Raw genomic sequence first — 57,671 nt, forward strand, 5'->3', positions numbered from 1 at the left:
AACAGCGCTTCATCGAAATAAGTGGAAACTGGTAGTTGGCTTGCGGCCTGCTGCAGTTGAAGACTTAAATCAGACATGGGTGACCTGACCTAGAGACTCCCCCTATGAAGGGGCAGGAACAAAGCGCTGAATTCAAGGAAAACGGCGCAAAAAAATGACAGGAATTTCCTGCCGATGAAACGTGATTCTACCCCGGGGGGGTACCGAATGGGCGCCAGTCATGCCGTGGCGGCTGAGAGGGCCGTCTTGAAGGCGGCTGATGTGATCGATTTAACCCGCCGCGTCTTGTTGGCTTGACATACCCAACTGTCAGCCAAGTTGAGGCTTAAAGCCTAAAATCGGGTTTTTTGCTGGAAGACCCCATGCCCAAGGCTGCCAAACCTGACCTCGCCGATGCCGCTGCGGCCGAAATGCCTGCCACTTACGAGGCGGCCTTGTCGGAGCTAGAAACATTGGTCGGGCAATTGGAGTCCGGGCAAATGCCTTTGGACCAACTGTTGACGGGTTACCAGCGGGGCGCTGTGTTGCTGGCCTTTTGCCGAGACAAGCTCAAAGCCGTGGAAGACCAGATTCAGGTGCTGGACGGCGGGCAACTCAAACCCTGGAGCGGTGCATGAGTGTGGATTTGAAAACCTGGATGCAGCCACATCTGGATCGGGTGGAGCAGGCTTTGTCGGCCGGCATCGCCGCCGAATCACCAGCCGCCTTGGGCCAGGCCATGCGCTACGCCGTGCTGGACGGCGGCAAGCGTCTGCGCCCCCTTCTGGTGCTGGCCACAGCCGAAGCCGTGGGCACCGAGGCCAGCAGCGCGGCAGCCCTTAACGCCGCATGTGCCATCGAGCTGATCCATGCTTACTCCTTGGTGCACGACGACATGCCTTGCATGGACAACGACGTGCTGCGGCGCGGCAAACCCACGGTGCATGTGCAGTTTGGCGAGGCGCAGGCGCTGCTTGCCGGAGACGCTTTGCAGACCTTGGCTTTTGAGTTTTTGACGCCACCGGATGGCAGTGTGCCCGCGGCGGTGCAAGCGGCTTGTGTGGGCTTGCTGGCCCGGGCTTCGGGTTACCACGGCATGGCTGGAGGCCAGGCGATCGACTTGGCCAGCGTGGGCCAACGCCTGAGCGAAGACCAATTGCGCCAAATGCACCGCCTCAAAACCGGCGCACTGCTGCTGTGCAGCGTGCAGATGGGCGCGGCCTGTGTGCCTGGCGTGTCTGCCCCTGTTCAAGCGGCGCTTCAGCGCTTTGGCGAGGCCTTGGGCCTGGCCTTCCAAGTGGTGGACGATGTGCTGGATGTGACGGCCGATTCGGCCACACTGGGCAAAACTGCGGGCAAGGACGAAGCCGCCGACAAACCCACTTATGTCGCCCTGATGGGCTTGGACGCGGCCAAGGCTTATGCCGACAGCTTGGCGGCTCAGGCCATGCAGGCGCTGGCCGATACCGGTTTGCCTGAGGTCCGTTTGGCTGCGCTGCGTGCTCTGACCGCCATGGTGGTAGAAAGAAACAACTGACATGACCAACTTGCTCAAGAACATCGACTCTCCGGCCGATCTGCGCCGCCTGCAGCGCACCGATTTGCCCCAGTTGGCCGATGAGCTGCGCCACTGCGTGCTCGACAACGTGTCCAAGACCGGCGGGCATCTCAGCTCCAACCTCGGCACTGTCGAGTTGACGGTGGCTTTGCACTACGTCTTCAATACACCCGAAGACCGCATCGTCTGGGACGTGGGCCACCAGACCTACCCGCACAAAATACTCACGGGCCGTCGTGAACGCATGCCGACGTTGCGCCAGTTGGGCGGTCTGTCGGGCTTTCCGCGCCGCGATGAGAGCGAATACGACACCTTTGGTACAGCCCACTCGTCCACCAGCATCTCGGCTGCTTTGGGCATGGCCGTGGCGGCCCGCCAAAAAGGCGAGTCACGCCATTCGATTGCCGTGATCGGCGACGGGGCCATGACCGCCGGCATGGCTTTTGAAGCCCTGAACAACGCGGGCGTGGAAGAGTGCAAGCTGCTGGTGATCCTGAACGACAACGACATGTCGATCAGCCCTCCGGTGGGTGCGCTCAACCGCTATTTGGCCCAACTCATGAGCGGGCGTTTTTATTCGGCAGCCAAGGCCGGGGCCAAGAACGTGCTCAAAAACGCACCGCCCCTGTTTGAATTGGCCAAGCGCCTGGAAGAACACGCCAAGGGCATGGTGGTGCCCGCCACGCTGTTTGAGAAATTCGGTTTCAACTACATCGGCCCGATCGATGGACACGACTTGGAGTCGCTGATCCCAACGCTGGAGAACATCAAGCACTTAGACGGCCCACAGTTTTTGCATGTGGTCACCAAAAAAGGCCAGGGTTACGAGAAGGCCGAGGCCGATCCAGTGGCTTACCACGGCCCCGGCAAGTTCGACCCGAGCGTGGGCCTGGTGCCTGCGGCTACGCCCGCCAAAACCACCTTCACCCAGGTGTTTGGCCAGTGGCTGTGCGACATGGCCGAAAAAGACATGCGCCTGGTGGGCATCACGCCCGCCATGCGCGAGGGCTCGGGCATGGTGTCCTTCCATCAGCGTTTCCCAAAGCGTTACTACGACGTGGGCATTGCCGAGCAGCACGCCGTGACCTTTGCCGCTGGCATGGCCTGCGAAGGGCTCAAGCCTGTGGTGGCGATTTATTCCACTTTCTTGCAGCGCGGCTATGACCAGTTGATCCACGATGTGGCGCTGCAAAACCTGCCTGTTGTGTTCGCCTTGGATCGCGCAGGTTTGGTGGGGGCCGACGGTGCCACCCATGCAGGCGTGTACGACATCGCTTACGTGCGCTGCATCCCCAACATGAGCCTGGCTTGCCCGGCCGATGAGCGTGAGTGCCGTCAGCTGCTCAGCACCGCCTACGCGCAAAACCACCCTGTGGTGGTGCGTTACCCGCGTGGCTCGGGCGTGGGCACCGATCCCGGACGCGATCTGGACACATTGCCTTTTGGCAAAGGCGAAGTGCGCCGCCAGGGCGAAAAACTCGCTATTCTGGCCTTTGGCACCTTGCTTACCCCTGCGCTTGAAGCGGCCGAAAAGCTCAATGCCACGGTGGTCAATATGCGGTGGGTCAAGCCGCTGGATGTGGAGCTGCTGGCTCAAATCGCCCAAAGCCATGAACGCATCGTCACGGTGGAAGAGGGCTGCATCATGGGCGGCGCAGGCAGCGCGGTGGCCGAGGCCTTGCAGACTTTGCAGATCGCCCGCCCCGTCTTGCACCTGGGCCTGCCCGATGCGTTCATCGAGCACGGTGACCCAGCCAAGCTGTTGGCCTTGCAGGGCCTAGATGCCGCGGGCATGGAGAAGTCCATAAGGCAGCGTTGGCCGGACTGATGGCTTGGTCACTGCCGATTTAATTTGGTTTTGTTGCTTTACCCAAAAGCCTTTAATTTTGGCGGTTTTAAAAAGGGTAAACCCCCAGCTTTGGGTGATCAAACGCTTCTTACAATATGCTCTCTTACCCGTTTGAGGGCCCGCTGTTGGGGCTCAATTTCAAATTTTCACAAGGAGTCCTTTATGGATCGTCGTTCCGTCATTAAAAACGCTGGCATTGCCGGTATTTTGGCTGCGGGTGCTGCACCTGCCGTTCACGCTCAGGCCGCATTGCGCTGGCGTCTGACATCCAGCTTCCCCAAGGCGCTGGACACTTTGTTTGGTGTGAACGATGTGTTCGCAGCCAAAGTCAAAGAAATGACGGGCGGTAAGTTTGAGATCACCACCCATGCGGCCGGTGAACTGGTGCCTGCTTTCGGCACCATCGACGCCACCAAAGACGGCACCGTTGAAATGTCCAACACCGCGCCTTACTACTACTTCGGTAAGGACGAGACCTTTGCTTTGGGTTGCGCCATTCCCTTCGGCTTGAACAGCCGCCAAATGTCTGCCTGGATGTTCCACGGCAATGGTTTGAAGCTGTTCCGTGAGTTCTATAGCAACTACGGCATCGTGAACTTCCCTATGGGCAACACAGGCGCTCAAATGGGTGGCTGGTTCCGCAAGCCCATCAAGTCCTTGGCCGACTTCAAAGGCACCAAGTTCCGCGTCGGCGGCTTTGCCGGTAAAGTGGTCGAGCGCATCGGCGGCGTTCCGCAAAACATTCCTGGCGGCGAAATTTACCAAGCTCTGGAAAAAGGCACGATCGATGCGGCTGAGTGGGTGGGTCCTTATGACGACCTGAAGCTCGGCTTCTACAAAGTGGCCAAAAACTACGCTTACCCAGGCTGGTGGGAAGGCGGTCCCCAGTTGGACCTGCACATCAACAAGAAGGCTTGGGACAGCTTGTCTGCCGAGTACAAAGCCATTGTGGAAGCCGCTTCTGTGTATGCCCACAACGACATGCAAACCCGTTACGACGCCCGCAACGCGGCTGCGCTCAAGACCTTGGTCGCAGGTGGTGCCAAGTTGTTCGCTTTCCCCAAGGATTTGATGGACGCCGCGTTCAAAGAGTCCATGGGTCTGTACGAAGAAATCGGCAACAAGAACCCCAACTGGAAAAAAATCTACGGCGATTACTCATCGTTCCGCAAAGAAGCCAACCAGTGGTTCCGTTTCACTGAAGCACGTTTCGACAACTACATGCAATCTGCCAAGCTGTAATTCAGTCTGGTTTGAACGCCATCTAAAAGGCCCTTCGGGGCCTTTTTTCATGTCAAGCCTATATGAGTGGTTTCGGATGCGACTAGCAATCTGTCAAACTCAAAACTATGCAGCACATTGATCTGTCTTACCAATGGGCCCCCCTGGGTCGTGAAACGGCAAGAAACCGTTTGAGTCCTTTGCGCAATCCCCTCATGGATTTGCTGCAAGCCGTTCGCGATGCGGGCTCCATTGGCGGTGCCGCCAAACTTTTGGGACTGTCTTACCGCCATGTCTGGGGTGAGCTCAAACGCTGGGAGCAATCACTCGGCCAGTCTCTCATCCTTTGGGAAAAAGGGCAGGCTGCACGCTTGACTGGTTTTGCCGACAAGCTGCTCTGGGCGGAGCGCCAAGCGCAAGCCCGATTGGCGCCTCAAATCAGCGCATTGCATGCGGAGCTTGAAAAGACATTTGCTGTCGCCTTTGATCCCGAGCATTTGGCCTTGCCCATTTATGCCAGCCATGACGATGCTCTGGTCAGTCTGCGTGAAACTGCAGCCAAGGACTCACTGCATTTGGACCTGCGTTTTTGCGGTAGCGTGGATGCGATCCGTGCACTGAACGAAGGACGTTGTCATGTGGCGGGTTTTCATGCGCCTTGGCAACCCGATGCCAAGTCTTTGGTGGCCCGCACCTACAAACCCTTGCTCAAAACGGGTCAGCACAAGCTCATTGGTTTTGCCACCCGTGAACAAGGTCTGTTGGTGGCACCAGGCAACCCGCTTGGACTGCAGCGGCTGCAAGACCTTTTCCAACCTGGTGTGCGCTTTGTCAATCGCAGTTCTGGCACAGGGACCCGTTTGTTGCTGGACCAAGCCTTGCAAGAGGCGGGTTGGTCCGCTTCGGCATTGCACGGCTACGCGCACGAAGAAAACTCTCATGCAGCCGTGGCCGCGAACGTGGCAGCCGGTCATGCGGATGCGGGTTTGGGCATCGCCAATGCAGCGCGTGTGCACGGGCTCGATTTTGTGCCACTTTTTCAAGAGCACTATTGGTTGGTGTGTTTGGCCTCTGCACTGGAGTCTCCGCCCGTGCGGCAGTTGCGAAACTTGCTCAGTGGTCCGATTTGGAAAGAGCAACTGCAGGGCATGGTCGGTTACAAGCCTTCGCCTGAAGCTGGGCTGGTCCAGTCTTTGCGCGGTGTCTTGCCTTGGTGGCACTTCAAGTCAGACCGTTCAGATGACAAGGGTTAACCCTTTGACGGTTTGTTTTTGAAAACTGCTCAGGCATTTTGCTAAAAATATCAATGTCCCTTTGGCACGGTGAGCTCGATAAAGGGCCAACAGAGACTTACAATCGCGCCAGATTTTTGGAGAACGCCATGACGTTTTTGTTGGGTATTTCGCGCGGCATTGACCGCGTCAACCAATCGGTTGGCCTGGTCACCACTTGGTTGATTTTGGCCACGACCTTGATCAGTGCAGGCAATGCCATTGTGCGAAAACTTTTTGATTCAAGTTCTAACGCCTTGCTGGAGATCCAGTGGTACTTGTTTGCTGCGGTGTTCTTGTTGGGCGCCGGTTACGGTTTGCTCAAGAACTCCCATGTGCGCATCGACTTCATCTCGGGCATGTTGACCCCGCGCACCCGCAACTGGATTGACGTGGGTGGTATTTTGCTGGCCTTGTTCCCTTTTTGTGCCATTTGTATTTACCTGTCATGGCCGCTGTTCATGCAGGCCTTCACCACCGGTGAAATGTCATCCAACGCGGGTGGCCTGATCCGCTGGCCTGTGTACGCATTGGTACCCGCTGGTTTTGCCCTGCTCATGCTGCAAGGTGTGTCGGAGTTGATCAAGCGCTTGGCTTTTTTGTATGGGCATAGCGAAGACGTCCTATCTTCTGATGAAACCATGTCGGACGAGCAAAAAGAATTGCTCGAACTCGAAAAAATCGCGCAACAACAAGCGCTGGGAGCACGTTGATGGAAGCGACTTTTCTGGCACAAAACTTTGTGCCCATCATGTTTGGTGGTCTGCTGGTTTTACTTCTGACAGGCTTTCCCGTGGCATTTGCCTTGGCGGCTTGCGGACTGGGTTTTGGTTTCATCGGCATGGAAGCCGGTTTGTTTCCGCCATCCCTGTTCCAAGCATTGCCCTTGCGGATCTTCGGCATCATGCAAAACGACACTTTGCTGGCCATCCCGTTCTTCACTTTCATGGGCATCATCTTGCAGAAATCCGGCATGGCCGAAGACCTGCTGGAAACCGTGGGTCAGGTCTTTGGACCGGTTCGCGGCGGCGTGGCCATCGCGGTGATTTTGGTGGGGGCCTTGCTGGCCGCGACCACGGGTGTGGTGGCGGCAGCCGTCATCTCCATGGGTCTGATCTCTCTGCCCATCATGCTGCGCTACGGTTACAGCCGAGTGATCGCCACCGGGGCCATCACCGCATCGGGCACATTGGCTCAGGCCATTCCGCCGTCTTTGGTGTTGATTGTGCTGGCCGACCAGTTGGGTCGTTCGGTGGGTGACATGTACGCCGGTGCACTTTTGCCGGGTTTGTTGCTGGTGGGTTTGTATGTGCTGTTCATCGTCGTGGTGGCGATTTTCAAGCCTGCCATGGTGCCAGCCTTGCCCCCAGAAGCCCGTATTTACCGCGAAGCCAATGGCAAGTCGGGCCATGTGTCCTTGATGTTTTTGCTGATCTTGTGCACCGTGGTGGGTTATGCCTGGGCCTCGGCACACGACAGCATCATGATGGCTTGGCTCGAGCGCACCCAAGAAGCGCCTGGTGATGAAGTGGTCATCATGTCGATGACCGTGGCATCTTTGTCGGCTTTGGCTTTGGCCATCGTGAACCGACTGACCGGCATGGGCTTGTTGTCCAAATTGGCCGAGCAGGTGACCTTTGTTCTGATGCCGCCACTGATTTTGATCTTCTTGGTTTTGGGCACCATCTTTTTGGGTGTGGCCACGCCGACTGAGGGCGGCGCCATGGGTGCCTTAGGTGCCTTGATTTTGGCGTACGGTAAGAGCCGGATGACCAAGTCTTTGATGAACCAAGCCCTGGAAAGTACCGCCAAACTGGCCTCTTTCGTACTGTTCATCTTGATTGGTTCGACCGTGTTCAGCTTCACCTTCAATGCGGCCGATGGTCACATTTGGGTGGAACACCTGTTTGTCGACATGCCCGGTGGCGCTATCGGCTTCTTGATCGTGGTGAACCTCTTGATCTTCATCTTGGGTTGTTTCATCGACTTCTTCGAGATTGCGTTCATCGTGATCCCGATCTTGGCGCCAGTGGCTGAAAAGATCCTGCCTGGTCTGGTGCCTGGCATGACACCTGATCAAGCCATGATCTGGTTTGGTGTGATCGTGGCCATGAACTTGCAAACCTCGTTCTTGACGCCACCCTTCGGTTTTGCTTTGTTCTATTTGCGCAGCGTTGCTCCCAAGAACGACTACAAAGACCGTGTCACAGGGGAAAACATCAAGGCGGTGACCACCACCGAGATCTACAAGGGTTCGATCGCCTTCATCATCCTTCAGTTGATCATGGTGGCAGCCATCATCATGGTGCCGTCCTTGGTTACAGGTGGCCTACAAGAAGGCGTGAAGGTTGACGCTGAGGCGGCCATGGAGCAAATGCTGGAGAGTGAAAGCCAGTCGCAAGATCCGGCTGCCGATGACTTGAAGCCAGAAGGTGAAGATGCGGCTGAAGACGATCCGGCGAAAGCATTGGAAGCCGACATGAAGGCCAACAAAAAATAAGCAGGAACCTCCTGCAGATCTCTAAAGCCCGGTTCGCCGGGCTTTTTTTTTGACTTACCAAACCAAGTGCTGAGTGCTTGGAGCAAGAGACTTGAGCTTATGCAAGCCATTTCATAGTGGACACCCCTCATCCTTTGTTCTTGGCCTGTCCCTTAGTATCCAAAGCGCTGTATGAACACCTTCTCCGACAGCGTCCTGACGGCGCTGCATCTCATCACTTCCTTCGATAACGCGCTTTGGGTGGTCGTCATCCGATCCTTGGCCGTGAGTGCCACCGCCTGCCTGCTGGCCTATGGCGTGGGTGTGGCCTTGGGGGCCTGGCTGGCGGTGTCGCGTTTTCGCGGTCGGGGGGCCGTATTGGTGGGTTTGAACACTTTGCTGGCGCTGCCTTCGGTGGTGGTGGGCCTGGTGGTGTATTTGCTGCTGTCGCGCACCGGGCCTTTGGGCTTTTTGGGCTGGATGTTCAGCTTCAAGGCCATGGTGTTGGCCCAGTTCATTTTGGTGGTGCCCGTGGTGGCCGCGCTCACGCGCCAGGTGGTCGAAGACGTGGAGCGCCAGCATGGCGAGCAGTGGGCTTCATTGGGTGCTGGGCCTTGGGTGCGCAGCTTGTTGCTGGCTTGGGACGAACGGCTGGCCTTGCTCACCATTGGCGTGACCGCCTTTGGCCGAGCCATCTCGGAGGTGGGCGCGGTGATGATCGTGGGCGGCAACATCGACGGCTTCACGCGGGTCATGACGACCGCCATTGCACTGGAGACCAGCAAGGGCGATTTGCCGCTGGCGCTGGGGCTGGGCATGGTCTTGCTGGCGGTGGTGTTGCTGCTCAATGCGCTGGTGGCAGGGCTGCGCCTGTGGGGTGAGCGGCGAAACGCCCGACCTGCGCCTGTGGACCGCGTGCCAGGGGCGCTGGCATGAGCACTGTGCAAATCAGCTTGAACGCCGTGAGCGTGCACTTGGGGGCGCAAGCAGCCTTGACGGACGTGAGCTTGCGAATCAAGGCGGGCGAGCGCGTGGCGCTGGTGGGCGCCAATGGCTCGGGCAAAAGCACTTTGCTGCGCACCTTGCATGGACTGGTGTCTCCTACGCAAGGCCAGGTGCAACAAGCGCCGGGAGTGCGCCAGGCCATGCTCTTCCAAAGGCCGCATTTGTTGCGACTGTCTGCTTTGAACAATGTCGCACTGGGCTTGTGGCTGGACCGCGCACGCGGCCTGCGTTGGTCGGCCGCCAAAGCGCTGGCGCTCCAGGCCATGGAGCGCGTGGGTTTGCAGTCTGTGGCGCAGCAAAACGGCCGCCAGTTGTCGGGCGGGCAACAACAGCGCTTGGCCTTGGCCCGTGCCTGGGCACGGCAGCCCGATGTGCTTTTGCTGGATGAACCCACGGCCAGCCTGGACCCGCACGCCAAGCGCGAAGTCGAAGCCCTGATGGCCGAATTTGCCTGTGCCCCAGAACGCCCGCTGACCTTGGTCTGGGCCAGTCACAACCTGGGCCAAGTCAAGCGCTTGGCCACCCGCGTCATTTATCTGGAGTTCGGTCAAGTCATGGCCGACTTGCCTGTGGCTGATTTTTTCAACCCCGAACTGCTGGCTGAACACAGCCCGGCAGCCCATGCTTTTGTTCAAGGAGAACTTTCATGACCTTTCCATCATCTATGACCCGTCGCGCCTTGGTGTGTGCGGTTTTGGCCACCACCTCGGTGTGGGCACAAGCCCAGTCCATCGTGATGTCGTCCACCACCTCCACCGAGCAGTCGGGCTTGTTTGCCCACCTCTTGCCCGCCTTCAAGAAAGCCACCGGGCTGGATGTGAAAGTGGTGGCCTTGGGCACGGGCCAGGCGCTGGACATGGCGCGGCGCGGTGACGCCGATGTGGTGTTTGTGCACGACCAAGTGGCCGAAGAAAAATTTGTGGCCGATGGCTTTGGCATCAAGCGCTTGCCTGTGATGTACAACGACTTTGTGCTGATCGGCCCCAAGGCCGACCCGGCCGCCACCAAAGGCAAAGACATTGTGGCGGCCTTGGCCAAGTTGTCGGCCGGCAATGCTGCCTTTGTTTCGCGCGGTGACAAGAGCGGCACGCACGCGGCCGAATTGCGTTTTTGGAAGATGGCCAATTTGACCGAGAAAAAAGGCAGTGGCTACAAAGAGTGCGGCTGCGGCATGGGCCCGGCTTTGAACATCGCTGCATCTTCGGGTGCCTATGTTTTGGCCGACCGCGCCACTTGGCTCAACTTCAAAAACCGCGCCGATCTGACTATTTTGGTGGAGGGTGACCAACGTCTCTTCAACCAATACGGCGTGATGGTCGTCAACCCCGCCAAACATGCCCACGTCAAACAGGCCGATGCACAGAAGTTCGTGGACTGGATCACCTCGGCCGCAGGTCAAGGTGTGGTGGCCGACTACAAAATCGGCGGGGAGCAGCTGTTTTTCCCGAACGCGGGGAAGTGATCTGACACTGGGTCAGCTTTTGGGTAAGCCGAGTTTGCGGTAAACCGTGGCGCGGCTGATGCCCAGGCTGCGTGCGGCTTCGGCCACGTTGCCACGCGCTTGCTGGACGGCTTCGCGGATCATCTCGGTCTGCACGTCCTTGAGTGGCTTGGAGGCCACAGGCACACGTTCTGCGGTCATCGCGCTGTGTGCTGCCGTTGGGCGGGTGCCCGGGCGCAAAGCTTGGGTTTGCAAACGCAGGCCAGACCACAGCGGCAACTCTTGCGCACTGGCTTGCCGGCTGGCTGCGTCGAACAGGTTTTCCCAGGGCGAGGCGAACACTTCGCTGGCGTGCTGCGTTTGGCCGTTGGTGTCCGGCGACAAGGACAACATTTGCCGCGCCGTGGGGTTAGCCCCCACGATTTGACCGTTGTGGTCGAGTGTGATCAGGCCATCGCTGTCGTCGCCGGGCTGGTTGCCGGGCCAGTTCAGGCGCAGCACCAGCGCATGATCGGTGGACAGCAGCCAACTGTTTTCGATGCTGCGGGCGGAGCGGCGTACCAGGTGCTTGAGGGCAGGGCGCTCGGTGGTCTCGATGCCCGTCAGGTCCAGCATGCCCGCGCACAGGCCATCCGGGCCAAAAACCGGTGCCCCAGCGCAGCTGTAGACCCCCGTGTCCTGAAAGAAATGCTCACCCCGGTGCAACCACACAGGCTGCAACTCTGTCAGGGCGGCGCTGATCGCCGTGGTGCCCACCGCCTTTTCGGACAAGTCCACGCCCACACGGGCGATCACCTCAGCGCGGCGGTCTTGCCGGTCCACCGGGCCGTGCACATCGACCACGATGCCTTGGGCATTGGTCAAGATGGCGAAATAACGGATGTCAGCAATAGCACGCGCCAACTCGGCCAGCACCGGCTGCGCCGCCTTCACCAAGGGTCGGCTGGCTTCTTGCACGCGGCGCATGTGTTGGGCGGAGATGGCGTCAAACCCCACCGCTTGGCCAGGTTGCAGGCCCATGGACAGGCAGCGCTGCCAGGACTGGGCAATCCAGGGGGGTATGCCGCTGCTCTGTGCCTCGGATCGGCCCTGAAACACCAGCTCACGGGCGTGTTCAATTCGCTGCTGTCGGTCGCTGGTTTGGGCTGTCAGGGGCATGTCAGATGTGTATCAAGCTGAGAATTTTTGAGGACAACCCTGACAAACCTAGGGTTAATCCGCATCGGTTTACAGGGGTAATCACCAACAATGGCTATGCATTCTGATTCATAAGCGCGGGCTTGAACAGCCCGTCACCCCACAGGAGACACACATGCAGAAAGTCCTGCACATCAACCCGGACAAATGTACCGGCTGCTTGCAGTGCGAAATGGCCTGTTCTTTCGAGAACTACGGCACATACGCCACCTCCAAATCGCGCATCAAGGTGTTCGACTTCCACCACACTGGCAAAAAAGTGCCCTACACCTGCACCCAGTGTGACGAAGCCTGGTGTCTGCATGCCTGCCCTGTGGAAGCCATCACCGTGGACAAAGCCACGGGCGCCAAAGTGGTCAACGAGTCCACCTGCGTGGGCTGCAAGGTCTGCACCATCGCCTGCCCATTCGGCACGATCAACTATGTGCAAGAGACCGGCAAGGTCCAAAAGTGCGACCTGTGCGGTGGCGATCCGGCTTGTGCCGACGCCTGCCCAACCGGCGCCATCACCTTCGTGGATGCCAACTGGACTGGCATCGACAAAATGAAACAATGGGCCGACAAGTTGGGCAATCAGCCCACTGCCGGTTAATTCACCCACCCATAAGGAGCATCAACATGTCTTGGGCTGGAAAAATTCTCCGCGTCAACCTCACGGCTGGCACCGTCAAATCCGAACCGCTGAACATGGAGTGGGCCAAAGCCTACCTTGGCTCACGCGGTCTGGGCAGCAAATACCTGATCAGCGAGATCGACCCCAAAGTCGACCCCCTGTCAGCTGACAATAAACTCATCTGGGCCACGGGCCCATTGACTGGCACCATGGCCTCCACCGGTGGCCGTTACACCGTCATCACCAAGAGCCCGCTCACCGGCGCAATCGCTTGCTCCAACTCGGGTGGCTATTGGGGCGCTGAGCTCAAAATGGCCGGTTGGGACATGGTCATTTTTGAAGGCGCATCGGCCAAGCCGGTGTACCTGCACATCAACGACGACGAAGCCGAGTTGCGCGATGCAAGCCACCTCTGGGGCCAAAGCGTCTGGAAGACCGAGGAAATCCTCAAGTCCAGCTTGCAAGATCCATTGCTGCGTGTCTGCAGCATCGGCAAGGCCGGTGAAAACGGCGTGCTGTATGCCGCTGTGGTGAACGACCTGCACCGTGCGGCTGGCCGCTCGGGCGTGGGCACCGTCATGGGCAGCAAAAACCTCAAAGCCATCGCAGTGCGTGGCACCAAAGGCGTGGGCAATCTGAAAAACCCCAAGGCTTTCATGGCTGCAGCCAAGGCTGCCAAAAAGGTGCTGGCCGACAACGCGGTCACTGGCCAGGGTCTGCCTGCTTATGGCACGCAGGTGCTGATGAACGTGATCAACGAAGTGGGCGGCTTGCCCACTCGCAACCACCGCGACGTGCAGTTTGAAAGCGCCAAAGACATCTCGGCCGAAGCCATGGTCACGCCCCGCGAGACCGATGGCAAAAAGCACCTGGTGACCAACCAAGCCTGTTTTGGTTGCACCATTGCTTGCGGCCGCATCAGCAAGATGGACGAGGGCCACTTCTCGGTCAAGAACAAGCCTGAGTACTGGGGCGCCAACGGCGGCCTGGAGTACGAAGCAGCTTGGGCGCTGGGCGCAGCCAACGGCGTGAAAGATCTGGAAGCCCTGCAGTACGCCAACATGATCTGCAACGAAGAAGGTTTTGACCCGATCAGCTTCGGTGCCACCATCGGTGCCGTCATGGAGCTGTACGAAATGGGTGTGCTGACCAAAGAGCAAATCGGTGTGGAAGCCCCGTTTGGCTCGGCCGAAGCGCTCTGCGAGTTTGTCGACATGACGGCCAAGGGCGTCGGTTTTGGCAAGGAAATTGGCATGGGCTCCAAGCGCCTGACCGCCAAATACGGCCACCCCGATTTGTCCATGAGCGTCAAGGGCCAAGAGTTCCCAGCCTATGACGGCCGTGTGATCCAAGGCATTGGGTTGGCTTACGCCACATCCAACCGCGGTGCTTGCCACCTGCGCGGCTACACCATCGCCTCTGAAGTGCTGGGCATCCCGGTCAAGACCGAGCCCACCGAGCACGAAGGCAAGCCCGAGTTGGTCAAAGCCTTCCAGGACGCCACTGCTGCGTTCGACTCGGCCGGTATTTGCGTGTTCACCAGCTTTGCCTGGACCCTGGCCGACGTGGCCCCTCAGGTGCAAGCCGCTTGCGGCGAAGAGTTCACCATGGAGCACTTGAACCACATCGGCGAGCGCATCTGGAACATGGAGCGTGACTTCAACAACGCCGCCGGCTTCACCAAGGCCGACGACAACCTGCCCAAGCGCCTGATGACCGAAGCCGCCAAAACCGGCCCCGGCAAAGGCATGGTCAGCAAGTTGGATGAAATGCTGCCCAAGTACTACGACGCCCGCGGCTGGGATGGCGAAGGCCGTCCGACATCGGCCACCCGGGAACGTCTGGGTTTGTGACCTTGCCCCTGTAGGAGCGAGCGCCTGCTCGTGAAGCCTTCACCGTAGGGGTGCGCTTCTACAGGAAATCAAGCGGCCTGCGGGCCGCTACCTGTTTCTGGAGTCCGATTCATGACCCACCACGTCATCTTGGGCGCAGGCCCTGCCGGTGTCATCGCCGCCGAGACCCTGCGCAAGCACGCCCCCGCCGACACCATCACCCTGGTGGGTGACGAGCCCGATGCGCCGTATTCGCGCATGGCCATCCCTTATCTGTTGATTGGCAACATCGAAGAGCAGGGCACCTACTTGCGCAAAAGCGCCACCCACTTTGACGATTTGCGCATCAAGCAGGTCAAGGCCAAGGTGACGCGCGTGGACGCAGCAGGCAAAACGGTGCATCTCGACAATGGCCAGTCGATGGCTTTTGACAAGTTGTTGATTGCGACCGGCTCGCACCCGGTGCGCCCCCCGATTACGGGCATGGACTTGCCCGGCGTGCACCCCTGCTGGACGCTGGAAGACGCCCGCGCCATACAGGCGTTGGCCAAGCCCGGCGCTCGGGTGTTGCAAATGGGCGCAGGCTTCATTGGCTGCATCATCATGGAAGCGCTGGCCGCGCGTGGTGTCAAGCTGAGTGTGGTGGAGATGGGCGACCGCATGGTGCCCCGCATGATGGGCCCGGTGGCCGGCGGCATGATCCGCGACTGGTGCGAGGCCAAAGGCGTGCAGGTGTTCACCGGCACCAAGGTCGAGGCCATCAGCCAAGGCGCAGAAAAAGGCTTGCTCGGCAAGTTGGCTTCTGCGGTGGGCTTGGCTTCTGACGAAGCGGGTGGCCCGCTGCAGGTCCGCTTGTCCAACGGCCAAACCGTCGAGGCCGATCTCGTCATCAGCGCCACGGGCGTGCGCCCAGCGATTGGCTTTTTGAAGGACAGCGGCATCACCTGCCTGCAAGGCGTGTTGACCGACCAGCACCTGCAAACCAATGTGCCCGGCATTTACGCCGCAGGCGACTGCGCCGAAGCGTTTGACATGGTCAGCGGCAAAACGATTGTGAGCGCCATCCAGCCCAACGCGGCCGAGCAGGCCCGTGTGGCCGCACTCAACATGCTGGGCCAAAAGACCGAGCTCAAAGGCGTCACGCAAATCAACGTGCTCGACACCCTGGGATTGATCTCCACCAGTTTTGGCAACTGGGAAGGCGTGGCCGATGGCCAGTCTGCCGTGTTGACCGACAAGGCCGCAGGGCGTCACCTGAGCCTGCAGTTCAAGGACGATGTGATGATCGGCTGCAACAGCGTGGGCTGGACCGAGCATGTGGGCGTGATGCGTGGCCTGGTCGAAGGCCAGGTGCATCTGGGCGACTGGAAAGACCGCCTGATGCACGACCCAACCAAGCTGATGGACGCCTATCTGGATTGCGCACAGGGTCAAGGGCGATGGAGCGGTGCGCAAGACGCGCGTCGTCGATGAAGTGACAATCTGCGCATGAACATCACTTTCAAACTGTTTGCCACGCTGACCGATTACTTGCCCCCCGAAGCCCGGCGCAGCAACCAGGTCACGCTGGATGTGGCGCAGGACGCCAGCATCAGCCAGATCATCGAGCCCTATGGCATGCCGCCTAAGCTGGTGCATTTGGTCTTGGTCAATGGCAAATACATCAAACCTGAAGATCGGGGCACCACCACCTTGGTCGACGGTGATGTCCTCGCCATCTGGCCCCCCGTGGCCGGTGGTTGAGCACAGCACACGCGGCGACCTAACCCATGCAGTCTTACTACCCCGAGCGCTTCGAGCGCGATATGGGCACCAGCGAAACCGAATGGTTGACGGCCTTGCCCCGCGCCTTGGGCGAGCACGCCTTTGAACTGGGAACCGGCCAAGCACGCGTACAAATCGATGACGGCCATCTGCAACTGCAATGGCGCATCCTGCCCCCACGCGTGATCGCGCTGCTGCGCCTGCAGCGGCTGGCCGTGTCTTTTGTCTTTGAGGGCGTGGAAGAAGATGCGCGTCAAAGCTTCATGAAGCGTTTTGATTTGACGATGCAGAGGGGTGGGGGTTGATGGTGGGCGAGTGGCTGCTTCAGGCTGATAGCCGACTTTCGCTTCGCTCCGAAGCTGTCAACTCGAAATGCAGGTTTAACGTTCGAGCTGAGCCTGCCGTAGCGGGTCGGCTCGAGCGAGCGGCTAGGCCTTCTTCGCGATGCTCTCCACCAGCTCTTCAAGAGTATCTCCCGCGATTGTGTTGTCGTTTCTCCAGTCAGTTCCAGCGCGCTTCTGAACCGAGTGTCCATCTTCGCCGCAAACGATCCGGTAGCTTGTCTTGGCGATAAGTGTTGGACAGCCTTCGATGACTTGCCAGTCTGGGACGGACGGACGAGTTTCATGGATCTTGGCCATAAACGCTGAGGCGGATTGAAAGCGTTGAGCTGCGTCGACGTGACAGGCCTTGTTGATGATCCGACGAATCGGCTTGGGAACCCACGGCGGCAAGGAAGCAATGTCTGTCGCTTTACCCGCTGCAATCTTGGCCTTTATGCAGCGGTCGATGAAGTCTTCTTTGTCTAGGGGTGTTGCCAATGTCTCTAGCTGGACAAGTTCCCGCTTGCCGAGCCACGCAAGGCCGTCGTACGAGAGTGTTCCGCCAAGCAGCTGGTAGAGGACCAAACCGCATTGGTATACATCTCCAGCAATGCCGTACGAGTTGGTGAGGATCGTTTCTGGCGGGCGATAAATCAGTGAATGGCTGGATGCAGGAATTGTTGAGACTGCCTCTGGCAGACGCTTGACGGAGCCGAAATCGCCAATGACAACCGATCCAGCTTCGGTCAAGTACAAGTTCGCGAGCTTAATGTCGCGGTGGAGAAACCGTCTGCCATGAAGATGGCTCAGACCTGAAAGAGCTTGGTACGTGTATTCAAGAGCCGATTTAACTCCAAGGGGACTTGACTCAAGTACAAGATCTAGATCGCCACCGGTGCATGTGGGCGTCATGAAGTATGCCCACTTTGCGTCTATCAAACCGGCATCGAGAATCTTTAGAACATTCTGTGCATCTATCTGTGCAAGCTGCCTAGGCTCTGCATGGTATTCGGTCTTTCCACCCCAGTAATAATACTTGAGAGTGACCTGCGTGCCTGTGACGCGGTTTGTGCCAAAGAAGACGTAGCCGTTTGCAGCCTTTGAGTCTTCGCGGTGAAACTCAATGTTCTTGGAGAATCCCAGCAATGAATTCTTGATCTCAAGCGGCGCGCTGGAGCCTTCGATGTAGAGCTTGGTCATGCTTTCGGAAGTCGTTGGGCAAGCGCAGCACAAGCGGTTCGAAAAGCCTCGACTTGGTATTTGTTCAATGTCGCCGGGATGGCGAAGCCGTGCTTTTTGTCTTGCGCGGCGATGGTTGGGGCCGAGACCAGTTGAACTGCGCAGTCCCGGTTGAGCTGGAAGAGACCCTCAATCTTGAAGGTTGTTGGCCCCCCGGCGAATTCTCCCTTCTTTCCGCGCTTCTTGAGTGCAACTTCAGTCAGCTTGTTGTCACGCAGAAACCCGGCGATAAGGTCCGCAAAGGAGCGGACGTTTTGTGCATCGTCGTCGTCGTCGAGCGCGATACGCTTTGTCTCTGTAGGAATGTGCTTCCATTGACCGTCAAGAACTTCGACTATGGCGAAGATGGCTTCGCTACCTTTGATTTCAACGCCGCAGAGGGGCATGCTGTCTCCTAGAAGGCCTAACGTAATGTAGACCGCAAAAGTTGCGGGATATTCTGGGCGCTGCGGGATAAGCTGGAGAAGAAAACCTCCTGAGAGCGGCTTGCAGCCTAGGTTTTGTGGAGTTCATTACCTATTTATACAGGTAAAAAATTCCGTCAAATCTGTATCCCTTTTCATTATATTTTAGATGCCAAAACAATCCAAATTGGTAATTGGCGAAACCAAGTGAACGACCGGTATCGCTGCAAACCCGCCACTCGCTCAATTACCGCGCCCAGAGAAGACCTACGGTTTTAAGTCCCAGTACCGTGAGGGCCAATGAACCGAACAAGTGCATGCTGGCCGTACCTGCTGCCAGCGCAAAGCGGCCTTGTTGCAGCATGGCGACCACTTCGGCCGAGAAGCTGGAAAAGGTGGTCAGGGCGCCTAAGAAGCCTGTGACCAGTGCCAGTCGCCAAACCGGGTCCAACTCAGGCAGTTGCTGAAACACCCCCACGCAAACACCCACCAAGTAGCCGCCGATCAGGTTGGCCGCCAGCGTGCCCAAGGGCAGCAGGCCCGCACTGACACTGGCAGGGTTGAGCCACAAACCCAACTGCCAACGCGAGAGCGCCCCCACACAAGCACCGAGGCAGATCGCGATCACCGTGAGCATGGGGCGGCTCCTTTATGCGGGTGTTGGGAGTGTCTTAAAACGGGGGGTCTTCGTCGTCGCCTGTCGACGCACCGGTGGCGACCGTTGAATTGATCACGGTGCGCGTGGGGTTGGGAATGGCTTGGTCGGCCGCAGAGGCACCCAGTTCCATCTCGCCACCCAGGGCTTCGATCAGGCTGTCGATCAGTGGCCCCAACAAGCCAGTGGACAAGGCCACATCTGCGTCGAAGCGGTCTTCGTTTTTGTCGGTGCCTGATTCGTCCATCACGCCGTCGAGGTACTGCACTTTTTTCAGTTGCAGGGTCTCGGTCAGCACAAAGGCCACTCGGCCATCCCAGCTCAGCGCCAGTTGCGTGGGCAGTTTGCCTTCCAGCACATGCTTGCGCACGTCGTCGTTGGCCAGGTGGTGGCGGGTGAAGCGCACGCTGGCCGCGTCTTCGCCGGTGGACTTGAGCACGGTTTCGCGCTCCACGGTCAAATCTGACGGCCACTCGTCGGGCGTTGGGGCCAGCAGCCACTGCGTCATGGCGGCCTGCGGCGAAGTCACGGTTTGGATCAGTGAGACCGACAGGCCGCCCATCACGTTCATCAAGGCAGACATCACTTCGTCGGCCTTGCCTTGGCTGCCTGCGTTCAGAACCAAGCGGCGGTTTTCCAGGTCCATCCACACCAGTACGGTGGACTGGCGGGCAAACGCCTGCGGCAGCAGCGACAGCAGCACGTCGTCCATCAGGTCGCGCTTTTCTTTTTTGCCAGGTTTGCGGCCGGTGGCCGCTTCGATTTCGGCGATGCGTTCGTCGACTTTGCGGCGCACCACGTTGCCGGGAACGGCCTTGGACTCGATCATGAGTTTCAAGATCCACTGCCCGCCGACCGATTCGACCAGTGGGCCATGCGCTTCGCCCCGTGGAGGTACCCATCCGATCGACTTTTCTTGGCTGGCGCCACACTCCACAAACTGCACCGGCTCCAGCGCCGCCTGCACATCGGCCAATGAAGGGGCAAAGCCCTCGCCGATGCGGTAAACCATCACATTTTTAAACACAAACAATCCTTACTGCCCAAATGAACAACCCGTCCTTTGGGGACGGGTTGAATCATAGAGGATGAAAGGGCAGCGAGATCAGAGTTTCATCTGCGTTGGCAGCCAAGTCACGATGCCGGGCACAAAGTAAATCAGCATCACCGCACCCACCATCAAGAAGAACATGGGCATGGACACGCGGGCGATGTAGGGCAGTTGCTTGCCCGTCATGCCTTGCAGCACAAACAGGTTGAAGCCCACGGGCGGCGTGATCTGCGCCATCTCGACCACAAATACGATGAAGATGCCAAACCAGATCGGGTCGATGCCCGCTTTTTGCACCGTGGGCATGAGCACGCCCATGGTCAGCACCACCATGGAGATGCCGTCCAAAAAGCAGCCCAAGATGATGAAGAACACCATCAAGGCCATGATGAGTGCAAAGGGGCTGAGGCCTAGGCCACCGATCCATTCGGCCAGGTGGCGCGGCAGGCCGATGTAGCCCATGGACAAGGTCAAAAACGCAGCCCCCGCCAAGATCAGGGCGATCATGCAGTACAGGCGTGTGGCCCCCATCAAGGCGTCTTTGAACACCGTCCAACTCATGGAGCCCTGCAGTGTGGAAAGCACCAACGCGCCCACCACGCCCACAGCCGCCGCTTCGGTGGCGGTGGCAAAGCCGGTGTAAATGGAGCCCAACACCGCTGCAATCAGCAAGACCACTGGGATCAGGCTGCTGGAAGCTTCGAGCTTTTGCATGAAGCTCATGGGCGCGTCACGCGGTGGGATCTGGTCTGGGTGGCGCAGTGACCAATAAATGATGTAGCCCGAAAACAGCCCCGCCAGCAGCATGCCGGGCAAGACCCCGGCAATGAAGAGCTGGGCAATCGACACATCGGCCGCCACGCCGTACACGATCATGATGATGGACGGTGGAATCAAAAGGCCCAGCGTGCCAGAGCCAGACAGGGTGCCAATGACCATGTCTTCGGGGTAGCCACGTTTTTGCAGCTCGGGCAGGGTCATCTTGCCGATCGTGGCGCAGGTGGCCGCGCTCGAGCCCGACACGGCCGCAAAGATGGCGCAGCCCACCACATTGGTGTGCAGCAAGCGCCCGGGCAGGGCTTGCATCCAAGGGGCCAAGCCCTTGAACATGTCTTGGCTCAGGCGCGTGCGAAACAAAATCTCGCCCATCCAAATGAACAGAGGCAGGGCGGTGAGGGTCCAGCTCGAGGCCGAGCCCCAGATGGTCACCGCCATGGCGTCACCAGCGGGTCTGGCGGAAAACATTTGCATGCCGATCCAGGCCACACCCGAGAGCGTGAGGCCAATCCACACGCCACTGCCCAAAATCAGAAACAAGGTCAGGACCAGTAGCCCCGTGATCATCAAGTCATTCATGGGCCATCACTCGTTGCGCAGCATTTCGCCGCTTTCAGGGGCGGCACGTTGGCCCCGGATTTCCAGCACCAGTTCATCCACAAAAGCCAGTGCAAAAATCACCGTGCCCAGGGCCATGGCCAGTTGCGGAATCCACAAAGGCGTGGCGTCGTTGCCGGTCGAGATGTCATGGAACTCGATGGATTGCCACACCAGGCGGCAGCTGTAGAAGGCGAACAAACAAGCCAGCAGGCTGGCCAGCGAGAGGCTGAACACTTCCAACCCACGCCGGGCTGTACCCTTGAAAAAGTTCAGCACCAAAGTGACGCGGATGTGTTCTCCCTGCTTCAGGGTGTGGGCCAGCGCCAAAAAGCCCGCCCCGGCCATGAGGTAACCTGCATACGCATCGGTGCCGGGCACGTGGAAGTGGAACTGTCGGCTCAGCACCGACAGCAGCACCATAAAGAGCAGGCCACACATGCACAGCGCCGCCAAGGCGGCGGTGCTGGCATAAATGGCATTCAGCAATCGGCGCATCGGCTCAACGCTTGAAGGCGTCGACAATGGCTTTGCCTTCAGCCCCGGACTTTTCCAACCATTCCTTCATGATGGTGTCACCCACTTTTTTCATGTCGGCTTTGAGCTGGGCAGAAGGCGCGGCAATGGTCATGCCATTGGCCTTGAGCGTTTCCATGGTGGTGGTGTTGACTTTGCGCGACTCGGTCCAGCCGCGGGTTTCGGCTTCGGCAGCGGCTTTGAGCAAAGCGTCCTGTGTCGGCTTGTCCAGCGCGTCAAATGCTTTCTTGTTGGCAATGACCGCGTTTTTGGGCAACCAAGCTTGCACGTCGTAGTAGTACTTGAGGTGCTCATACAGCTTGCTGTCCACGCCTGTGGCGCCCGAGGTCATGGTGGATTCGACCACGCCCGTGGCCAAGGCCTGCGAGAACTCGGCCGCTTGCACGGTCACGGGTTGGGCACCGACCAGTTCAGCGATCTTGGCGGTGGTGGGGCTGTAAGCACGCCACTTGATGCCTTTGAGGTCGGCGGCGCTGTTGATCGGCTTCTTGCTGTAAATGCCCTGTGGAGGCCAAGCCACCGAGTACAAGAGCATCATGCCTTGTTCGGCCAGCTTCTTTTCCAGCAGCGGCTTTTGCGCTTTGTAGAGCTTCATGGACTCGTCGTAGCTGTCGGCCAGGAAAGGCAGACCATCGGCACCAAAGGGCTGCCATTCATTCTGGAAGTTCACCAGCAAGATCTCGCCTAGCTGGGCTTGGCCGCCTTGAACTGCGCGCTTGATTTCAGGTGCTTTGAAGAGGGACGCGTTAGCGTGCACCGTGATCTTCAGCTTGCCCGCCGTGGCTTTGTCCACGTCAGCCGCAAACTGGGTCATGTTGACCGAGTGGAAGTTGGTGGCTGGGTAAGCAGCGGGCAGGTCCCACTTGGTTTGGGCCGAGACAAAGCCGGAAACAGCGAGCAGGCCAGCCAGCAGGCTGAGGTGTAAGGCACGACGTTGCATGAAAACTCCTGTGAAAGATGGAAGTGAACGGTTCACTGAGCAGTGCAAGAAAGGTGCCCGCTTCACGCGTGCATCGGGTGCATCTGTCTGGTGCCCACTGTAGGCAAGGCGGAGCCAATCTGTGCTCGGTGTTTTCCCTTAACGTCAACAAATTGTTGGCAAATTGTCGGCATCGGGCATAGACTTTCTCATCTCTCCAGCCTTGACGGAACCCATGCCGCGCAAAAATTCTCTGAGCACCTCAGCCGCCAGCCCCATTGTGTCTTCGGCCCATCTGGTCTCGCCCGACAGCGCGGAGATGAGCGAGTTCGAGTTCGGCTTGATCGTGGCGGGTAATGCCTTTCACCGCTGGATCATCCATTGCATGGCGGCCGCAGGCCTGAAGGATTTGACGCCCTTGGATGTGCTGGTGCTGCACCACGTCACGCACCGCGCCCGTGACAAACGCCTGGCCGACATCTGTTTCATCATGAACATCGAGGACACCCATTTGGTGAATTACGCCCTGAAAAAGCTGCAAGGCTTGGGCGTGGTGGTGTCGCAAAAGAATGGCAAGGACGTGACCTATGCCGCCACCGACGAGGGCCGTGCTTATGTGCAGCGCTACCGCGAAATCCGTGAGAGTTGCCTGATCGACGCTTTGAAAGCCGACGACGGCTTGAACCGTGACATTGGCGAACTGGCTCGATTGCTGCGTGTGCTCTCGGGCATGTATGACCAAGCGGCGCGTGCGGCGGCTTCTTTGTGAAGCTGGTTTTTGAATTTGAATTTTGAGCAACATATGACCGAATCCCACATCTCACCCGCTGGCAAAAACCGTTGGCAATTTTGGATTGACCGGGGCGGCACCTTCACCGACGTGGTGGGCAAGCGGCCCGACGGCACTTTGGTCACGCACAAGCTGCTTTCTGAAAACCCCGAGCAATACCGCGATGCGGCGGTGGCGGGCATCCGCCATTTGCTGGGCCTCAAAGCTGGCGAGCCGGTCACACCTGAGCTGGTCGAGTGCGTGAAGATGGGCACCACAGTGGCCACCAATGCGCTGCTGGAGCGCAAGGGCGAAGCTACGCTGCTCGTGACCACGCAAGGCTTTGGGGACGCGCTGCGCATTGCGTACCAAAACCGTCCGCGTTTGTTTGACCGCCAGATCGTGCTGCCCGAGTTGCTCTACAGCGCGGTGGTGGAGGCGCAAGAGCGGGTGGCGGTGGATGGCGAGGTTTTGTTGCCGCTCGACGAGGTGCATTTGCGCACCCAATTGATGCATTGGCATGCGCAAGGTGTGCGCTCGGTGGCGGTGGTGTTCATGCACGGCTGGCGACACACGGCGCACGAGCGGGCCGCAGCGCGGCTGGCGCGTGAGGTGGGTTTCACCCAGGTCAGCACCTCGCACCAAACCAGCCCGATGATGAAGCTGGTCAGCCGGGGCGACACCACGGTGGTAGACGCGTATTTGTCACCGATTTTGGGGCGCTATGTGGACCAGGTGGCCAGCGAAATGCCGGGTGTGAAGCTGATGTTCATGCAGTCTTCGGGCGGCCTCACAGACGCGCAGGTGTTTGCGGGCAAAGACGCCATTTTGAGTGGACCAGCGGGCGGCATTGTGGGCATGGCCCGTACGGCGCAGTTGGCGGGTCACGACAAGGTGATTGGCTTTGACATGGGCGGCACCTCCACCGACGTGTCGCACTTTGCGGGGCAATTCGAGCGCGAGTTTGAAACCCAGGTGGCCGGGGTGCGCATGCGTGCGCCGATGATGAGCATCCACACGGTGGCTGCGGGCGGCGGTTCGCTGTTGGCCTATGACGGTGCGCGTTTCCGCGTCGGCCCGCAAAGCGCGGGGGCCAACCCCGGCCCAGCCAGTTACCGCCGGGGCGGGCCTTTGGCCGTGACCGATGCCAACGTGATGGTGGGCAAGGTGCAGCCGAAGTTTTTCCCCTCGGTGTTCGGGCCTGAAGCCAATCAACCGCTTGACGCCGAGGTGGTGCGCGGGCATTTTGAGCAATTGGCCAAGCAAACCGGCCGCGCTGCCGAAGACGTGGCGCATGGCTTCATCCAGATCGCGGTGCAGCAGATGGCAAATGCCATCAAGAAAATTTCGGTGGCGCGGGGCTACGACGTGACGCGTTACACCTTGCAATGCTTTGGTGGCGCGGGCGGGCAGCATGCGTGTTTGGTGGCCGATGCTCTGGGCATGTCGCAGGTGCTGGTGCACCCGCTGGCGGGTGTGCTGTCGGCTTATGGTATGGGCTTGGCCGATCAGAACGTGATGCGCGAGGAATCCGTTGAGCGACGACTGGAAGCTGCCGCCATGCCCTTGATGGCCGAGCGCTTGCAGGCATTGGGCGAATCCACCCGCTTAGCCTTGCTGGCGCAAATGGGCGGGGACGCAACGCATGTCGACCGCATCGAGCTGCGCCAACGCGTGCATTTGCGCTACGAAGGCACCGACTCGGCGCTGGTGGTGCCCTGGGGCGATCAAGCCCAGTTGGTGGCCGGGTTTGAGGCGGCTTACCGCCAGCGCTTTGCCTTCTTGATGCAGGGCAAGGCCTTGGTGGTCGAAGCGGTGTCGGTGGAGGCGGTGCTGCCAGGCGATGCGCCCGAAGAGGCTGTTCATGCGCTGAATGCTGAGCGCGAGGTGCCACGTCGCGACACGGTGCGGGTGTTCGCCGCCAACGCACAAGGCGTGGCCGAGTGGCAGGAAGCCGCGCTGGTGGTGCGCGAAGACATGCGCCCGGGTGATGTGATCGACGGCCCGGCCATCATTGCCGAGAAAAATGCCACCACGGTGGTAGAGCCAGGCTGGCAGGCACGGTTAACGGCTTTGGACCATTTGCTGCTGGTGCGTGTGCAAGCGCGGGCGGTGCAGCACGCCGCAGGCACGCAGGCCGACCCGGTGCTGCTGGAGGTGTTCAACAACTTGTTCATGAACATCGCAGAGCAGATGGGGCTGCAACTGCAAAACACGGCCTACTCGGTCAACATCAAAGAGCGGCTGGACTTTTCGTGTGCGCTGTTCAGTGCCGAGGGCCATTTGATTGCCAACGCGCCGCACATGCCGGTGCACTTGGGCTCGATGGGCGAGAGCATCCAGACCGTGATCCACGAAAACAAGGGGCGCATGCAGCCAGGTGATGTGTTTGTGCTGAACGATCCGTACCATGGCGGCACGCATTTGCCCGACATCACAGTGATCACCCCTGTCTATTTAGACGGTCACAAAGATCCCGTGTTTTATGTGGGCTCACGAGGGCACCATGCCGATGTGGGCGGTTTGACACCTGGCTCCATGCCGCCGTTTTCCACCCGCATCGAAGAAGAGGGCGTGCAGATCAACAACGTCAAGTTGGTCGAAGCGGGCCATTTGCGCGAGGCCGAGATGGCGGCGCTGCTGCAAAGCGGCGAATACCCTTCGCGCAACCCGGCGCAAAACATGGCCGACTTGAAAGCGCAAATTGCCGCCAACGAAAAAGGCGTGCAAGAGCTGCGCCGCATGGTCGATCAATTCGGCTTGGACGTGGTGCAGGCCTACATGCGCCATGTGCAGGACAACGCCGAAGAATCGGTGCGCCGCGTCATCACCCGCCTCAAAGACGGGTCGTTCACTTTCCCCTTGGACAACGGGGCGCAGATCCAGGTGGCGGTGCGCGTGAATGCTACCGAGCGTACGGCCGAGATCGATTTCACCGGCACCAGCGCCCAGCTGTCCAACAACTTCAACGCGCCACGGGCGGTGTGCATGGCAGCCGTCCTGTACGTGTTCCGCAGCCTGGTGGACGACGACATCCCGCTGAACGCGGGTTGCCTGAAGCCCCTGAAGGTCATCATTCCCCAAGGCTCAATGCTCAACCCAAATCCGCCGGCTTCCGTGGTGGCGGGCAATGTGGAAACTTCGACCTGCATCACCAATGCGCTGTTTGGCGCATTGGGTGTGATGGCGGGCAGCCAGCCGACCATGAACAACTTCACCTTCGGCAATGCACGGGTGCAGTACTACGAAACGATTTCGGGTGGCAGCGGTGCGGGTGGGCGTTTTGACGCACAAGGTCAGTTGGTGGGTGGTTTTGACGGCACTTCGGTGGTGCAAACCCACATGACCAATTCACGCCTCACGGACCCTGAGGTGCTGGAGTTCCGATTCCCGGTACGGCTGGAGAGCTACGCTATCCGCCAAGGCTCGGGCGGTTCGGGGCGCTGGCACGGTGGCGACGGCGGCGTGCGCCGTGTGCGCTTTCTGGAGCCGATGACGGCGGGCATTTTGTCCAACGGTCGGGTCCATCCAGCCTTTGGCATGGCGGGTGGTCACAGCGGCTTGCCGGGCATCAACCGCGTGGTGCGCAGCGACGGCAGCGTGCAAGAGCTGGCGCACATTGGGCAGGTCGAGATGCAGACGGGCGATGTGTTCGAAATCCACACGCCGGGTGGCGGCGGATTTGGCGATCGATAGATCCCTCACTCAAGCTTGGGGCATTTTTTGACGGCTCAGAGTTTTTTTGCAGGGTGGCGTGGGGCTGGGGCATAGGCTTGCCCTTGAACCCGCAGGCCTTGATCAGACAAGCTGGCAGCTTTCTTCGGTGCGATGCCTTGGACGCGCTGCATGAATTCTGTCCAATCTCTGAAAGGCTTTTGCTGGCGCTCGTCCATGATTTGCTTGGTCATGGTCGGGCCTAAGCCTTTCAGGCTGTCGAGCTCGATTTCATTGGCCTTGTTCAAGTCCACTTGGGCCCAAGTGACCGAGGTCAGCAGGGCGATGGCGGTGGCAGCGATCTTTTTGAGCATCTCGACCTCTCCTTGTACAAGGCTGCAGACCTTGGCAGTCGCCTGCATTTTGGGCGCCGATGAGGATGCACTGCAAGGCGGAGGGCGGCGAACTTGAAACCAGTTGTTTCAAGCGCGCTTCAGAGTTCTTCGATGCGGCGAGGTGGGTAGCTGTCCCAGGCTTGGCAACCGGGGCAATGCCAAAAATGTTCTTTGGCTTCAAAGCCACAAGCAGCACAGCGGTAACGGGCCAAGGGCCGAATGGCTTGCTCCAGCGCTTTTTGCACGGGTGCGGGCAAGGCAGGCCTTGTTTGGTTTTCGTTCGACAACCAACGTGCAGCGGCCATCAATGAGGTGTGTTGACCCAGGTGGTCCAGGTAGCGTTGGTGCGACGCCTCTTGTCCCTCTGGCGATGGGTCGGCCAGAGCGGTGATGGCATCCAGCACATCGATGCCGGGTTGTTTGTCGTAATGCTTTTGCAGCAGCGCCTTCGCCTGCTCAACCATGGCGGCTGCCTGTGCTGCTTTGACCAAGCTGGGTGCAGCCAGCGTCGCCGCCGCATCTGCACGTTCGAACAACACCGACAAAGTGGCAAATGCCTGTGCGGCCTGTCCTTGGGACAGCTGTAGTTGTCCGAGCAGAATACGCGGCCTGGCCGCATCGGGGGTGGTCTTGATGGCCGTGTTGAGCAGTTGCAAAGCTTTGGCCACATCGCCTTGTTGTACGGCTTCACGGGCTTGCTCGCATTGGTAATGCGCCAGGCGCATCTCGAAATTGGCTTCGCCAGACTTTTCGAGCAGTTGGGCTACTTGCGCAGCTTCAGGCCATTCGCGCGATCGCTCGTAAATCCCCAGCCGCGCCAACCGTGCTTGGCCTTCGTAAGTGGTGCCTTCCAATTTGCGCAAGGCTTCTTCGGCGCGGTCCAGCAGACCTGCTTTCAAGAAGTCGAGTGCCAAGCCGTGTTGAGCACGCTGCCGATCGGCACTGCTCAAGTCTGCCCGTGACAACAGGTGCTCATGGACGCGTACAGCGCGGTCGTACTCTCCCCGACGGCGGAACAAATTACCCAATGCAAAATGCAGCTCAGACGTGTCGGGATCGTTTTGAACCGCCTCAATGAAGGCGTCAATCGCCTGGTCTTGCTGTTCATTGAGCAGGTAATTGAGGCCCTTGAAATAAGCGCGTGGTGCTTGGCGGTTGGCGATGCGCATTTGGCGCAGATCCAGGCGCGAGGCGATCCAGCCCAGCGCAAACGCAGCGGGCAGACCCACCAAAATCCAGGTCAGGTCAAGTTCCATAGGGTTTCTCGGGCTCGGCAGTGAGCTGTGTGGGGGGCGATGCGTTCATGCGCAGCGCTTGGCGGTGGCGCCACCAACGGGGCACCATGCCCAGTACGCCCACGGCAACACCGAGGCCAAACGCGCAAAGCACCACCAAGACGGTGGGGGCTGACCAATAGGTGCCGAAAAAGAAATTGACACGTGTCTCTTGCTGGTTGTTCAGCGCAAAAGCAAACAGTGTGAAAAAGACGGCGGCTTTCAGTAGCCACTGAAGCAGCCGAAGCAGACGTTTCATGGAAGACCTCAGAATCTGGCTTCATTCTAACGGGCCAGTCGATGCCCTGAGGGCTGTTGTCCATGGGCTCCGGCTGGATGTCTTCGCCAGCGTGGGCTGCCCAACAGTTCAGGTTTTGGATGAACCTGTTGCTGGGTTCGGGGTGCCAGCGTCCACGGCTTCGCGCAGGGCTTTGCCGGGTTTGAAATGGGGAACCCGTTTTTCCGGAATCTGAACGCTCTCACCGGAGCGGGGGTTGCGGCCAACACGGGGTGGGCGGCGGTTGATGGAGAAGCTGCCAAAGCCGCGAATCTCGATGCGGTGGCCTTTGACCAAGGCGTCGCTCATGGCGTCCAACACCGTTTTGACGGCCAGTTCGGCGTCACGGTGGGTCAGCTGTGCAAAACGTGCAGCGAGTTCTTCAACCAGGTCGGAGCGTGTCATGGGGTCACTTTGTGGTTCATGTGTCTTGCAGGTGTCCAGCACCGGTCTGAAAAAAGCCTGCCCCCATGACAGGGGCAGGCTTTTCAGACAGCAAGCGTCTTCAGATCAAAAAGATCAGTTGTTGTCCAACTTGGCACGCAACAGAGCGCCCAAGCTGGTGGTGCCAGCGTTTTCGCTCTTCGATTGTTGTGACAAGGAAGCCATGGCTTCTTGTTGGTCCACAGCGTCTTTGGCTTTGATCGACAACTGGATGTTGCGGGTCTTGCGATCCACGTTCACCACCACAGCAGTCACTTCGTCGCCGACTTTCAGCACATGGCTGGCATCCTCCACGCGGTCACGCGAGATTTCGGACACACGCAGGTAGCCGATGATGTCTTCGCCCAGGTCGATTTCAGCGCCCTTGGCATCCACAGTCTTGACCTTACCGGTGACGGTCTGGCCTTTGTCGTTGATCGACACGAAAGTGGTGAAAGGATCGGAGTCGAGCTGTTTGATGCCCAAGCTGATGCGCTCGCGGTCCACGTCCACAGCCAAGACCAAAGCCTCAACTTCTTGACCCTTCTTGAATTCGCGCACGGCGTTTTCGCCGGTTTCGTTCCAAGACAAGTCAGACAGGTGCACCAAGCCGTCGATGCCGGCAGCCAAGCCCACGAACACGCCGAAGTCGGTGATCGACTTGATCGGACCCTTCACGCGGTCGCCGCGCTTGGTGTTCTGAGCAAACTCTTGCCATGGGTTAGCACGGCACTGCTTCATGCCCAAGCTGATGCGGCGCTTGTCTTCGTCGATCTCGAGGACCATGACTTCGACTTCGTCACCCAAGGCAACGATCTTGGAAGGTGCCACGTTCTTGTTGGTCCAGTCCATTTCGGAGACGTGCACCAAGCCTTCGATACCTGGCTCGAGTTCCACAAACGCGCCGTAGTCGGCGATGTTGGTGATCTTGCCGAACATGCGGGTGCTTTGTGGGTAGCGGCGGTTCACGCCCATCCATGGGTCGTCGCCCATTTGCTTCAGACCCAAGGACACGCGGTTTTTCTCGGTGTCGAACTTGAGGATCTTGGCAGTGATTTCCTGACCCGCAGTGACCACTTCGGAAGGGTGACGGACACGGCGCCATGCCATGTCGGTGATGTGCAGCAAGCCGTCGATGCCGCCCAAGTCCACGAACGCACCGTATTCGGTGATGTTCTTGACCACACCGTGAACGATGGAGCCTTCGCGCAATGTTTCCATCAGCTTGGCGCGCTCTTCGCCCATCGATGCTTCCACCACTGCGCGGCGTGACAACACGACGTTGTTGCGCTTGCGGTCGAGCTTGATGACCTTGAATTCCAGGGTCTTGTTCTCATAGGGAGACAGGTCTTTGGTAGGACGTGTGTCGACCAAAGAGCCGGGCAAGAAAGCACGGATGCCGTTGACCAACACGGTCAGGCCACCCTTGACTTTGCCGCTGGTCACGCCAGTGACGAACTCGCCGGATTCCAAGGCTTTTTCCAAAGACATCCACGAAGCCAGACGCTTGGCGGTGTCGCGGGACAAGATGGTGTCGCCGTAGCCGTTTTCGATGGAGCCGATGGCCACCGAGACAAAGTCGCCGACCTGGACTTCGACTTCACCCTGGTCGTTCTTGAACTCTTCGAGGGGCACGTAGGACTCGGATTTGAGACCGGCGTTAACGACCACGAAGTTGTGTTCGATGCGCACCACTTCAGCGGTGATGACTTCACCAGGGCGCATTTCGGTACGTTGCAGGGATTCCTCAAAGAGGGCGGCAAAAGATTCAGACATGTGATTTCCTCATCCACAAACAGGACTGACGAACGCGGAATGCGTCGTTTCCAGGAGCTGACTGTGGCGATTGGTTTGCGGTGTGAGCCGCGGTTGGTTTTAAAAAACCACCTGACCAGTGTGCAAGCTGCACGAAGAGAGCCGAGTGGAACTTCAGGACAGCCCACACAGGGTGGGCTGGGGTGGCCGTGTTCGGTCAATTAACTTGGGTTGGTTAACCGAAAACCTGCCGACTTTGCCACCAGACCATCACCTGTTCCACCGAGGCTTCGATGGTCAAGGACGAGTTGTCCAGTTGCAAGGCATCTTGTGCGGGCTTGAGTGGCGCGACGCTGCGGGACATGTCCCGTGCATCACGCGCTTCCAAGTCAGCGCGAAGAGCGTCGATATTAGCCGAAAAACCCTTAGAAATCAATTGCTTATGACGTCTTTCAGCGCGTTTGGCGGCGCTGGCGGTCAAAAAAACCTTCAAAGGGGCCTTCGGGAAGATCACCGTGCCCATGTCTCGGCCATCGGCCAGCAGACCTGGCAGACGCTGAAAACTGTGTTGCAGATCCACCAAAGCATCTCGCACGGCGGGCAATACGGACACCTTGGAGGCGTTCATGCCGCCTTGTTCGCTGCGGATCGCATCGGTCACGTCCACGTTGTTCAGCAGGACCTGCTCGCCTTCAAAACGCACGGGCAGGTGGCGGGCAAGGTCAGCAATTTGGGCTTCGTCAGCGGCTTCCAGAGTCAGGCCCGACTGCAAAGCGGCATGGGCGGTCACGCGGTAGAGCGCACCTGAGTCCAGGTAGTGGTAGCCGAGTTGCGTGGCCACGCGGCTGGCCAGGGTGCCTTTGCCCGAGGCGGTGGGACCGTCGATGCAAATTACTGGAATGTTGGCGGCTGCCGTGTGCGCCACCGAGAACAGGGCCTCGAAGTAGTCGGGGAAGGTCTTGGCGACGCACTTGGGGTCTTTGATGCGCACCGGGACTTGGTCAGCGTTGAAAGCCGCCAGCGAGAAGCACATGGCCACGCGGTGGTCGTCGTAAGTGTGGATGCTGGCGCGTTGCCACTGGCTTGGCTTGAGTGGGTGGATGGTGATCCAGTCTGGGCCTTCTTCCACAGTGGCCCCGAGTTTGCGGCTTTCAGCGGCCATGGCCACGATGCGGTCGGTTTCCTTGACGCGCCAGCTGGCGATGTTGCGCAGTGTGGTGGGGCCGTCGGCATACAGCGCCATCACGGCCAGCGTCATGGCGGCGTCGGGGATGTGGTTGCAGTCGAGCGTGATGCCTTTGAGCGGCCAAGCGCCACGCTGGATCTCCAGCCAGTTGGGGCCGCTGGTGATTTTGGCGCCCATCTGCGCTGCGGCATCCATGAAGCGGATGTCGCCTTGGATCGAGTCGGCCCCCACGCCCTGGATGCGGATGCCGCTGCCTTGGGCGATGGCGCCGAGTGCGATGAAGTAGCTGGCCGAAGAAGCGTCGGCTTCGACGTGGATCGTGCCGGGTGACTGGTAGCAGCTGCCCGCCGGAATAACAAAGCGTTCCCAGCCTTGGCGCTCCACGGCAATGCCATACCGCGCGAGCAGGTTGAGCGTGATCTCGATGTAAGGCTTGCTGATGAGTTCGCCCACCACCTCGATGGTGATGGCGCGGTCCTGCGCGGCCAATGGCAGGGCCATCAGCAAGGCCGTGAGGAACTGGCTGGACACATCGCCGCGCACGGGAATGGGTTTGTCCAGTTGCAGCGAAGGCTGGCGCACGCGCAGCGGCGGGTAGCCCTCGTTGCCAAGATAGTCTATGGCGCAACCCAGCTCGCGCAGCGCGTCCACGAGGTCGCCAATCGGGCGCTCGTGCATGCGGGGCACGCCTTTGAGCGTGAAATCACCGCCTTGCACCGCCAACGCAGCGGTGAGCGGGCGCATGGCCGTGCCCGCATTGCCCATGAAAAATTCAATCGCCTCACTTGGCCATGCGCGGCCGCCCAAGCCCGTGATGGTCACCGTGGTGCCCGCCACCTCGACGCCACAGCCCAGTTGGCGCAGCGCGGCCAGCATCACGCGGGTGTCGTCCGAGTCCAGCAGGTCGTGGACCACGGTGGTGCCCTGGCAAAGTGCTGAGAGCAGCAGCACGCGGTTCGAAATGCTTTTGGAGCCGGGCAGGGTGACAGTGCCGGACGCGCCTTGCAGCGCAGGGAGGTCAAGGAAGGCGGTGGAGAACATGGGGTCAGTCTTCAGAGGCTTTGTTGCAAGCATTGCCCGCTTGCAGCGTCCAAGCCGAGCGCACGTCGCTGGCTTGTTGAATCAGTTGCTGCAGCGCGGCGGTGTCGCCTTGCTTCAAGGTGTTTTCAAATTGATCAAGCGCCGCGCGAAAGTGCGCCATTTGCGTGAGCACTTCAGACTGGTTGGCGTTCAAAATATCTCGCCAGACGGACGCATCTGATGCGGCGATGCGGGAAAAATCTCGAAAGCCAGGGCCCGCCATCTCCAAAAACGCAGCGCCTTGCGGCTGAGCAGTGAGCGCATTCACTGCCGCAAAGGCCAACAGGTGGGGCAAGTGGCTGACGGCTGCAAAAGTGGCGTCGTGTGCCTCAGGGGTCATGTGGCTCACATGGCTGCCGATGGCGGCCCAGATCTCGCTCGCCGTTTTGATTTGACGGATGCTGTTTTGCGGCAGGGGTGTGAGGATGGTTCGGCGCTCTTGGTACAGCGTGGCCTCGGCATGCTCGATGCCAGCCACCTCTTTGCCCGCAATCGGGTGGGCAGGCACCAAGCAATTCAGGCGTTCGCCCAAAGCTGCTTGGGCTGCTGCAACTACATCGCATTTGGTGGAGCCCACGTCCATCAGCAAAGCATGGGGTGCCAGCGCATCGCGCATGGCGGCAAAGCTGCTTTGCATGGCACCCACGGGCACGGCCAGCAAGACCAAATCCGCACCTTGCACCGCCTCGGCAACGCTGTTGCAAGCTTGGTCGATGACACCCAGCTCAAAGGCGCGTTGGCGTGTTTTTTCGGAAGCGCTGAAACCGGTGATGTGCTGCACCAAGCCCGCTTGGCGCAAGGCAAGTGCAAACGAGCCGCCCATCAGGCCGCAGCCAATCAGGGCCAGGCGTTCAAATTTCACCGCGCACTCACTCAGGTACGGGGTAGGAACCCAGCACTTTGTAGAAAGCGCACAGGCCTTGCAATTCTTGCAGGGCTGCAGCCACATGCGGCTCGCTGATGTGGCCTTGCAGGTCGATGTAGAAGTAATACTCCCACTGGCCCGATTTGGCGGGTCGGGACTCAAATCGCGTCATGGATACGCCGTTTTTTTTGAGCGGCACCAACAAGTCGTGCACGGCACCGGGGCGGTTGGGCACCGACACCACCAAGCTGGTGCAGTCTTTGCCCGAGGCAGGCGGTGTGGCCAGGGTCTTGGGCAATGTGATGACGGCAAAGCGTGTGCGGTTGAGCGCCTCATCTTGGATGGCGTGGTGCACGATGTGCAGGCCAAATTGGCTGGCGGCGCGTTCGCTGGCCAAGGCCGCCCAAGCCGGGTTGGTGGCGGCCAAACGGGCCCCTTCTGCGTTGCTGGAGACAGCGCGGCGCTCCACATGCGGCAAGTGCTTGGACAACCAGCCCTGGCACTGGGCCAGCGCTTGGGGGTGGGCCATCACCACCTCGATGCCAGCGTCTGAATTGAGCTGGCGCAGCAAATTGAAGCGCACCTGCAGGCTGACTTCGCCCACCACATGCACAGGCGAGCGCAAGAACAAATCGAGCGATCGGGCCACCACGCCTTCGGTGGAGTTTTCCATGCCGACCACGCCATATTGGGCGGTGCCCGCAGCGGTGGCGTGAAAGACTTCGTCGAAATTGGCGCAGTAAATCAGGTTGGCCGCGCTGCCAAAAAACTCAATCGCTGCTTGCTCGCAAAATGTGCCTTGGGGCCCGAGTACCGCTACGCGCTGTGGCGCTTCAAGCGCCAGGCAAGCCGACATGATCTCGCGCCAGATGGATGCGACGTGTTCGTTTTTCAGCGGGCCAGGGTTGGCATGGGTGATCTTGTCGATGACCTGGGCGACGCGGTCGGGGCGGAAGAAGGGCGAGCCTTCGGCGCGTTTGATCTCGCCGACTTTCTCGGCCACATGGGCACGCTGGTTCAGCAGGCTGAGCAGTTGCTTGTCCAGTGCGTCAATTTGCACACGCAAAGCGCCCAAGGCATCCGACTGAATGGGTTGTTGGCTCATGTCCGCAAGTCTTTCAGAGGGCCGGGTTCAGGCCTGTGTTTTTTCAAATTCGCGCATGAAGGCCACCAAAGCCTGCACGCCTTCGATTGGCATAGCGTTGTAAATGCTCGCCCGCATGCCCCCGACCGATTTGTGGCCCTTGAGTTGCAACAAGTTGGCCGCTTTGGCGCCTGCCAAAAAGGCCTCGTTGCGCGACTCATCACGCAAGAAGAAAGGCACGTTCATGCGCGAGCGGCAGTCTTGGGCGACACGGTTTTCGAACAGGCTGGAGCTGTCGAGAAACTCGTACAACAGCTGTGCCTTGGCGATGTTGCGTTGCTCCATGGCGGCGATGCCGCCATTTTTCTTGAGCCACTGGAACACCAGCCCGGCGATGTAAATGCTGTAGGTGGGTGGCGTGTTGTACATCGACTGGTTGTCGGCCACCAGTTTGTAATCAAAGGCGCTGGGGCAATGGGGCAAGGCATGGCCGATCAGGTCTTCGCGCACGATGACCAAGGTCAGACCTGCGGGACCCAAATTCTTTTGCGCACCCCCAAAAGCCAGGCCCACACGCGACCAGTCCACTGGCCGGGAGGCCACATGCGAGGAAAAATCCACCACCAGCGGGGCGTCGCAGCCTAAAGCCTTGAGGTCGGGCAGTTCATGGAACTCCACGCCGTGGATGGTTTCGTTGCCGCAGATTTGCACGTAGCGGCTGTCAGCGCCAATCTGCCAAGTGGCTGGCGCGGGCAAAGTCGTGAAACCGTCGGCTTGCGCCGTGGCCGCCACGCGGGCTTGTCCGTACTTGCCCGCTTCCTTGAGCGACTTTTGGCTCCAGCTGCCCGTCAGTACAAAGTCCATGGCCCCGCCTTGCGACAGGTTCAAGGGCACGATGGCGTTTTCGGCCAAACCGCCACCTTGCATGAACAAGATTTTGAAGTTTGCAGGCACGGCCAGCAGCTCGCGCAGATCCGCTTCGGCCTGCTCGTAAATGCTGATGAACTCCTTGCCGCGGTGGCTCATCTCCATCACGCTCATGCCTGAGCCGTGCCAGTCCAGCATCTCGGATGCGGCTTGCTGCAACACAGCCTCTGGCATGACGGCGGGACCCGCCGAGAAGTTGAAAGCGCGCCCCATCACTTATTCCGCTGCAGGTGCGCTGTCGTCCGTCGGTGCATCGGCATCGCCCTCGGCGGCATTCGCGTCGTTTTCCACGATGCGTTGCAGGCCCGACAGCTTGGCGCCCTCGTCTAGGCCAATCAAAGTCACGCCTTGCGTGGCGCGGCCCAGCTCGCGGATTTCGGACACGCGGGTGCGCACCAAAACACCAGTGTCGGTGATGAGCATGATCTCGTCATCGGCATGTACCAAGGTGGCGGCCACGACTTTGCCATTGCGCTCGGATTGCTGGATGGCGATCATGCCCTTAGTTCCACGGCCGTGGCGGGTGTATTCGGCGATGCTGGTGCGTTTGCCGTAGCCGTTCTCGGTGGCCGTGAGCACGCTGGCGCGGGCTTTGGCTTCGTCGGCGGGGGCATCGGGGTTTTCTTGTTCCGACACCAGCATGGCGATCACGCTTTGGTGGTCTTCGATCATCATGCCGCGCACGCCGCGTGCACTCCGACCCAGTGGGCGCACATCGTTTTCGTCAAATCGCACGGCCTTGCCGCCGTCGCTGAACAGCATCACGTCGTGCTGGCCATCGGTGAGCGCTGCACCGATCAAAAAGTCACCTTCGTCCAGATTGACGGCGATGATGCCGCCCTTTCGTGGGTTGCTGAACTCGTCGAGCGAGGTCTTCTTGACCGTGCCCATGGAGGTGGCCATGAAAACATATTGGTTTTCGGGGAAGGTGCGTGCTTCGCCAGTCAAGGCCAAGACCACGTTGATCTTTTCGCCTTCTTGCAGCGGGAACATGTTGACAATGGGGCGACCACGTGAGCCGCGCGATCCTGCAGGCACTTCCCAGACTTTGAGCCAATACAAGCGGCCCCGGTTGGAGAAGCACAGCAAATAGTCGTGCGTGTTGGCGATGAAGAGCTGGTCGATCCAATCGTCTTCTTTGGTGGCTGCCGCTTGTTTGCCTCGGCCACCGCGCTTTTGCGAGCGGTATTCGGACAAAGGTTGGCTCTTGATGTAGCCGCTGTGGCTGAGTGTGACCACCATGTCGGTGGGCGTGATCAGGTCTTCAGTGGACAGGTCTTGCGCGCTGTGCTCGATCTCGCTGCGACGTGCGCCAATCTTGGTCTGACCGAATTCCTGGCGCACGGTGCCCAGCTCGTCGCCAATGATGGTCGCGACGCGTTCAGGCTTGGCCAGGATGTCGAGCAGGTCTTCGATTTCGGACATGACTTCTTTGTACTCGGCCACGATCTTGTCTTGCTCGAGTCCGGTCAGGCGCTGCAGACGCATCTGCAAAATCTCTTGCGCTTGCGTGTCCGACAGGCGGTACAGGCCGTCTTGGCCCAGGCCGTATTCGCGCTCCAGACCTTCTGGGCGGTAATCGTCGGCGTTGACCACCGAGCCGTCATCGCGTGCACGGGTCAGCATGGTGCGCACCATTTGGCTGTCCCAGGCGCGGGTCATCAACTCGGCCTTGGCCACGGGGGGCGTGGGAGCGCCACGGATGATCGCGATGAAGTCGTCGATGTTGGCCAAAGCCACGGCCAAGCCTTCCAGCACATGGCCACGGTCGCGCGCTTTGCGCAATTCAAACACCGTGCGGCGTGTCACCACTTCGCGTCGGTGCTGCAAGAAGACTTGGATCAGGTCTTTCAGGTTGCACAACTTAGGCTGACCGTCGATCAGGGCCACCATGTTCATGCCGAAGGTGTCTTGAAGCTGGGTTTGCTTGTACAGGTTGTTCAGCACCACTTCGGGCACCGCGCCGCGCTTGAGCTCAATCACCAGGCGCATGCCCGACTTGTCGGACTCGTCCTGGATGTGGCTGATGTCTTCGATTTTCTTTTCATGCACCAGCTCGGCCATACGCTCTTGCAAGGTCTTTTTGTTGACCTGGTAGGGCAGCTCGTCGACCACTATGCACTGGCGCTGGCCTTTGTCGATGTCTTCAAAATGGCATTTGGCCCGCATGACCACACGGCCGCGGCCTGTGCGGTAGCCGTCTTTGACGCCTGTCATGCCGTAAATGATGGCGCCAGTAGGGAAGTCGGGCGCGGGCACGATCTCCATCAACTCGTCGATGGAAGCTTCGGGGTTGCGCAGCAAATGCAGGCAAGCGTCCACCACTTCGTTCAGGTTGTGGGGTGGGATGTTGGTGGCCATACCGACCGCGATGCCGCCAGAGCCATTGATCAGCAAGTTGGGCAGGCGCGAAGGCAATACCAAGGGCTCTTTTTCGGAGCCATCGTAGTTGGGGCCGAAGTCGACAGTCTCTTTGTCGATGTCGCCCAGCATCTCGTGGGCGATCTTGGCCAAACGGATTTCGGTGTAACGCATCGCGGCTGCGTTGTCGCCGTCCACCGAGCCGAAGTTGCCCTGGCCGTCCACCAGCATGTGGCGCATGGAAAAGTCCTGAGCCATGCGCACGATGGTGTCGTACACCGACTGGTCGCCGTGCGGGTGGTATTTACCAATGACGTCACCCACGATACGGGCCGACTTCTTGTAAGGGCGGTTCCAGTCGTTGTTCAGCTCGTGCATGGCGAACAAGACTCGGCGGTGCACGGGTTTGAGACCGTCACGCGCATCGGGGAGTGCTCGGCCCACAATCACGCTCATAGCGTAATCGAGGTAGCTGCGCCGCATTTCCTCTTCCAGACTGATGGGCAGTGTTTCTTTGGCGAACTGTGTCATATATAGAAGGAGGGAATTGGCACTTTAAAACATGCATTTTAGGTGCAAGAGGGTGTCGCGTATATGCAACATTTGTCATTCATCCAGGGTTCGGATGTCGCGTGTGTACGCTGTTTAACGAATGCGTTTCGTGTCTATGGCACAATAAAACCCAACGGATCAGGTGAAGGTCATCTGAAACGTCATTTTTTCGCAGCGAGTCTGCGGCTTTATCTCTCTAGAGGAAGACCATGAACAATTTCAACAAAGTAGCGATGTTGATTGCCTCCGCAGCTCTCGCAACAGCCGCCGGTGCTCAATCTGTTGACAACTGGCGCAGCGCTTCGGGCGACGCCTGGAAAAACGGTACTAACGAACTGTGCTGGCGCGATGCCAACTGGACACCTGCTACTGCAGCGCCTGGTTGCGATGGCGCCATCGTGGCTCCTAAGGCAGCTCCTGCACCTGCTCCAGCTGCTCCAGCCCCTAAGGCCGCACCTGCACCAGCTCCTAAAGCAGCCGCTCCTGCGCTGCCCCCAGCAGCTGCTACCAAAGTGACTTACGCTGCAGACGCTTTCTTTGACTTCGACAAATCCGTGTTGAAGGCCGAAGGCAAAGCCAAGTTGGACGATCTGGTTGGCAAAGTCAAGGGCATCAACCTGGAAGTCATCATCGCAGTGGGCCACACCGACTCCGTGGGCGCTGATGCTTACAACCAGAAGCTGTCGGTCAAGCGTGCTGACGCTGTCAAGGCCTATTTGGTGACCAAGGGCATCGAAAAGAACCGCGTTTATACCGAAGGCAAGGGCGAAAAGCAGCCAGTTGCTGACAACAAGACTGCTGCTGGCCGTTCCAAGAACCGCCGCGTGGAAATCGAAGTTGTGGGCACACGCGCCAACTGATAATCCACTCTAGGATTAGTCAAAAGCCCCAGCAATGGGGCTTTTTTTCGCCTGTCGTTCATGCATGAAGGCCTGTTCACCGACAATCAGACACCATGAGCAACATCCAATCCAATGTCGATCCGGCCGAGTTGGCCAAATTCTCCGATCTGGCCCACCGCTGGTGGGACCCGGAAAGTGAATTCCGCCCCCTCCACCAAATCAACCCATTGCGTCTGGAGTGGATCCATGGTCTGGTGCCCTTGACTGGCTTGAACGTCGTCGACATTGGTTGCGGCGGCGGTATTCTTGCCGACGCCATGGCACGCAAAGGGGCGAAGGTGTTGGGCGCTGACCTGGCCACCAAATCGCTCAAAGTCGCCCAGTTGCATGCGCTCGAAGCGGGCACACAAGGGGTGCAGTACCGCGAAGTCAGCGCCGAGGCCTTGGCCGCTGAGCAGCCCGAGCAGTTCGATGTGGTCACGTGCATGGAAATGCTCGAACATGTGCCTGATCCCGCATCGGTCGTCAAAGCCTGTGCCCAATTGGTCAAGCCCGGCGGTTGGGTGTTCTTTTCCACACTCAATCGGAACCCCAAGTCTTTTCTGTTTGCCATTGTGGGGGCCGAATACATCCTCAGGTTGTTGCCCAAAGGCACGCATGAGTTTGCCCGCCTGATCAAGCCAAGCGAGTTGACCACCTGGGCACGCGATGCCGGATTGGACGCTCAAGGCTTCAAAGGCATGGAATACAACCCCTTCACCAAACGCTATTGGCTCAGCCAAGACACCAGTGTGAATTACTTGCTGGCCTGCCGGAAAGCCTGATCATGTTCAAAGACATCCAAGCCGTCCTTTTTGACCTGGACGGCACCTTGATTGACAGTGCCCCGGATTTGGGTGCGGCGGTCGACAAAATGCGGGTGGACCGTGGCTTGTCGTCTTTCCCCCTGGAGCATTACCGCCACATGGCAGGTGCAGGGGCCAGAGGCATGTTGGGCATCGCTTTCGACATGACACCCGAGCACGCCGAGTTTGAGGCGATGAAGGAAGAGTTTTTCGTCAACTACGAAAACTGCATGACCGAGCGCACCCGAATTTTTGACGGCGTGGTCGAGATGATTTCGGCGCTGGTTGGGCAAGGCCTGCCTTGGGGTGTGGTGACCAACAAGTCGAGCCGATTCACCGATCCGCTGACCTCCGCCATGCCCTTGTTCTCATCGGCGGGTGCCATTGTCAGTGGCAACACCACGCCACACGCCAAACCGCACCCTGAGCCTTTGTTCGAAGCGGCTCGCCGATTGTCGGTCGATCCGGCCCGGTGCGTTTATGTTGGCGACGACGAGCGCGACATCGTGGCAGGATTGGCCGCAGGAATGGGCACCGTGGCGGCCACCTACGGTTATTTGGGTCAACAGACCGATATTTCGCGCTGGAATGCCCATTTGCACATTGATTCGCCGATGGACCTCTTGAAATTCCTCAAGAGCGCCTAAAATAGATCCCTCAGGGGCTGCACTGGTTTCGACATGGGTTCGGACGCGTGGCAGGGCATGTCGAGGTTCTGATCCTCGTAAAACTTCGGAAAAAAAACTAACTGCAAACGACGAACGTTTCGCACTCGCCGCTTAATCCGGTGAGCCTTGCAACAGTTGGCCGATAGGCTGGGTTAGGGTGATGAGGGGGTTAAACCCCTCAAAGTCCTAGCTGCAAGGTAAAACATATGGGCTGGCATCACCTCGGGTACCTTGAGGTGGTGTGAGAAAAAAGGGTACTGGCTGGGTGTTCAGCGTGTCGCTGCGCGGTTCATTTGGCGAGACTCAAATCAGACGACTACACATGTAGAACTGTACGAAAAAGACTTATGGACGGGGGTTCAAATCCCCCCAGCTCCACCATTCACAAAGGGGACAGACTTTCTCTGTCCCCTTTTTCTATTGGGCTGCAGCCCAGTAACAGCGCCATTCCTCGCATTTGTCTTGAGGATGACTGGCGTCAATTTCTCCCTAAAAGTTTCATTTTTCGGCCTCGAGATCTCGGATTTCTCTACGTTTTCTCTGTTTTCTTGAGGACGAATCCTCAAGAAGAACCTAGGATTCATGCGGGTTCCAGCGCGATGGTTTGATGTGATTGATGGGTAGCATGGTTGACTTCGATTATTTTTATAACTCTTTTGAGCTATCCGCGAATTTTTTTTGAGACGTCCTCAAGCTTTTTTGACTGGTTTTTGGGGCTTGGAGAGGCTGGCGGCAATGGGTTTGAAGCTCCGCAAAAGTTCGGATAGTCCCGGCAAATTGAGCACGATTTGCACCTGGCTGGGATAGACGATCACGCGATCAATCAAGTGCTTGAACAGTTCCGCGATCAAAGGCGCCATGTAATACAGCCGCACCGTGTGCATCATGTGCAGAGATCTCTTGACATGGGTGGGGTCGAACTCGGGCCTGCTTTTCCATTCATCGGGGAAGTTCTCCAGCCAAGGCTGAGGGTCTTCAAAGCAAGCCATCAGATAGTCGATGACCAATCTGTGCAGCTGTGCTGTTGATAATGTCACCGGGGACGAAGCATCTTCTTTGCTACGGGCGGGCGCCTTGTAATAACGGTAGCGACGTCCATTGCCCCTGAGGCTTGATTCGAATGTTGTGTATGCGCGGCCATCGTGCCAAAACACCTGACCCTCGAGCGGGAAATTTCTCTCGTCGATTTTGGAGCTTGGGATCCCTGTGCGCCTGGCACGATCACTTCTGATGGCTTGGACTTGGTTCCAAAGAGCGCGATCAATGATGGGCTCGTGATGACTGGGGTGCCATTCGTCGCCGTAGAAGACTTCACCAATGTATGCGCGGTTTCTGAGCAGCTGATTGAGCGTATTGCGATCGAAAGGTTTGCCGCCATGCCGATTGCCATTGAGGCTGATGTGCAGCTTGGTTCGGTAGCCTAATGCGTTGAGATCCTCGATCAAGGCGGCCATGGAGTCAGCGCTCAGGAAGCGTTCAAAAATGTCGCGCGCCATAGCCGCTTCGCTGGCGTGGATCTGCAACTCTTGCTGATCATTGAGTACGTAGCCCAATGGGATGCCGTTGCGCTGCCACCTGCCACTGGAGCGTGTGATCGCAAATTTGTCCCGGGTTCTTTCTCCAGCAATTTCACGCTCAAATTGACTAAACGTTGTCAGCAAGTGCAATGTGAGTCGGCCGGTGGGAATCGCGGTGGCCAGCGTTTGGGTGATGCTGACCACGGCGGTATTGGTGCTATTGAACGTAATCAGCAGATCGCAAATGTCCTTGATACTGCGGCTCAGACGATCTAGACGCTGAACGACGACCGCATCAAACTTACCCGTTTTCAGGTCCTTGATGAGCTGTCCCATGGCAGGGCGATCTAGATTGCCCCCGGAGTAACCGTCGTCGATGTAGGCTGGCGCAACCAACTCCCACCCAGTGTCACGCTGGGATTGGATGTAGGCTTCGCAGGCTTGGACCTGCGCCTGCAGCGAATTCAAACCAGTCTCAGGGCTGCTCACCGAGACCCGCGCATAGATCGCACAGCGCCGAGTGGAAAAGCTTGTCGGCTGTGGTGGCTCTTGCCCAGGCGTGCGGATGCCGGTGTCATGGCTCATGAAGCCGCATCATCTCAGATTCCACGTTTTAGCAATTTCACCAATCTCTGTTAATGGAGATGAACCGTCCAAAAGGGTTGAGGAAGCCGGCACTCATACTGGCGTAAATAATTGATTTGCATGGACTTTTATTGATCTGTACAATGAACCACATGGACATCGAGGGACGCATCTTGCAATCACTCCGCCCTCGGCGGGATGGCGTTCTGCTGCGTTCAGACGTCAATGACTTCGGGAGCCCTACCCAGGTTTCTGCCGCGCTCAAAGCTTTGGTCGAAAAGGGTCTGATCACCCGACTTGATCGCGGCGTCTATGCCAAACCTGACAAGGTCGAGCAGATGGGCCGAAAGGCGTTGCTTGAACAGGCCATGGCCAAAATGGAACAGCAGCGAACTCAAGACCTCAAGCGAGCCCGGCGACGTCGCAGCGACCCCACTGCCATTTATGTGCGTCAACTGGCCAAGCGCGAGGGCATTGTGTTTGCCCCAACTTTTGCGGACCTTTGGGCCAAAGCCGTGACGAAACTGGCTGGCGATGAGGTCAAAAGCGACAAAACAGATGACCTCCTGGTTGCACTGACACGTGCAGGCAAACTCTCACCGCGCGACATGACCCGGTTGGTCATCGCGCATCATCGGAATCTGGCCCGTGTTTGACCCGTTTGGTGACTTTGCGACCGAAGGGTACCTGCGCAACTTCGACAAAGAAAAAGATCTGGAGATCGTCAAGATCGCTGAGCATGAACTGTTTCGTGCACAGCTTCCAGCCGCGCTGGATTTTCTGGCCAAGAGAAAGCGGATTGAGTACGCCGATTTCTTAGAGGTGCATCGCATCTTGTTCGAAGGTCTTTACCCTTGGGCTGGAAAAGACCGGGCAGAAGTTTTGCCTGACAGCGCGGTCAAAAAGGGAGCGCTTTATTTCTGCCATCCACGCGACTGCCGGTTGGCGGTCTCAGAGGGTTTGTCAGTCGCCCAAGATAAAAAGCAGATGGACAAACGCCCCGGCTTCATCATGGGCATGTTTGCATACGGCCATCCATTTCTTGATGGCAATGGGCGTACGATGTTGCTCGTTCATGCCGAGCTTTGCTTTCGCGCCAACATGTCTATGAACTGGATGCGCACCAGCAAGCAACCCTATCTGGATGCACTCACCCAAGAAATTCAGGCTCCCAACGATGGCCATCTGGATGCATATCTGAAGCCGTTTATCGAACTCCAAATTCCGCGCGAGAACTGGTTGCAATCTGTCTCAGACCTGCCCGGCCTGGACGGCATCGACGCTCAATCAGATGTCTCAGCCGGTTATTCCGATCCTGCGATCACAAAGGAATATCAGGAGTTCGACCGCCGCCGGGGGTATCAACTGGACAACAAACACTCATTGAGATAAGACGCCCATAGCGGTTGTTGTCGCCGTGGAATGCCCCGCAACCGATTTGGTCGCAGTGACCGTGACAGACGTCAAGAAGGAGTGAGATGTACCACTACACAGACGACGGGCTACGCAACGTGTGGCTGACCTATGTAATTGAGCAGTAGCAGGGGGTATCTTGACGAATAAAAAGCTGTGGTTGACCTATGCGTGGAAGGACAACGAGGACCGGGACATTGACTTTATTGTTCAGGTTCTCGACGGACTGCCTTTAGATGTGAGGTTTGACCGGCGCAGCCTGGTGCCAGGGCAGCGGCTATGGACGCAGATTGGCGGGGCAATAACGGATCCTGCTGAGTGCGACGCATGGGGCATCGTTCTGACGGCGAACAGTCTGGCGAGTCAGCCCTGCATGGAGGAGCTTTGTTACGCTCTGGACCGGGCGCTGAGCTCCAACGGGAGTTCATTTCCTGTATTCGCGCTTTTGCACAGAGTGGTTGCAAAAGATTTGCCCCCGGCTCTTCGCGTGCGCCTTTGCATACCCCTTGAAGGCGCTGACTGGTCAAAACAAGTGGTAGCGGCCGTGGAAAACCGTTCACCAGGACTTGTGATTAATGGACTTGATCAGTGGTTGATTAAGGAGCATCAGGTGCAAGATGGCATTGCGCTCGAAGTTCGACCAAGGTTCGACCGGATTGCGCCTTTTGCGATGGCCGTGGATCTTGATGAAAAAGCGCAAGGGAACGTGCTTCGATGCAGTCCCGGGCCAGCGAACCGGGTACCTGATGGTCATGCTGCGTTCAATTGGATCGATAGTGCTCAGACGTTGACAGACGGCACCCCTGCTTGGGTATGGGGCGGCGACAACGAAGCAAGTTCGACTTATAGCTACTATCTCTTCTATCGCCGCCGACCAAAGCGCGTGTGGTTCGGTCATCAGCAAAATCTTTTTTTGCTTAACTGGGAATAGTGGCGAGCTCAATTGGAGACGGTTGCCATGGCCTCGGTGTCTAACTGCATGCATTCACACGTGCATTCATTCCTCCGCTCACTTGCTACCACGCATGATTGAGCGGTAACAGAAAGTTTGGGGCTGTTAGTGGTTGCTGGAATTCGTTCATGATTAACTCTGCCACCATTCACCAAGGGGGCGGATTTTCTCTGTCCCCTTTTTTTATCGCGCTGCAGCCCAGTAATGGCGTCATTCCTCGCAAATGTCCTGAGGATGCCGAGTGCCAATTTCTCGCCAAAAGGTTTATTTTTAGCCTCTGAAATCTCGGATTTCTCTACGTTTTCTCTGTTTTCTTGAGGATGCGTCCTCAAGAAGAACCTAGTATTCATGCGGGTTTTAGCTCGATGGTTTGATGTGAGCGATGGGTGGCTTGGTTGACTGAATAAGTCATTCTGATCCGCATTGCGCCGTCTAAGTCGAAGTCCTAAAGTTCCTTCTCGTCGAAGCTTGGCTGCGTATCGTACCTGCGTAGATGTCTGCTGTAGGCTGTTTGGAGACATCCATTGAGCTTATGCAAATGACTGCTGTGCCACACAAACATGTCGCTTGACTGAGAAGGACATAGCCCCCAAACGTCTTGACCAGCATCGGCGCGATAGATTCGACTAGGAATCTGCGTCAGGCATAGGCCTCACCAGTGAGGACCATTGCCGACACTTCCGGAGCGGAAGCGCGTAAAGCGGCAGTCGAAACGCTATATCGCTTTGGTTCTGCATACGGAATCGCAACCCCATAGTTGCCATCTACGATGTCAAGCTTCATTTCGTAGCATGCTAAGGCTGCGCCTAAGGTGATCAGCTTGCTCGCCAGAGGTGTGACAACCAATCGGCATCCGCCGATAACGCTCAAGCTTTTCTGATACCGCTTCATGGCGCCCAATAGTTGCCGATATGCCTCAAAGGGATTGGTCTCGTGGGCATATAGGACATTGGTTAGGGGTGTCTTGCTAACGTCAAACAATGGCACCTTATATTCGACTAGCAGCCGATCACCTCGACGTGGATCACGCGACGGATGCGGAAGCACTGGGCAAATCTCTGCAGAGTCTGGGATCTGGTCGTACATCACCTTCTGGAGCTGCGAAACTCTGTTCTCGCCGAGTACCGGAAACCATACAAGCGGCCAGTCGCGAGTGCTTTCAGTTTGCAAAGCGCTTGCAAATCCAGGAATCAAGACCAGCTCGTTGCTGGGATCTTCGGACTGAATCATGCTGTCGAGGCCAGCATCTTCGCCAACAAGGATCTGCAGATTAATCTTAGAAGCGGCCAAGGGCACTGCCTCATTGCGGTTGGGTACAAGCCGATCCAATAATGCGAGCATGAGCGACAAGTACGCTATTCGTGGAAGTGAACTTACGTCGAGAACAATGTCTGTCTGGTCGGAGACGGCACGGAGCACTTCTTCGGTTCCGAGCCTGAGCGCATTACTCGCGCTCAGGTCATCTTCTCCCTCGGCAGTTGAGTCAATCATGACCGTCCGCGTTGTCCCGATCACGGCGAAACGTTGCTCCAGAGCCAGTGCGTTTTCTGCGGTTACTTCGACGAGCTCATCACTCAACTGGTAGCCGCGAAATCCCACTAGCAGCAACTCCGCCTGTTCAACGGAGCAACCTGACGAGGTAACGCTGCTGATGAACCGGTCCATAACTGACTGCGCCCGCAGGTCAAATCCACGCCCTCCCACGTAAAGCAATCGAACGCCGCTGTTAGCACGCTGACGCTGTTGGAACATCTGATCCCACATATCCTGCACTTCGGCACCACGCCGAAAAACATAGCGATTCCACAGCGTCATCGCGGCACCTCCGCTGATCGGCGTTTAGTCTGCGCAGAAGGGCCGTCCATCCAATTGATCAAGGTCTCGGCAGACACATCCTGCCACCCCCCGTACTGAAGTGGAAGGTCGTGGTGTGCACAGAACGACCTGTTTAGGTAGAACACCGTACCCTCATCCCTGGACGTGCTGGCCGCGCTAGGGCGCGTTGTCAACAAGTTCTCCGCAACGCACTCCCAAAGCACCCGGGCAAGTAGCGCATGAAGCTCCGAGTTCTTCGTCTGCTCCGGGCGCAACCTGCTGAGTTCGTAGCGGCTAAGACGGATGCCAGTAACACCCGGCGCGTAGGAAGCCGACATCTGAAACGTCTTGTCCCTGCAATACTGAGCGATGGCATCCAGCAGCCTCTGGGCCCTGGTCCCCTCCGTGTGACTCTTTGGTATGAAATCACGTTTCCGCTTGGCAGTCTCTTTGATGCGACGCTCCTGTTCTGCTGGGGACAGACGGAGGTCAGGCTGCTTTCGAAGCACTTGTTTGGCAAGCATGCCTTCATACAAGCTTGCTGCGATAGCCAGTAGCTCTTCGACGTTCGTCGTTGCCAACGCACAGAGCCGATCAACGCCATAGTAGTAGGGCAGCTTCAGGTCGTCGTGGCAGAAAATTTCCGCCGCACCGAGCACCTTGCTGTCTCGTTCATCAAGCTCTTCCGCTGGAAGTGGTGCAAGTTCGAGAGTGAGTTGTCGCCTGCCTTCAGACCGGGCAACCAGTATGCGGGTTAAATACAGTTGCATCAGGCTATCAAACCCCATCGTCTTCTGCGCTTCGTCAGCGTGTGCCAACCACTCTGCATAACGAATGTTCCCCCGATGGCGCTCCATCTCTTTATCGAAATTCTCGACCGCCTTCCCGAAAAGGTCCATGAGGTCCTCTGAGGTGAGCTGATCCTCAAGGTATTGAGAGAATGCGCCTGCAGGGATCTCGCGTTGGACGTCCAACCGGCGATCCAAAATGCTTTGAGCGAAGGTCGCGAACTGCTGTTGACTTTTGCCCGACCACATTTCCTCAATGGGGTAATGGCGAAGGTCTCGGCCCTCGCGGGCACCTTGAGACAGCAATGCATCTCCTAGGGCAATGCTACGCTCGGCCAGCCACACTGGGATCGCCGGCCTAAGCTCGACAAGCTCTTCCAACATCAGCTCGCGCTGCTTCTTTCGAAGTTTCTGGAGGTCATCAATCATCAGCAATCGACGCGGCGCTATTTGCTTTCCCCCGCGCGAGAACCTGACCGACTGCAGCCACAGGACGCTTTCAAACCGAACATGCAGCGGGAGATCGGCAGAGGCGTCGCCTGCGAGTGAATCAAGCTTGGCATACACGGCTCGCTCCCGCTCTTCCGCCCATCGAACCAACTCAACGGCCGAATCTGCAGTCGGTATCGCTTTAAGATCACTAGCCAAGTCGTCATACTCTAGACGCACGTCGATGAGTTGGTCGGTTGACGCGTAAGCAACTAGCGAAGCAAGACTTCGCAGAGTTCGAAGAACCACACGACAGTCAAAAAGCGCCCGGAATAATCCGGCTTGTGCCATGGACGCGCCTGGTGGAAGGTCAGCATACCCCGAAGCACAAGACAGCAAAACGCCAAGTAACTGAGGCCCGTCAGTTTCATGCATAACCTGGCGCCCAAGTAGGCGTTGGTACGACTCATCTTGACCGGCTCGAGCATTCCAGAATGCTCGTAGTGCCGCCGGCGTGAAAGCACGCAGCAAAGTGGTCTTGCCTCCTCCCGGTGGGCTCGTGAACAGATGCACCGCACCGTTGAAGGCGTCCTCGTGAAGTCTTTCGAAGATCTTCGGGGAAAATAGACGAACAAACTCTTGGTCGGAGGTGCGCTCCGACATTCGCTCCAAGAAAGGATTCGCGCGATAGGCCACTCAAAACTCCTTGTGTCGACTCACGCGAGGAAAAAGTCCATGAAAGGCGTGCGCTTCAGAACCCCATAGCATATACACCGAATTGTTGGGCGTGTTGTGCGATAAAACGACCGGCAACGCACACCCGGCAAACCCCATTTGTGCCGTGCTGGTACCGCCTATCTCGATGTGTTCGTCGAACGCATCCGAGTCGTAGTACTTTGGATTGGTCAAAATGGAATGCAGTTCAGCCGAAACATTGTTCGTAAGGCCGACGCCCGGCTCAATGACCCAAAGCACTCGCACTTGGAGCGGCTTGTAGTTGTTCTCCGACGTAAAGCGCTCAGACCAGTACTCAATATGGTCGATCGCTTGGCGCGTTGCGACGTACAACAGAAGGAAGACTTCGTAGTGCGATGTATCGATGAGATCGCCTTGGTGAAGGCGCTCATAAATCTTCTTGATCTTTCCTTTGAATTTGTTGCTGGCACTATCGAAGCGAATATAGGTGTTGCCACTTCCGGAGAAATCGTCCATCAACCACACCAGCGTGAACTTCGCTGGTGTCGTTGCGTCACCAGAAGCAGGCTTAGCTCGGAGAGAATTGATCAAAACATTTGCCTGGGCCTTGTCGCCCGACTCATACGCTTGCCAAATCTGCTCATTGTTAGGAACAGGCGTCGGCGGTGTTTTTTTCATAACCTTCGCCAGCGCCTGCAGCATATCCTTTGCCTTTGCGTCGCCCAGTTCGTACGCCTGCCAAATCTGCTCGTTGCTGATTTCTCCATTGCTGGCGCGTCGGAGCTCGTTTGTGCGGGCGCCATCACTGAGACCTAGGTATAAAGACTTCAGCTTCAATTCTTTGAACCGGTCATCCCGACAGATCTCTCCCACCCGGTAGGTGGGGATGCCTTTCTCTTCGGCCACAAGGCGAATTCGTTCCTGGACGATGACGTCCGGATATGCATGCTGCACCAAGTGTGAGAGCTCGTGATCCGAAACGTAGACTAGCCGCTCAAGCACGAAGCTGAGCGCAGCAGCACGATCGGGCATGTCGAACTGATTGAGCCATAGAGCCAGGCTCTCGACGAAGCGCCTCCCAGGTCCGAACCTCTGGTAGCCATCGTATTTGTAGTCGGCGAGCAAACGAAGGACCGGAACATTGTCTAGTACGACGTCCTGGTCCTGCCACCCCATAACCTTGGCTAGCAAATACTGTGCGTTTTCGTCCTTCATTGCGCCTCCGTTTCCCTATCAGGTGTCTAGCTTGAAGCGAAATGAACCAGCAAGCGGGTCGATCTCAGCATGATCGAGATACCAGATGGTTGCGTCCACGTCTCGCTTGTGGTGTGGTGCTAGCTTCCATCCTCGATCGAGTCGTCGGGAAGGCTGATCAACGCTCAGCGAAAAGCGGTGCTCAAGCAATGAGGCGTCGTTGCCAGGCCAGGCACCTTGGTCACCCATCGTCACGATCTCGTAGGGGTCGATGCCACAGGTTTGGATCATGTTGGCGACCAGATGCGACTTATTTACATTCGCGTCCAACACGTCGACGGAATGCTTGCTTCGCACGACAGTAGATGGGTCAAGTCCAGCCTGCCGAAGAGAATCGGCAATAACAAACCACATGTTCTCCGCGTTGGCTCCCTCCTTGAACCGGACGCTGATCTGGTGTGGGTAAGTCTCGCGAATGCGTTCGATCGGCACCCCCAGGCTTTCGAGACGCCCCAGAATGCGCCGCACATGGCTCAGAAACTCGTTAGTAACAACCCCTTTGTCGATCTCTTCGTCAAGCAGGCCGATCCAGCCACCGTTGTAGAGGCCCAGGTGCACCTTCGACCATGCTTCGCTTGGAAGTACATCCCGCAAATGTTCTTGAATCGAGTCTCCTCGACCCGACGCGACTCCGACAACGATGCCTGCGTCGAGCAAACGCATAACACGATTGACGATCGGCTCCGAGGGCGGCGAGTCCTTGCGCTGGGAGCTACAGAGGGTACCGTCATAGTCGAAGACGATCGCACGGAACCGCTGCAGCGCAAGTGCAGACTCGAAGCTTGCGAGCGCGCGACTCATCGCGCCGTTCGACCCAATTGATGGCCAGCGAGCACCCAGCACTTCGAACTTCGATTGCTCACCACGCCGCCCCGTGTCCTCCGGGGCGGGAATGAACGACGGCAGGTCAATGTAGTACAGCTCTCGGCCAAATGAAGACACGTTCGGCTTCGCCGGGTCTTTTCCCATCTCCGTGGCAATAAGCGACACAAGCCGCATCTGAGCCAAAAGCCCTGCCAGCAAATCTTGTGGGCGCCCGCCTCCTAGCGACATGGTGCAAACCGGCACATCTGACGGCAGTAGCTCCTGCATCCGAGCCCAAAGCCGCTCCACACCCGGTTCGACAAGCGCAAGAATGGCGCAGTCCTCGGGGCGCTCGGCTAACCAGAGATGTCGACCATGTGCGAACGAGCGAATATCCGCCAGCTGGGTGTACAGAAGTGCCGACTCTGAAAGCTTCGACTCCAGGTCTGCGGCAATCGGCCGAAGAAGCGGCGAGAAGACGATGATGAGGCCCTTGCGAGGAACGGCTTTGCGTACAAACTCCCGCGCGCCTGCCAGCCATTCTTGAACCAAATGGCCACCGATGCGCAATCCATCGAGCGACTCAGGAAAATGAACTGCCTCAGAATGCAGTGCGCCATATGCCCGAGCTATCAGGACGGCGTCGAGGAGGAGGCTGTTGGTCGCAAGGTAGCCGTCCTTCTTGGCGAGCTCGAATACATGAGGGGTAACCTCGGGAAGCTCTCTGACATGATCCATCAGTGGGCTAGATCCCCGGTTCGTCACAACGTGGACCGTGCGAGAACTGTGTCGTCGTGCGCGCTCTAGCACTTCGATGATGTCCGGGTTCTTTCCTTCCGCAGAGATCATGAAGACCGGACTTGAGGCGGCCAGCGTGGGATTGCAAATGATCTCCAGCGGCGTTGATGGTCGCGACACACGACCCGTATAAAGTTCGTGTAAATTGCACAGCAGAGAAGCTACGGTGAAAGAGCCCCCGGAGCCAACGCCTATGATGCTTGACTCTGCTGCGCTGGCAATCGCAAGCTTCAACGGTTCGATATTCGCCGACATCGCAGCAAAGAAGGTATTTTCCAACTCTGCCAGCTCACCGTCGTAGTAGTTACCGGACATAGGGATCCGCTCGCTTACATCACGACGACTTTACGCCGCAAACGATTCGCCGCCTTATCGCCGCTCGCGCTCGATGCTTTGGGAGCAGCGCGTTTTCCATTTTTCGCAGGCTTGGCATACTCCGAGCGCAATTCCATCAGCATGACACCGAGCATGTTCTGCCCCTTCCCATCAACCTCTCCCCACAACCGGTTTACGGCGTTGTTGACCGTACCGGCCTCAACCAGTCGTGCCTCACCAGTAGAGATTAACAAGGCCTTCAAATCGGGATGCTGCTCGAACTTAGCACGAAGCACGGCACGCATTCGATCAAACTTGATGTCCGCCCAGTTCGGCACGACGTCCCAGACATAGAGGCCATGCGCGGCCATGGCAGCTAACGACGGAGTGGGCGCACTGAGGATCCAATCACGTACTGCAGGTTTTGCCGCCTTGCCCGCCTGGTATGCATGCTCGGAGGTCGCGTAAGTATGCCCTTCGAACTCAACCGGTCGCTGAAAGAGATTGCTAAATACTCCGTAGGGCTTTTCGTTGGCTCGATAAAAGCGGATCTCGTCGCCTTGCGCCGCGCTAGCAGTGGTCGTTTGGAATTCTGATGCCGTAGACCGTGAAACGGTACGTGCTTTGCTGACCGCTGCCTTCTTGGCAGCCAGGATTGGCTTCTTGGTCAATGTTTTTCCTTGACGTTTCGTACGGGGGGCAGCCCGACCGCCTCACAGTGATTGAGGATCAGTACCTCAATCAGACTGGTCATGCTACGGTGCTCCTGGACAGCAGCCGCCTCGGCTGCAGCCTTGATCCGAGGATCAAGCCTGAGCGTCATCGTGGCGGTTTTCACTTTGGGACGTTGACTAGCCATCTGAGTGGGCGTTGACCCCGGTTGTGTTTCGATCAAATGTACTGCACTTTGCAGTGCGTTTTAATGTACTCGAATACGCTGTGCCCCCGTGGATCTTTTGACATTGGCGTCTTTTGAATAGCAAGCGCAACTGCACTTGCAGCAGTCGCGATGTATGTCTGCTCCTGCCCGTTTGTACCTGTTCAGACTGTTGTGGTGACGGGCCGAAATCGCTGCAGTCTGGTCACAGGTCAACGTGATATCGGTTTCAGTGGTTAGACCACGCTTTTTACCTTGTCACCTGAGTCTATTGACTCAATCCAGTTGAGAATCCCTTCGCAGAAAAGACCCGTTGAGATGTGAAGAATCCACGGACAGCCTTGGTGTGTGCCGCGCACTTGCGTGACGGGCTGGGCAGTGCCGTCATTGAGCGGGCGCGTAATGGACTCCGCGTGAATGATCTTGTCGCAGACATCCTTGATCGTGAAGGGACGAATATCTTCCCTCGTCGAAACCAAGAGAAAGGCAGAGTGGCCGACAAAGGGTTCGGAGCCCTTGCTCGGTACGCCTTGATAGAACCTAGTTCGTAGAGCCACGGCCAGCGACAACAATTTCTCTGAAAAAAGCTCTTCGTAGGTGCTGCGTGTTAGTTCGGGCTTATTAACGGTCGTGTCGATCAAGAGACGGACTGCTGAGACGTCCAACGCATGACACTCCACCGCCAGGCGGCGTATTGCATCTAGGCTGATCTGATGGGTTCCAAAAAGATCCATTGGTCGGCAACTTTTGTGTGGTCTGTCGTAATATAAACCGCTCAATCCGGTGCGCCAAAGCTAAGGGGCGACGCAGCCGTCTGTAGGGCCGCTTTGGGGATGAAAACATGCCGTAAAGACCCGTCGAGATTGGCAGCAATCGCTGCAGCACGGATCTTCATCGCTTTGATGCCCGCTGCAGGTTGATATCAGGCATCAAGGGCAGTAAATCGCCCACAACCGCTGCACAGAGCAACTGAAGCCTTGCAACATCGTGTCTCTGCTGCGATAAAAACCCGAATGACTCTAGGCAGCCTCTTTTTGCAGGTCGGCTATGAGATCCTGTCGCGAGGAGTCTGCAAACGAGTCGCGCTTCAACGAAAGTGCGTCGATCATGGCCTGGTTGGTAAGCAGGAAGTTGTCCAGCAGCGTATACCAGTTAAGCACGAAGCGCTTCATGCGCTCGTCGTCGCTGACCAAGCCAGGGAACCCCTTGGCGACCTGACCCTGCATGCGACTACGAATCTCTGTGTCGGCCTCAGAAATTTTTCGCCCAATCAGTATGAGCTCGAAGTGCATTGACTCGCTGCCAAACTCAGCGTGCTTTTTGATGAGTTGAGCATAGCCGTCAAGCTGCTGAAGGTGTTTGTAGTTGAGGGCAATGCTCGGCCGCTTAATCTCGACTACGATACAGCGATAAATTTTTCGGCCCATTGAGTCGTGATGTGGAACCTTACGGGCAAGAAATAAATCCGGCTGTTTGTTTGCGCCTTCAATGGTTGTGTGCTCATTAGTATCTAGGTCATCTAAGTTAATCTCATCGATGCCATTGACCGTGTCGCGAAGCGATTTTGCAATTTTCGTAAACGTATCCTCTTCTGCCCCGATAGTCTCATAGGAGCTACCGAACAGCCAAGTGTTCGCTTCGATGATCCCCTGCAAATCTGGGGTTTCAAGTGTCTCCAGATAGTGGTCGTTCATCAGCGTGCGTAGCTTGTCGGCTACCTCATGTCTACGACGAAGAACTTCAATTGCCGAAACGATGCTTTGCAGCGAAACACTCTGCAGTTGTTTGGCAAACAGCTTCGTGGACTTATCGTCGAGATCTAGCACGCTATTAAGGACCTCGAAAATCGCATCGTTCTCGTTGGAAACTGCCAACTTATCGAGGAGTCGTACGAATATTTTCTTTTGATTTCTCTTGAGCGACTTCAATGCTGTTGGATCGGCGGTATATATAGCACACAAGATGTTCTTTGTATTCTCGAAACGCCAATCCTTGTAGTCCTCGGGCAGGCCCGCATAAGTCGGAAAGATACCGTCGGCGACATAACTTTCAATTTCCCGCTCGAACTGCCTACGTAGGAACTCCTCGTAAACGGAATTGGTAATTTTGTTAAGTTCGCGCACCACCTTTCGCCATGTCTCAGACTCATAGCCCGTCGCGTCTGGACTGGCCAAGTCACTTCCGCTCGGTTTGAAGGTATCAACCCACTTTGAGCTGACGTAGATACTTGTGTGAAAGTTTCCTTTGTGATTGAAGGTGCTGAGCTTCTTGTCGACTGTTTTGCACGAAGAGTTCAAGAGGTAGACGTAGGACTTTTCTGACCCAGGTTTCAGATCCCAACGAAGGACTGATGCGTCGAATTCATGGTTGTCGATAAATAATTTTTGTTGAATGAGATCGTGCGAAGGTACCGTAACAGCCGTTCCATTCAGGCTAAGTCGCTTCGTCGGGTTGAGTGCCAGGAACCAGCCGAACTCAATAGAAAGCAGCTTGTGAAGTTCATAACTGGTTGGCAGTGAGGCATGTAGGTTTAATAGTTGGACGGTCGTGCCGGTAATACCCACATTCATCCCTGCTGGGAATGCCGCTGCTTCCACTGACCGGCCTTCGTATTTGGTTAGAGCCGCGCCGTTCACCTCGATTCGTGCGGCGCCGGATCCGGCGGCATTCGTCCACCAAATAGCTCGTTCCGCGAGCCTGTGAAAAGATAGTCGGCCGCGTCCATGTGAGCCATGGGTCGTCACATCCTCTTTTTTACTGGAGTCGTTAAAACGACCAAACGTGTCGGCGTGCGTCTCAAGCTCAATACCTTCCCCGTTATCGGAGACTTCCACTCGTGTTGAGCCACCCATAGCCCCCTCGACAACTACTACTTCGACCTTGGTTGCCTTAGCATCGAAGCCATTCCAGGCCAGCTCGCTGATCGCGCGCCACGGATCGGTGGTCCGAAAATGCTTCTTGATTCCCTCCCCGTTGAGCTCTGTCTTTCCTGAGATTTTTCGAGTCGTCATGTTAAGTCTCTGGAGTTCAGGATCATTTTCGTGAGGTATGGTCGATTTCAGTATCTAGTTTAGTTGCCACCAAGGACAGTGTCGACAAAAATTAATGAATTTTTGTCAACGTTATGCCGCTACTGTTTTCCTGATGTGCCACTCAGCCAACTTGAGCACTGTTAGACCAATGGGCTGCGAAACATGAACTTCTGGGCTAGGTATTTGGCAGAGTTTTCGATGTAGGGGAACACCGTGCTTTCGTTGATGTTCAGTTGGTCCAACTGCCTTAGTACCGCATCCTTATTCGTCACGGCGATGCGCTGGACTGCTATTTCAGGGGTGCCACCTTCGTTCAGGGTCGCATCATGACCAAACAGTAGGAAGGCTCCTGACTGGAAAGCTATACGATTGTTGGTGTGCTTGCCCTTTACGCAGATGATGGATCTGAGATGCTTCGGCTCCAGCCGAGGCTCGAAGAATGGCTTTTCTTCCTTGATGAAGTGCAGTAACTGTTTTACTGGCGCTAGCTTGTTGAATTTTCGGACATCTAGGCTGCTGAAGTCCAAGCCGTCCTTTGATACTTTTGAAAGCCTAGTCAAGTTTGCGATGCAACTAGCAGTGTCTGAGTCGAAGTACTTTATTTGCTCTCTCTGCATCGAAAAAACGATTACTTCGCCGTCCTGCGTCGGGTGGCTTTTGCAGGCAAAGTACAAGGCAATCAATGGGTTCGAGGTGATGTCGAGCAAACGTGTCGGCAGGGAGTAGTG

General features: G+C 57.7%; 51 protein-coding genes and 1 other RNA gene (1 of these 52 running past the window's edge). 25 read left to right on the forward strand and 27 right to left on the reverse strand.

The features are described 5' to 3' along the window. Positions 1-174: 174 nt before the first annotated feature. The 11 genes from SWE17_RS10110 (at position 175) to SWE17_RS10160 (ending at position 10,824) form a co-directional block, all read left to right on the forward strand. Positions 175-297, forward strand: coding sequence for a hypothetical protein (locus tag SWE17_RS10110; RefSeq protein ID WP_322992975.1), 123 nt, complete (start codon positions 175-177; stop codon positions 295-297). Positions 298-362: 65 nt separating this feature from the next. After that, positions 363-617, forward strand: a complete 255-nt coding sequence (locus tag SWE17_RS10115) for an exodeoxyribonuclease VII small subunit (RefSeq protein ID WP_322992976.1) — start codon at positions 363-365, stop codon at positions 615-617. Then, positions 614-1,516 carry a farnesyl diphosphate synthase gene (locus SWE17_RS10120; RefSeq protein ID WP_322992977.1) on the forward strand — a complete coding sequence of 301 codons (903 nt, stop codon included), beginning with the start codon at positions 614-616 and terminating at the stop codon, positions 1,514-1,516. Before SWE17_RS10115 ends, SWE17_RS10120 begins: the two co-directional genes overlap by 4 nt. 1 nt (position 1,517) lies before the next feature. Continuing rightward, on the forward strand, positions 1,518-3,365 hold the full coding sequence (gene dxs, locus SWE17_RS10125) for a 1-deoxy-D-xylulose-5-phosphate synthase (RefSeq protein WP_322992978.1): 1,848 nt from the start codon (positions 1,518-1,520) through the stop codon (positions 3,363-3,365). A 183-nt stretch (positions 3,366-3,548) separates the two neighbouring features. Next, positions 3,549-4,628, forward strand: a complete 1,080-nt coding sequence (locus SWE17_RS10130) for a TRAP transporter substrate-binding protein DctP (RefSeq protein WP_322992979.1) — start codon at positions 3,549-3,551, stop codon at positions 4,626-4,628. 107 nt (positions 4,629-4,735) lie between these two features. Continuing rightward, positions 4,736-5,860: a substrate-binding domain-containing protein gene (locus tag SWE17_RS10135; protein WP_322992980.1), complete on the forward strand. Its 1,125-nt coding sequence runs from the start codon at positions 4,736-4,738 to the stop codon at positions 5,858-5,860. Between the two features lie 128 nt (positions 5,861-5,988). After that, on the forward strand, positions 5,989-6,591 hold the full coding sequence (locus tag SWE17_RS10140; protein WP_322992981.1) for a TRAP transporter small permease subunit: 603 nt from the start codon (positions 5,989-5,991) through the stop codon (positions 6,589-6,591). Next, entirely contained in the window at positions 6,591-8,378 is a 1,788-nt protein-coding gene (locus SWE17_RS10145; protein WP_322992982.1) for a TRAP transporter large permease, read from the forward strand. Before SWE17_RS10140 ends, SWE17_RS10145 begins: the two co-directional genes overlap by 1 nt. 171 nt (positions 8,379-8,549) lie before the next feature. Beyond that, on the forward strand, positions 8,550-9,293 hold the full coding sequence (locus tag SWE17_RS10150; RefSeq protein ID WP_322992983.1) for an ABC transporter permease: 744 nt from the start codon (positions 8,550-8,552) through the stop codon (positions 9,291-9,293). Further along, positions 9,290-10,012 carry an ATP-binding cassette domain-containing protein gene (locus tag SWE17_RS10155; RefSeq protein ID WP_322992984.1) on the forward strand — a complete coding sequence of 241 codons (723 nt, stop codon included), beginning with the start codon at positions 9,290-9,292 and terminating at the stop codon, positions 10,010-10,012. Before SWE17_RS10150 ends, SWE17_RS10155 begins: the two co-directional genes overlap by 4 nt. Before the next feature lie 14 nt (positions 10,013-10,026). Further along, on the forward strand, positions 10,027-10,824 hold the full coding sequence (locus SWE17_RS10160) for an extracellular solute-binding protein (protein WP_416235008.1): 798 nt from the start codon (positions 10,027-10,029) through the stop codon (positions 10,822-10,824). Between the two features lie 12 nt (positions 10,825-10,836). Here the strand turns inward: SWE17_RS10160 and SWE17_RS10165 are convergent, their stop codons facing one another. Further along, complete coding sequence (locus SWE17_RS10165; RefSeq protein ID WP_322992986.1) at positions 10,837-11,961, reverse strand: sigma-54-dependent Fis family transcriptional regulator; 1,125 nt, start codon at positions 11,959-11,961, stop codon at positions 10,837-10,839. A gap of 154 nt (positions 11,962-12,115) precedes the next feature. Here SWE17_RS10165 and SWE17_RS10170 point away from each other — a divergent pair, with 154 nt between their 5' ends. From SWE17_RS10170 to SWE17_RS10190, 5 genes are all read left to right on the forward strand, one after another. Beyond that, on the forward strand, positions 12,116-12,592 hold the full coding sequence (locus tag SWE17_RS10170; protein ID WP_108311570.1) for a 4Fe-4S dicluster domain-containing protein: 477 nt from the start codon (positions 12,116-12,118) through the stop codon (positions 12,590-12,592). 26 nt (positions 12,593-12,618) lie between these two features. Beyond that, positions 12,619-14,466, forward strand: coding sequence for an aldehyde ferredoxin oxidoreductase family protein (locus tag SWE17_RS10175; protein WP_322992987.1), 1,848 nt, complete (start codon positions 12,619-12,621; stop codon positions 14,464-14,466). Positions 14,467-14,577: 111 nt separating this feature from the next. Beyond that, positions 14,578-15,918 carry an NAD(P)/FAD-dependent oxidoreductase gene (locus SWE17_RS10180; RefSeq protein WP_322992988.1) on the forward strand — a complete coding sequence of 447 codons (1,341 nt, stop codon included), beginning with the start codon at positions 14,578-14,580 and terminating at the stop codon, positions 15,916-15,918. 15 nt (positions 15,919-15,933) lie between these two features. Continuing rightward, positions 15,934-16,188 (forward strand): sulfur carrier protein ThiS, encoded by a 255-nt coding sequence (gene thiS, locus SWE17_RS10185; RefSeq protein ID WP_108311567.1) that lies wholly within the window; start codon positions 15,934-15,936, stop codon positions 16,186-16,188. Positions 16,189-16,214: 26 nt separating this feature from the next. Continuing rightward, a complete protein-coding gene (locus SWE17_RS10190; RefSeq protein ID WP_322992989.1) occupies positions 16,215-16,514 on the forward strand; it encodes a hypothetical protein in 300 nt (99 codons plus the stop codon). 123 nt (positions 16,515-16,637) lie between these two features. Here the strand turns inward: SWE17_RS10190 and SWE17_RS10195 are convergent, their stop codons facing one another. The 7 genes from SWE17_RS10195 to SWE17_RS10225 all read right to left on the reverse strand — a co-directional run bounded on the left by SWE17_RS10195 (position 16,638) and on the right by SWE17_RS10225 (position 22,732). After that, positions 16,638-17,732: a serine/threonine protein kinase gene (locus tag SWE17_RS10195; protein ID WP_322992990.1), complete on the reverse strand. Its 1,095-nt coding sequence runs from the start codon at positions 17,730-17,732 to the stop codon at positions 16,638-16,640. Then, on the reverse strand, positions 17,729-18,157 hold the full coding sequence (locus SWE17_RS10200; protein ID WP_322992991.1) for a DUF3010 family protein: 429 nt from the start codon (positions 18,155-18,157) through the stop codon (positions 17,729-17,731). The genes SWE17_RS10195 and SWE17_RS10200 overlap by 4 nt, the downstream gene beginning before the upstream one ends. Before the next feature lie 265 nt (positions 18,158-18,422). Further along, the gene (crcB, locus tag SWE17_RS10205) at positions 18,423-18,812 is read right to left on the reverse strand and encodes a fluoride efflux transporter CrcB (RefSeq protein ID WP_322992992.1); all 390 of its coding nucleotides are present in this window, start codon (positions 18,810-18,812) and stop codon (positions 18,423-18,425) included. A gap of 34 nt (positions 18,813-18,846) precedes the next feature. Further along, entirely contained in the window at positions 18,847-19,857 is a 1,011-nt protein-coding gene (locus SWE17_RS10210) for a recombination-associated protein RdgC (protein ID WP_322992993.1), read from the reverse strand. A 78-nt stretch (positions 19,858-19,935) separates the two neighbouring features. Beyond that, entirely contained in the window at positions 19,936-21,237 is a 1,302-nt protein-coding gene (locus SWE17_RS10215) for a TRAP transporter large permease subunit (RefSeq protein ID WP_322992994.1), read from the reverse strand. 6 nt (positions 21,238-21,243) lie between these two features. Beyond that, complete coding sequence (locus tag SWE17_RS10220; RefSeq protein WP_322992995.1) at positions 21,244-21,753, reverse strand: TRAP transporter small permease; 510 nt, start codon at positions 21,751-21,753, stop codon at positions 21,244-21,246. 4 nt (positions 21,754-21,757) lie between these two features. After that, entirely contained in the window at positions 21,758-22,732 is a 975-nt protein-coding gene (locus tag SWE17_RS10225; protein ID WP_322992996.1) for a TRAP transporter substrate-binding protein, read from the reverse strand. Between the two features lie 214 nt (positions 22,733-22,946). On the opposite strand from SWE17_RS10225, the gene SWE17_RS10230 reads away from it, so the two are divergent. Both SWE17_RS10230 and SWE17_RS10235 read left to right on the forward strand, forming a co-directional pair. Further along, positions 22,947-23,480, forward strand: coding sequence for a winged helix DNA-binding protein (locus tag SWE17_RS10230; RefSeq protein WP_322992997.1), 534 nt, complete (start codon positions 22,947-22,949; stop codon positions 23,478-23,480). 33 nt (positions 23,481-23,513) lie between these two features. Next, positions 23,514-27,176, forward strand: a complete 3,663-nt coding sequence (locus SWE17_RS10235) for a hydantoinase B/oxoprolinase family protein (protein WP_322992998.1) — start codon at positions 23,514-23,516, stop codon at positions 27,174-27,176. A gap of 35 nt (positions 27,177-27,211) precedes the next feature. Here the strand turns inward: SWE17_RS10235 and SWE17_RS10240 are convergent, their stop codons facing one another. The 10 genes from SWE17_RS10240 to gyrA all read right to left on the reverse strand — a co-directional run bounded on the left by SWE17_RS10240 (position 27,212) and on the right by gyrA (position 39,292). Continuing rightward, entirely contained in the window at positions 27,212-27,508 is a 297-nt protein-coding gene (locus SWE17_RS10240) for a ComEA family DNA-binding protein (RefSeq protein WP_322992999.1), read from the reverse strand. 119 nt (positions 27,509-27,627) lie between these two features. Further along, positions 27,628-28,785 (reverse strand): lipopolysaccharide assembly protein LapB, encoded by a 1,158-nt coding sequence (gene lapB / locus SWE17_RS10245; RefSeq protein WP_322993000.1) that lies wholly within the window; start codon positions 28,783-28,785, stop codon positions 27,628-27,630. Continuing rightward, positions 28,775-29,062 (reverse strand): LapA family protein, encoded by a 288-nt coding sequence (locus SWE17_RS10250; RefSeq protein WP_322993001.1) that lies wholly within the window; start codon positions 29,060-29,062, stop codon positions 28,775-28,777. The genes lapB and SWE17_RS10250 overlap by 11 nt, the downstream gene beginning before the upstream one ends. A 108-nt stretch (positions 29,063-29,170) precedes the next feature. Continuing rightward, positions 29,171-29,485: an integration host factor subunit beta gene (locus tag SWE17_RS10255; RefSeq protein WP_322993002.1), complete on the reverse strand. Its 315-nt coding sequence runs from the start codon at positions 29,483-29,485 to the stop codon at positions 29,171-29,173. Positions 29,486-29,599: 114 nt separating this feature from the next. Further along, positions 29,600-31,279 (reverse strand): 30S ribosomal protein S1, encoded by a 1,680-nt coding sequence (gene rpsA / locus SWE17_RS10260; RefSeq protein ID WP_322993003.1) that lies wholly within the window; start codon positions 31,277-31,279, stop codon positions 29,600-29,602. Positions 31,280-31,493: 214 nt separating this feature from the next. Further along, a complete protein-coding gene (locus SWE17_RS10265) occupies positions 31,494-33,485 on the reverse strand; it encodes a bifunctional 3-phosphoshikimate 1-carboxyvinyltransferase/cytidylate kinase (protein ID WP_322993004.1) in 1,992 nt (663 codons plus the stop codon). 4 nt (positions 33,486-33,489) lie between these two features. Beyond that, entirely contained in the window at positions 33,490-34,386 is an 897-nt protein-coding gene (locus SWE17_RS10270; protein WP_322993005.1) for a prephenate dehydrogenase, read from the reverse strand. 7 nt (positions 34,387-34,393) lie between these two features. Further along, complete coding sequence (gene pheA, locus SWE17_RS10275; RefSeq protein WP_322993006.1) at positions 34,394-35,494, reverse strand: prephenate dehydratase; 1,101 nt, start codon at positions 35,492-35,494, stop codon at positions 34,394-34,396. A gap of 27 nt (positions 35,495-35,521) precedes the next feature. After that, positions 35,522-36,613, reverse strand: a complete 1,092-nt coding sequence (gene serC / locus SWE17_RS10280; RefSeq protein WP_322993007.1) for a 3-phosphoserine/phosphohydroxythreonine transaminase — start codon at positions 36,611-36,613, stop codon at positions 35,522-35,524. Positions 36,614-36,616: 3 nt separating this feature from the next. Further along, a complete protein-coding gene (gene gyrA / locus SWE17_RS10285; RefSeq protein WP_322993008.1) occupies positions 36,617-39,292 on the reverse strand; it encodes a DNA gyrase subunit A in 2,676 nt (891 codons plus the stop codon). 230 nt (positions 39,293-39,522) lie between these two features. Here gyrA and ompA point away from each other — a divergent pair, with 230 nt between their 5' ends. The 4 genes from ompA (at position 39,523) to ssrA (ending at position 42,049) form a co-directional block, all read left to right on the forward strand. Continuing rightward, positions 39,523-40,173, forward strand: coding sequence for an outer membrane protein OmpA (ompA, locus tag SWE17_RS10290; RefSeq protein ID WP_322993009.1), 651 nt, complete (start codon positions 39,523-39,525; stop codon positions 40,171-40,173). 95 nt (positions 40,174-40,268) lie between these two features. Beyond that, complete coding sequence (ubiG, locus tag SWE17_RS10295; protein WP_322993010.1) at positions 40,269-40,979, forward strand: bifunctional 2-polyprenyl-6-hydroxyphenol methylase/3-demethylubiquinol 3-O-methyltransferase UbiG; 711 nt, start codon at positions 40,269-40,271, stop codon at positions 40,977-40,979. A gap of 2 nt (positions 40,980-40,981) precedes the next feature. Next, entirely contained in the window at positions 40,982-41,647 is a 666-nt protein-coding gene (locus tag SWE17_RS10300) for an HAD-IA family hydrolase (protein WP_322993011.1), read from the forward strand. 13 nt (positions 41,648-41,660) lie between these two features. After that, positions 41,661-42,049, forward strand: a transfer-messenger RNA (tmRNA) gene (ssrA, locus tag SWE17_RS10305). A 308-nt stretch (positions 42,050-42,357) separates the two neighbouring features. On the opposite strand, the gene SWE17_RS10310 is transcribed toward ssrA, so the two are convergent. Beyond that, complete coding sequence (locus SWE17_RS10310) at positions 42,358-43,770, reverse strand: recombinase family protein (RefSeq protein WP_322993012.1); 1,413 nt, start codon at positions 43,768-43,770, stop codon at positions 42,358-42,360. Positions 43,771-43,922: 152 nt separating this feature from the next. Between SWE17_RS10310 and SWE17_RS10315 the strand changes: the two genes are divergently transcribed. The 3 genes from SWE17_RS10315 to SWE17_RS10325 all read left to right on the forward strand — a co-directional run bounded on the left by SWE17_RS10315 (position 43,923) and on the right by SWE17_RS10325 (position 46,114). Further along, complete coding sequence (locus SWE17_RS10315) at positions 43,923-44,426, forward strand: type IV toxin-antitoxin system AbiEi family antitoxin domain-containing protein (RefSeq protein WP_322993013.1); 504 nt, start codon at positions 43,923-43,925, stop codon at positions 44,424-44,426. Then, complete coding sequence (locus tag SWE17_RS10320) at positions 44,419-45,162, forward strand: Fic family protein (protein WP_322993014.1); 744 nt, start codon at positions 44,419-44,421, stop codon at positions 45,160-45,162. The genes SWE17_RS10315 and SWE17_RS10320 overlap by 8 nt, the downstream gene beginning before the upstream one ends. A gap of 160 nt (positions 45,163-45,322) precedes the next feature. Continuing rightward, entirely contained in the window at positions 45,323-46,114 is a 792-nt protein-coding gene (locus tag SWE17_RS10325) for a toll/interleukin-1 receptor domain-containing protein (RefSeq protein ID WP_322993015.1), read from the forward strand. Between the two features lie 660 nt (positions 46,115-46,774). On the opposite strand, the gene SWE17_RS10330 is transcribed toward SWE17_RS10325, so the two are convergent. From SWE17_RS10330 to SWE17_RS10365, 8 genes are all read right to left on the reverse strand, one after another. Further along, positions 46,775-47,950 carry a hypothetical protein gene (locus SWE17_RS10330; RefSeq protein WP_322993016.1) on the reverse strand — a complete coding sequence of 392 codons (1,176 nt, stop codon included), beginning with the start codon at positions 47,948-47,950 and terminating at the stop codon, positions 46,775-46,777. After that, positions 47,947-49,518, reverse strand: a complete 1,572-nt coding sequence (locus SWE17_RS10335; RefSeq protein WP_322993017.1) for a hypothetical protein — start codon at positions 49,516-49,518, stop codon at positions 47,947-47,949. The genes SWE17_RS10330 and SWE17_RS10335 overlap by 4 nt, the downstream gene beginning before the upstream one ends. A 345-nt stretch (positions 49,519-49,863) precedes the next feature. Beyond that, positions 49,864-51,078 carry a hypothetical protein gene (locus SWE17_RS10340; RefSeq protein ID WP_322993018.1) on the reverse strand — a complete coding sequence of 405 codons (1,215 nt, stop codon included), beginning with the start codon at positions 51,076-51,078 and terminating at the stop codon, positions 49,864-49,866. An 18-nt stretch (positions 51,079-51,096) separates the two neighbouring features. Next, on the reverse strand, positions 51,097-53,034 hold the full coding sequence (locus tag SWE17_RS10345) for an HAD-IIB family hydrolase (RefSeq protein WP_322993019.1): 1,938 nt from the start codon (positions 53,032-53,034) through the stop codon (positions 51,097-51,099). Between the two features lie 14 nt (positions 53,035-53,048). Beyond that, a complete protein-coding gene (locus tag SWE17_RS10350) occupies positions 53,049-53,705 on the reverse strand; it encodes an NADAR family protein (RefSeq protein WP_322993020.1) in 657 nt (218 codons plus the stop codon). A 442-nt stretch (positions 53,706-54,147) separates the two neighbouring features. Beyond that, positions 54,148-54,552 (reverse strand): hypothetical protein, encoded by a 405-nt coding sequence (locus tag SWE17_RS10355; RefSeq protein WP_322993021.1) that lies wholly within the window; start codon positions 54,550-54,552, stop codon positions 54,148-54,150. Between the two features lie 378 nt (positions 54,553-54,930). Next, positions 54,931-56,922: an ATP-binding protein gene (locus SWE17_RS10360; RefSeq protein ID WP_322993022.1), complete on the reverse strand. Its 1,992-nt coding sequence runs from the start codon at positions 56,920-56,922 to the stop codon at positions 54,931-54,933. Between the two features lie 161 nt (positions 56,923-57,083). After that, positions 57,084-57,671: the final stretch of an FRG domain-containing protein gene (locus SWE17_RS10365; protein ID WP_322993023.1), read on the reverse strand. It continues 720 nt past the right edge of the window; 588 of the gene's 1,308 nt are visible here — the last part of the coding sequence; the start codon falls outside the window, past its right edge — the gene reads right to left on this strand; it ends in the stop codon at positions 57,084-57,086.

Origin of the sequence: Limnohabitans sp., assembly GCF_034680285.1 — a bacterium.
In the GTDB taxonomy this organism is placed as follows: domain Bacteria; phylum Pseudomonadota; class Gammaproteobacteria; order Burkholderiales; family Burkholderiaceae_C; genus Limnohabitans_A.

What these genes read in the sequence shown, in the direction of transcription:
- SWE17_RS10110 (WP_322992975.1), top strand. Translation starts at nt 175, where the DNA reads ATGAAACGTGATTCTACCCCGGGGGGGTACCGAATGGGCGCCAGTCAT.
- SWE17_RS10115 (WP_322992976.1), top strand. Translation starts at nt 363, where the DNA reads ATGCCCAAGGCTGCCAAACCTGACCTCGCCGATGCCGCTGCGGCCGAA.
- SWE17_RS10120 (WP_322992977.1), top strand. Translation starts at nt 614, where the DNA reads ATGAGTGTGGATTTGAAAACCTGGATGCAGCCACATCTGGATCGGGTG.
- dxs (WP_322992978.1), top strand. Translation starts at nt 1,518, where the DNA reads ATGACCAACTTGCTCAAGAACATCGACTCTCCGGCCGATCTGCGCCGC.
- SWE17_RS10130 (WP_322992979.1), top strand. Translation starts at nt 3,549, where the DNA reads ATGGATCGTCGTTCCGTCATTAAAAACGCTGGCATTGCCGGTATTTTG.
- SWE17_RS10135 (WP_322992980.1), top strand. Translation starts at nt 4,736, where the DNA reads ATGCAGCACATTGATCTGTCTTACCAATGGGCCCCCCTGGGTCGTGAA.
- SWE17_RS10140 (WP_322992981.1), top strand. Translation starts at nt 5,989, where the DNA reads ATGACGTTTTTGTTGGGTATTTCGCGCGGCATTGACCGCGTCAACCAA.
- SWE17_RS10145 (WP_322992982.1), top strand. Translation starts at nt 6,591, where the DNA reads ATGGAAGCGACTTTTCTGGCACAAAACTTTGTGCCCATCATGTTTGGT.
- SWE17_RS10150 (WP_322992983.1), top strand. Translation starts at nt 8,550, where the DNA reads ATGAACACCTTCTCCGACAGCGTCCTGACGGCGCTGCATCTCATCACT.
- SWE17_RS10155 (WP_322992984.1), top strand. Translation starts at nt 9,290, where the DNA reads ATGAGCACTGTGCAAATCAGCTTGAACGCCGTGAGCGTGCACTTGGGG.
- SWE17_RS10160 (WP_416235008.1), top strand. Translation starts at nt 10,027, where the DNA reads ATGACCCGTCGCGCCTTGGTGTGTGCGGTTTTGGCCACCACCTCGGTG.
- SWE17_RS10165 (WP_322992986.1), bottom strand. Translation starts at nt 11,961, where the DNA reads ATGCCCCTGACAGCCCAAACCAGCGACCGACAGCAGCGAATTGAACAC.
- SWE17_RS10170 (WP_108311570.1), top strand. Translation starts at nt 12,116, where the DNA reads ATGCAGAAAGTCCTGCACATCAACCCGGACAAATGTACCGGCTGCTTG.
- SWE17_RS10175 (WP_322992987.1), top strand. Translation starts at nt 12,619, where the DNA reads ATGTCTTGGGCTGGAAAAATTCTCCGCGTCAACCTCACGGCTGGCACC.
- SWE17_RS10180 (WP_322992988.1), top strand. Translation starts at nt 14,578, where the DNA reads ATGACCCACCACGTCATCTTGGGCGCAGGCCCTGCCGGTGTCATCGCC.
- thiS (WP_108311567.1), top strand. Translation starts at nt 15,934, where the DNA reads ATGAACATCACTTTCAAACTGTTTGCCACGCTGACCGATTACTTGCCC.
- SWE17_RS10190 (WP_322992989.1), top strand. Translation starts at nt 16,215, where the DNA reads ATGCAGTCTTACTACCCCGAGCGCTTCGAGCGCGATATGGGCACCAGC.
- SWE17_RS10195 (WP_322992990.1), bottom strand. Translation starts at nt 17,732, where the DNA reads ATGACCAAGCTCTACATCGAAGGCTCCAGCGCGCCGCTTGAGATCAAG.
- SWE17_RS10200 (WP_322992991.1), bottom strand. Translation starts at nt 18,157, where the DNA reads ATGCCCCTCTGCGGCGTTGAAATCAAAGGTAGCGAAGCCATCTTCGCC.
- crcB (WP_322992992.1), bottom strand. Translation starts at nt 18,812, where the DNA reads ATGCTCACGGTGATCGCGATCTGCCTCGGTGCTTGTGTGGGGGCGCTC.
- SWE17_RS10215 (WP_322992994.1), bottom strand. Translation starts at nt 21,237, where the DNA reads ATGAATGACTTGATGATCACGGGGCTACTGGTCCTGACCTTGTTTCTG.
- SWE17_RS10220 (WP_322992995.1), bottom strand. Translation starts at nt 21,753, where the DNA reads ATGCGCCGATTGCTGAATGCCATTTATGCCAGCACCGCCGCCTTGGCG.
- SWE17_RS10225 (WP_322992996.1), bottom strand. Translation starts at nt 22,732, where the DNA reads ATGCAACGTCGTGCCTTACACCTCAGCCTGCTGGCTGGCCTGCTCGCT.
- SWE17_RS10230 (WP_322992997.1), top strand. Translation starts at nt 22,947, where the DNA reads ATGCCGCGCAAAAATTCTCTGAGCACCTCAGCCGCCAGCCCCATTGTG.
- SWE17_RS10235 (WP_322992998.1), top strand. Translation starts at nt 23,514, where the DNA reads ATGACCGAATCCCACATCTCACCCGCTGGCAAAAACCGTTGGCAATTT.
- SWE17_RS10240 (WP_322992999.1), bottom strand. Translation starts at nt 27,508, where the DNA reads ATGCTCAAAAAGATCGCTGCCACCGCCATCGCCCTGCTGACCTCGGTC.
- lapB (WP_322993000.1), bottom strand. Translation starts at nt 28,785, where the DNA reads ATGGAACTTGACCTGACCTGGATTTTGGTGGGTCTGCCCGCTGCGTTT.
- SWE17_RS10250 (WP_322993001.1), bottom strand. Translation starts at nt 29,062, where the DNA reads ATGAAACGTCTGCTTCGGCTGCTTCAGTGGCTACTGAAAGCCGCCGTC.
- SWE17_RS10255 (WP_322993002.1), bottom strand. Translation starts at nt 29,485, where the DNA reads ATGACACGCTCCGACCTGGTTGAAGAACTCGCTGCACGTTTTGCACAG.
- rpsA (WP_322993003.1), bottom strand. Translation starts at nt 31,279, where the DNA reads ATGTCTGAATCTTTTGCCGCCCTCTTTGAGGAATCCCTGCAACGTACC.
- SWE17_RS10265 (WP_322993004.1), bottom strand. Translation starts at nt 33,485, where the DNA reads ATGTTCTCCACCGCCTTCCTTGACCTCCCTGCGCTGCAAGGCGCGTCC.
- pheA (WP_322993006.1), bottom strand. Translation starts at nt 35,494, where the DNA reads ATGAGCCAACAACCCATTCAGTCGGATGCCTTGGGCGCTTTGCGTGTG.
- serC (WP_322993007.1), bottom strand. Translation starts at nt 36,613, where the DNA reads ATGGGGCGCGCTTTCAACTTCTCGGCGGGTCCCGCCGTCATGCCAGAG.
- gyrA (WP_322993008.1), bottom strand. Translation starts at nt 39,292, where the DNA reads ATGACACAGTTCGCCAAAGAAACACTGCCCATCAGTCTGGAAGAGGAA.
- ompA (WP_322993009.1), top strand. Translation starts at nt 39,523, where the DNA reads ATGAACAATTTCAACAAAGTAGCGATGTTGATTGCCTCCGCAGCTCTC.
- ubiG (WP_322993010.1), top strand. Translation starts at nt 40,269, where the DNA reads ATGAGCAACATCCAATCCAATGTCGATCCGGCCGAGTTGGCCAAATTC.
- SWE17_RS10300 (WP_322993011.1), top strand. Translation starts at nt 40,982, where the DNA reads ATGTTCAAAGACATCCAAGCCGTCCTTTTTGACCTGGACGGCACCTTG.
- SWE17_RS10310 (WP_322993012.1), bottom strand. Translation starts at nt 43,770, where the DNA reads ATGAGCCATGACACCGGCATCCGCACGCCTGGGCAAGAGCCACCACAG.
- SWE17_RS10315 (WP_322993013.1), top strand. Translation starts at nt 43,923, where the DNA reads ATGGACATCGAGGGACGCATCTTGCAATCACTCCGCCCTCGGCGGGAT.
- SWE17_RS10330 (WP_322993016.1), bottom strand. Translation starts at nt 47,950, where the DNA reads ATGACGCTGTGGAATCGCTATGTTTTTCGGCGTGGTGCCGAAGTGCAG.
- SWE17_RS10335 (WP_322993017.1), bottom strand. Translation starts at nt 49,518, where the DNA reads ATGGCACAAGCCGGATTATTCCGGGCGCTTTTTGACTGTCGTGTGGTT.
- SWE17_RS10340 (WP_322993018.1), bottom strand. Translation starts at nt 51,078, where the DNA reads ATGAAGGACGAAAACGCACAGTATTTGCTAGCCAAGGTTATGGGGTGG.
- SWE17_RS10345 (WP_322993019.1), bottom strand. Translation starts at nt 53,034, where the DNA reads ATGTCCGGTAACTACTACGACGGTGAGCTGGCAGAGTTGGAAAATACC.
- SWE17_RS10360 (WP_322993022.1), bottom strand. Translation starts at nt 56,922, where the DNA reads ATGACGACTCGAAAAATCTCAGGAAAGACAGAGCTCAACGGGGAGGGA.